The sequence below is a fragment of the Pseudomonas sp. p106 genome, assembly GCF_003936645.1.
GTDB lineage: Bacteria > Pseudomonadota > Gammaproteobacteria > Pseudomonadales > Pseudomonadaceae > Aquipseudomonas > Aquipseudomonas putida_E.
In genome coordinates this window covers 169,035-216,971 of record NZ_RHQR01000008.1, presented here as the reverse complement: position 1 = coordinate 216,971, position 47,937 = coordinate 169,035, and the positions used below count along the sequence as shown (strand labels likewise).

At 63.2% G+C, this 47,937-nt stretch carries 43 protein-coding genes and 1 pseudogene (1 of these 44 cut by a window edge); 15 read left to right on the top strand and 29 right to left on the bottom strand.

Features of this window, described 5'->3' with window-relative positions:
- Nucleotides 1-210 precede the first annotated feature (210 nt).
- A complete protein-coding gene (locus EGJ09_RS13135; protein ID WP_115274447.1) occupies nucleotides 211-852 on the bottom strand; it encodes a 4-carboxy-4-hydroxy-2-oxoadipate aldolase/oxaloacetate decarboxylase in 642 nt (213 codons plus the stop codon).
- A gap of 252 nt (nucleotides 853-1,104) precedes the next feature.
- Here EGJ09_RS13135 and EGJ09_RS13130 point away from each other — a divergent pair, with 252 nt between their 5' ends.
- From EGJ09_RS13130 to EGJ09_RS13110, 5 genes are all read left to right on the top strand, one after another.
- Nucleotides 1,105-1,758 carry a GntR family transcriptional regulator gene (locus EGJ09_RS13130; RefSeq protein WP_125924075.1) on the top strand — a complete coding sequence of 218 codons (654 nt, stop codon included), beginning with the start codon at nucleotides 1,105-1,107 and terminating at the stop codon, nucleotides 1,756-1,758.
- A 424-nt stretch (nucleotides 1,759-2,182) separates the two neighbouring features.
- Complete coding sequence (locus EGJ09_RS13125; RefSeq protein ID WP_115274445.1) at nucleotides 2,183-3,571, top strand: MFS transporter; 1,389 nt, start codon at nucleotides 2,183-2,185, stop codon at nucleotides 3,569-3,571.
- Between the two features lie 65 nt (nucleotides 3,572-3,636).
- On the top strand, nucleotides 3,637-4,698 hold the full coding sequence (locus EGJ09_RS13120; protein ID WP_125924073.1) for a hydroxyacid dehydrogenase: 1,062 nt from the start codon (nucleotides 3,637-3,639) through the stop codon (nucleotides 4,696-4,698).
- A gap of 230 nt (nucleotides 4,699-4,928) precedes the next feature.
- Nucleotides 4,929-5,708 carry an amidohydrolase family protein gene (locus EGJ09_RS13115; protein WP_256658433.1) on the top strand — a complete coding sequence of 260 codons (780 nt, stop codon included), beginning with the start codon at nucleotides 4,929-4,931 and terminating at the stop codon, nucleotides 5,706-5,708.
- 171 nt (nucleotides 5,709-5,879) lie between these two features.
- A complete protein-coding gene (locus tag EGJ09_RS13110) occupies nucleotides 5,880-6,899 on the top strand; it encodes an IS30 family transposase (protein WP_125924069.1) in 1,020 nt (339 codons plus the stop codon).
- Nucleotides 6,900-6,962: 63 nt separating this feature from the next.
- Here EGJ09_RS13110 and EGJ09_RS13105 read toward each other — a convergent pair whose 3' ends face one another.
- Complete coding sequence (locus EGJ09_RS13105) at nucleotides 6,963-7,583, bottom strand: tyrosine-type recombinase/integrase (protein ID WP_125924068.1); 621 nt, start codon at nucleotides 7,581-7,583, stop codon at nucleotides 6,963-6,965.
- A gap of 232 nt (nucleotides 7,584-7,815) precedes the next feature.
- Here EGJ09_RS13105 and EGJ09_RS13100 point away from each other — a divergent pair, with 232 nt between their 5' ends.
- On the top strand, nucleotides 7,816-8,289 hold the full coding sequence (locus EGJ09_RS13100; RefSeq protein ID WP_115274442.1) for an OsmC family protein: 474 nt from the start codon (nucleotides 7,816-7,818) through the stop codon (nucleotides 8,287-8,289).
- 316 nt (nucleotides 8,290-8,605) lie between these two features.
- Here EGJ09_RS13100 and EGJ09_RS13095 read toward each other — a convergent pair whose 3' ends face one another.
- The 8 genes from EGJ09_RS13095 to EGJ09_RS13065 form a co-directional block, all read right to left on the bottom strand.
- On the bottom strand, nucleotides 8,606-9,565 hold the full coding sequence (locus EGJ09_RS13095; RefSeq protein ID WP_196996567.1) for a PDR/VanB family oxidoreductase: 960 nt from the start codon (nucleotides 9,563-9,565) through the stop codon (nucleotides 8,606-8,608).
- Nucleotides 9,562-10,593 carry a Rieske 2Fe-2S domain-containing protein gene (locus tag EGJ09_RS13090; protein ID WP_125924066.1) on the bottom strand — a complete coding sequence of 344 codons (1,032 nt, stop codon included), beginning with the start codon at nucleotides 10,591-10,593 and terminating at the stop codon, nucleotides 9,562-9,564. Before EGJ09_RS13090 ends, EGJ09_RS13095 begins: the two co-directional genes overlap by 4 nt.
- 29 nt (nucleotides 10,594-10,622) lie before the next feature.
- Nucleotides 10,623-11,435: an SDR family NAD(P)-dependent oxidoreductase gene (locus EGJ09_RS13085; protein WP_125924064.1), complete on the bottom strand. Its 813-nt coding sequence runs from the start codon at nucleotides 11,433-11,435 to the stop codon at nucleotides 10,623-10,625.
- Between the two features lie 14 nt (nucleotides 11,436-11,449).
- Complete coding sequence (locus EGJ09_RS26630; protein WP_196996568.1) at nucleotides 11,450-11,866, bottom strand: VOC family protein; 417 nt, start codon at nucleotides 11,864-11,866, stop codon at nucleotides 11,450-11,452.
- Between the two features lie 26 nt (nucleotides 11,867-11,892).
- Nucleotides 11,893-12,945: a C45 family peptidase gene (locus EGJ09_RS13080; RefSeq protein ID WP_196996569.1), complete on the bottom strand. Its 1,053-nt coding sequence runs from the start codon at nucleotides 12,943-12,945 to the stop codon at nucleotides 11,893-11,895.
- Nucleotides 12,942-13,781 carry a polysaccharide deacetylase gene (locus tag EGJ09_RS13075; RefSeq protein WP_125924062.1) on the bottom strand — a complete coding sequence of 280 codons (840 nt, stop codon included), beginning with the start codon at nucleotides 13,779-13,781 and terminating at the stop codon, nucleotides 12,942-12,944. The genes EGJ09_RS13080 and EGJ09_RS13075 overlap by 4 nt, the downstream gene beginning before the upstream one ends.
- A 49-nt stretch (nucleotides 13,782-13,830) precedes the next feature.
- Nucleotides 13,831-15,249 (bottom strand): APC family permease, encoded by a 1,419-nt coding sequence (locus EGJ09_RS13070; RefSeq protein WP_125924060.1) that lies wholly within the window; start codon nucleotides 15,247-15,249, stop codon nucleotides 13,831-13,833.
- 317 nt (nucleotides 15,250-15,566) lie between these two features.
- On the bottom strand, nucleotides 15,567-16,034 hold the full coding sequence (locus EGJ09_RS13065) for an Lrp/AsnC family transcriptional regulator (RefSeq protein ID WP_125924058.1): 468 nt from the start codon (nucleotides 16,032-16,034) through the stop codon (nucleotides 15,567-15,569).
- Nucleotides 16,035-16,230: 196 nt separating this feature from the next.
- Here EGJ09_RS13065 and EGJ09_RS13060 point away from each other — a divergent pair, with 196 nt between their 5' ends.
- The 4 genes from EGJ09_RS13060 to EGJ09_RS13045 are packed head-to-tail and all read left to right on the top strand — an operon-like array spanning nucleotide 16,231 to nucleotide 21,224.
- Nucleotides 16,231-17,595, top strand: coding sequence for a glutamine synthetase family protein (locus tag EGJ09_RS13060; RefSeq protein ID WP_125924056.1), 1,365 nt, complete (start codon nucleotides 16,231-16,233; stop codon nucleotides 17,593-17,595).
- A 36-nt stretch (nucleotides 17,596-17,631) separates the two neighbouring features.
- Nucleotides 17,632-18,939, top strand: coding sequence for an FAD-binding oxidoreductase (locus EGJ09_RS13055; protein ID WP_125924054.1), 1,308 nt, complete (start codon nucleotides 17,632-17,634; stop codon nucleotides 18,937-18,939).
- Between the two features lie 24 nt (nucleotides 18,940-18,963).
- Nucleotides 18,964-19,737 carry a gamma-glutamyl-gamma-aminobutyrate hydrolase family protein gene (locus EGJ09_RS13050; protein WP_125924053.1) on the top strand — a complete coding sequence of 258 codons (774 nt, stop codon included), beginning with the start codon at nucleotides 18,964-18,966 and terminating at the stop codon, nucleotides 19,735-19,737.
- The gene (locus EGJ09_RS13045; protein WP_125924051.1) at nucleotides 19,734-21,224 is read left to right on the top strand and encodes an aldehyde dehydrogenase; all 1,491 of its coding nucleotides are present in this window, start codon (nucleotides 19,734-19,736) and stop codon (nucleotides 21,222-21,224) included. The genes EGJ09_RS13050 and EGJ09_RS13045 overlap by 4 nt, the downstream gene beginning before the upstream one ends.
- 404 nt (nucleotides 21,225-21,628) lie before the next feature.
- Here EGJ09_RS13045 and EGJ09_RS26755 read toward each other — a convergent pair.
- Nucleotides 21,629-21,739, bottom strand: a pseudogene (locus EGJ09_RS26755) (GNAT family N-acetyltransferase); the annotation flags it as partial.
- Nucleotides 21,740-21,917: 178 nt separating this feature from the next.
- On the opposite strand from EGJ09_RS26755, the gene EGJ09_RS13035 reads away from it, so the two are divergent.
- Entirely contained in the window at nucleotides 21,918-23,051 is a 1,134-nt protein-coding gene (locus EGJ09_RS13035; protein ID WP_125924049.1) for an aminotransferase class V-fold PLP-dependent enzyme, read from the top strand.
- Nucleotides 23,052-23,112: 61 nt separating this feature from the next.
- Here EGJ09_RS13035 and EGJ09_RS13030 read toward each other — a convergent pair whose 3' ends face one another.
- Entirely contained in the window at nucleotides 23,113-23,973 is an 861-nt protein-coding gene (locus EGJ09_RS13030) for a CAP domain-containing protein (protein WP_125924085.1), read from the bottom strand.
- A 286-nt stretch (nucleotides 23,974-24,259) separates the two neighbouring features.
- On the opposite strand from EGJ09_RS13030, the gene EGJ09_RS13025 reads away from it, so the two are divergent.
- On the top strand, nucleotides 24,260-25,297 hold the full coding sequence (locus tag EGJ09_RS13025; protein WP_125924048.1) for a diguanylate cyclase: 1,038 nt from the start codon (nucleotides 24,260-24,262) through the stop codon (nucleotides 25,295-25,297).
- Between the two features lie 90 nt (nucleotides 25,298-25,387).
- Here EGJ09_RS13025 and EGJ09_RS13020 read toward each other — a convergent pair whose 3' ends face one another.
- From EGJ09_RS13020 to EGJ09_RS12985, 8 genes are all read right to left on the bottom strand, one after another.
- Nucleotides 25,388-25,807, bottom strand: coding sequence for a DUF6691 family protein (locus EGJ09_RS13020; protein WP_125924046.1), 420 nt, complete (start codon nucleotides 25,805-25,807; stop codon nucleotides 25,388-25,390).
- Between the two features lie 2 nt (nucleotides 25,808-25,809).
- On the bottom strand, nucleotides 25,810-26,244 hold the full coding sequence (locus EGJ09_RS13015; protein WP_125924044.1) for a YeeE/YedE family protein: 435 nt from the start codon (nucleotides 26,242-26,244) through the stop codon (nucleotides 25,810-25,812).
- Nucleotides 26,245-26,338: 94 nt separating this feature from the next.
- Complete coding sequence (locus EGJ09_RS13010; RefSeq protein ID WP_046785773.1) at nucleotides 26,339-27,658, bottom strand: serine hydrolase; 1,320 nt, start codon at nucleotides 27,656-27,658, stop codon at nucleotides 26,339-26,341.
- Between the two features lie 20 nt (nucleotides 27,659-27,678).
- Entirely contained in the window at nucleotides 27,679-29,532 is a 1,854-nt protein-coding gene (locus EGJ09_RS13005) for a DUF1302 domain-containing protein (RefSeq protein WP_125924042.1), read from the bottom strand.
- A gap of 238 nt (nucleotides 29,533-29,770) precedes the next feature.
- Nucleotides 29,771-30,202, bottom strand: a complete 432-nt coding sequence (locus EGJ09_RS13000; RefSeq protein ID WP_125924040.1) for a thioesterase family protein — start codon at nucleotides 30,200-30,202, stop codon at nucleotides 29,771-29,773.
- A gap of 2 nt (nucleotides 30,203-30,204) precedes the next feature.
- A complete protein-coding gene (locus EGJ09_RS12995; RefSeq protein WP_125924038.1) occupies nucleotides 30,205-31,368 on the bottom strand; it encodes an iron-containing alcohol dehydrogenase in 1,164 nt (387 codons plus the stop codon).
- Between the two features lie 41 nt (nucleotides 31,369-31,409).
- Nucleotides 31,410-33,197 carry an acyl-CoA dehydrogenase C-terminal domain-containing protein gene (locus EGJ09_RS12990; RefSeq protein WP_125924036.1) on the bottom strand — a complete coding sequence of 596 codons (1,788 nt, stop codon included), beginning with the start codon at nucleotides 33,195-33,197 and terminating at the stop codon, nucleotides 31,410-31,412.
- Nucleotides 33,194-34,465 (bottom strand): 3-hydroxyacyl-CoA dehydrogenase NAD-binding domain-containing protein, encoded by a 1,272-nt coding sequence (locus EGJ09_RS12985; RefSeq protein WP_371928079.1) that lies wholly within the window; start codon nucleotides 34,463-34,465, stop codon nucleotides 33,194-33,196. The genes EGJ09_RS12990 and EGJ09_RS12985 overlap by 4 nt, the downstream gene beginning before the upstream one ends.
- Before the next feature lie 67 nt (nucleotides 34,466-34,532).
- On the opposite strand from EGJ09_RS12985, the gene EGJ09_RS12980 reads away from it, so the two are divergent.
- Both EGJ09_RS12980 and EGJ09_RS12975 read left to right on the top strand, forming a co-directional pair.
- Nucleotides 34,533-35,432 (top strand): LysR family transcriptional regulator, encoded by a 900-nt coding sequence (locus tag EGJ09_RS12980; RefSeq protein ID WP_012314996.1) that lies wholly within the window; start codon nucleotides 34,533-34,535, stop codon nucleotides 35,430-35,432.
- Between the two features lie 101 nt (nucleotides 35,433-35,533).
- Complete coding sequence (locus EGJ09_RS12975; protein WP_125924033.1) at nucleotides 35,534-37,492, top strand: alkyl/aryl-sulfatase; 1,959 nt, start codon at nucleotides 35,534-35,536, stop codon at nucleotides 37,490-37,492.
- A gap of 18 nt (nucleotides 37,493-37,510) precedes the next feature.
- On the opposite strand, the gene EGJ09_RS12970 is transcribed toward EGJ09_RS12975, so the two are convergent.
- From EGJ09_RS12970 to EGJ09_RS12960, 3 genes are read right to left on the bottom strand one after another with little or no spacing between them, the layout of a single operon-like run.
- Nucleotides 37,511-37,810, bottom strand: coding sequence for a DUF202 domain-containing protein (locus EGJ09_RS12970; protein WP_125924031.1), 300 nt, complete (start codon nucleotides 37,808-37,810; stop codon nucleotides 37,511-37,513).
- On the bottom strand, nucleotides 37,803-38,189 hold the full coding sequence (locus tag EGJ09_RS12965; protein WP_012314999.1) for a YidH family protein: 387 nt from the start codon (nucleotides 38,187-38,189) through the stop codon (nucleotides 37,803-37,805). Before EGJ09_RS12965 ends, EGJ09_RS12970 begins: the two co-directional genes overlap by 8 nt.
- Before the next feature lie 28 nt (nucleotides 38,190-38,217).
- A complete protein-coding gene (locus EGJ09_RS12960) occupies nucleotides 38,218-39,564 on the bottom strand; it encodes a DUF1329 domain-containing protein (protein ID WP_125924029.1) in 1,347 nt (448 codons plus the stop codon).
- A 155-nt stretch (nucleotides 39,565-39,719) separates the two neighbouring features.
- Here EGJ09_RS12960 and EGJ09_RS12955 point away from each other — a divergent pair, with 155 nt between their 5' ends.
- The gene (locus EGJ09_RS12955) at nucleotides 39,720-40,682 is read left to right on the top strand and encodes a LysR family transcriptional regulator (RefSeq protein WP_115274421.1); all 963 of its coding nucleotides are present in this window, start codon (nucleotides 39,720-39,722) and stop codon (nucleotides 40,680-40,682) included.
- On the opposite strand, the gene EGJ09_RS12950 is transcribed toward EGJ09_RS12955, so the two are convergent.
- The 6 genes from EGJ09_RS12950 to EGJ09_RS12925 all read right to left on the bottom strand — a co-directional run.
- Entirely contained in the window at nucleotides 40,667-41,941 is a 1,275-nt protein-coding gene (locus tag EGJ09_RS12950) for an MFS transporter (RefSeq protein WP_177433158.1), read from the bottom strand. The two genes, EGJ09_RS12955 and EGJ09_RS12950, sit on opposite strands and share 16 nt — an antisense overlap.
- 105 nt (nucleotides 41,942-42,046) lie before the next feature.
- The gene (locus EGJ09_RS12945; RefSeq protein ID WP_046785762.1) at nucleotides 42,047-43,210 is read right to left on the bottom strand and encodes an acyl-CoA dehydrogenase family protein; all 1,164 of its coding nucleotides are present in this window, start codon (nucleotides 43,208-43,210) and stop codon (nucleotides 42,047-42,049) included.
- Nucleotides 43,211-43,225: 15 nt separating this feature from the next.
- Nucleotides 43,226-44,773, bottom strand: coding sequence for an AMP-binding protein (locus EGJ09_RS12940; protein ID WP_125924026.1), 1,548 nt, complete (start codon nucleotides 44,771-44,773; stop codon nucleotides 43,226-43,228).
- Between the two features lie 165 nt (nucleotides 44,774-44,938).
- Nucleotides 44,939-46,195: an OprD family porin gene (locus EGJ09_RS12935; protein WP_125924024.1), complete on the bottom strand. Its 1,257-nt coding sequence runs from the start codon at nucleotides 46,193-46,195 to the stop codon at nucleotides 44,939-44,941.
- A gap of 65 nt (nucleotides 46,196-46,260) precedes the next feature.
- Entirely contained in the window at nucleotides 46,261-47,565 is a 1,305-nt protein-coding gene (locus tag EGJ09_RS12930) for a CitMHS family transporter (protein ID WP_012315007.1), read from the bottom strand.
- Between the two features lie 124 nt (nucleotides 47,566-47,689).
- Nucleotides 47,690-47,937: the 3' end of a dicarboxylate/amino acid:cation symporter gene (locus EGJ09_RS12925; RefSeq protein ID WP_125924022.1), read on the bottom strand. Its footprint extends 1,069 nt past the window's final position; only the last 248 of its 1,317 coding nucleotides appear in the window; its start codon lies beyond the right edge, outside the window; it ends in the stop codon at nucleotides 47,690-47,692.

Sequence of the window (47,937 nt, the reverse complement as noted above, 5' to 3'; positions counted from 1 at the left end):
CGTTGGCCAAAGCACTGATGGATGATGCCGAGCTGGGCATGATGCACTAAGGGCTGAACTGCCTGACCATGGCGGACGTTCATTCAACCGATTGAGACATGGCCACACGACCGGTGGTTGGTAGTTTTCGGGCAGAATAAGTCATGAGTAGGTGCGCCTGGGGACCCTTGATGGGATCAAGTCGTGGTTGACCCCCAAGCGCATTGACAGTTACTTCATTCCAAGGCGTTCGAGCGTAGCTTCGAGCCCCAGTAGTTGAACGGTACTGATGCCGGCCTCGATGCCATGGCGAATGCCGTCCTCCTTGTCCTCGCGAGCCCTGCTCAGACTAATGACTTCCTCTACGCGGTCTTTCTTTACGACTACGAGGCCGTCTCGGTCTCCGACGATGATATCGCCAGGCTGGATATGCACGTTGCCGATGACGATGGGCACGTTCACTTTTCCAGGCTGGCATTTGTTCGTCCCCTTGATGCTCAACCCACGAGCAAAGGTAGGGAAACCCATTTCGATGATGGCGTCCGCATCTCGCACCGCGCCGTTCATTACCAGTCCTACGATGCCGAGTTTTTGTGCGGCGAGGGTAAGCAGATCACCCCACGGGCCGGCTTCCATGAAGCCCTTGGCATCCACGACGAGCACATCCCCTGGTTTAGCCTTGGTCAAAGCGAAGTGAATCGCGAGGTTGTCGTCAGGGCGGCAGTCAACCGTCAGGGCCGGGCCGCATAGCCTCACAGTCGGATCAATCGGTTTGAAGCAGCTATCAAGCGCACCGGTCTGACCTTGGGCTTCATGAATAGTGGCTGAGCCGAGCTTCTTGAGGACTTCGATTTGTTCTTGTGGGATGGGCATGGCTGTATCCGTCTGGTTGGATCGGGCTCAAGCCTTAAGGACTGCTCGCTGATCACTGATCACGCTTCGCCGTTGCTTGAGCGGACACAGAAGGTGTCTGCAAATACAATAAAAGTACAATCAGGGTTTATGCAAACAATTTTGGTACAAACGGTAGGGCCCGTGGCGATAATGAGCGCTACGCCGGAGCATCGGGCAGGGATTTCCTGGTGCCTGTGGTAGTCCAGACAGACAGGAGAGAGAGCGGCAGATATGGCTAGTGAGCAAATCTACGAGACTTTGCGTAATCGCATCATTGCCGGTCAGTACGAGCCTGGGACTCAGCTGAAGGAAGAGCCTCTCAGTAGAGAGTTCGAGCTGAGCCGCACGCCTGTCCGTGCGTCCCTCAAGAGGCTGGTCGATGACGGGTTGGCGGTAGTGGAGGCCAACCGGGGTGTATTCGTGGCGGGATGGACGAAGTGGGACGTCGAAGAGATGTTCAGCTTGCGGGAGCTGCTGGAACCACACGCCGCCATGCTAGCTGCCATGAGGGCTACAGAGCAGGACGTACAAGCTCTCCATCGAATAAATGACGCGATGGCATCCGCTATCAAGCGGGGTGACGAGAACGTCCAGCTTGATGTCCAGGCGGCAAACAGGGAGTTTCATCATCAGTTGTTGGAGACCGCTCGCTCCCAACGATTACGCTCCATGCTCCAGACCCTTATCGACATGCCTGTGATTACGCGGTCCTTTTTTCTCTACGCTGAAGCGGACTTCGCCCGAAGCCTGCAGCAGCACATGGACATCACCTATGCGATCGAAATCGGAGACGGGGAGCTTGCGAAGCAGGCTATGACGACGCATATCCGGATGGCCTACCGGCGCTTCATGGCCCACCGATCGGGAAACCCCACGCCTCCGTAAAAAAAATACAATCACAGTACAATCTGGTTTATAGTCGGCTCCATAAGAACAATTTCGGAGGAGCCATGAGCCCCATCACACCCAAAACGGCTGACGCGCAACTGCCTGAATCTGCGCGCCTGTTTAGCAGTTCGCGGACCTCCCGAATGGTTCGCCCTCTTTCGATCCTGTCATGGCCTGCTATCGCCGTGCCGAGGCTCAGTCATCGTCGACGTCCCGACCGCCATCCTCTGCATCTGCATCTTCTCGATCCGCCGACGTAGCGCTTCAAGGCCTTGCGTCCTAAAGCGCACAGGCATTCCAACAATCAAGGTAAGGTCGCTAAATGCACGGGCTTAGGTCCGACGGCATGCTGTTGCCGTAAACAAACCCAGAGCGACCTGCTGATAACCCGCAACCGTTAATAATAAGAGCAGGTGAAAGCATGAGTAACGGTATCAACAACGCCCAAAAACCATCTCGGTTCCGGTGGGTCGTCGCCGGATTGTTCTTCTTGGTCTATACAGTCGCGTCGGCTGACAGAGCAAACCTCGGCGTGGCACTCCCGTTTATCCGGGAGGAATATCCAATGACCAACGCCGAAGCAGGAGCGCTGCTCAGCGTATTCCTGTTGGCATACGCATTGGCGCAGATTCCCTCCGGCTTCGCTTCAAGCCGCTATGGCGTAAGGAAGATTTTTTCCTTCTCAATGATCGCCACCTCCGTCTTCACGGCCTTGATGGGCACCGTCAGTTCGGTTGTGGGGCTTAAAATTTGTCGGTTCTTGCTCGGCATTGCCGAGGGTCCTCTGCCGATTGGCATCGCCTCGACGATCAACAACTGGTTCCCGGCCAAGGAAAAGGGCACGGCGACTGGCATTTTCCTTGCCGCAGTCAAATTCGGCCCAGTCTTGGTCCCACCGCTCTGCGTGGCTATCGTCGCGATGTGGGGTTGGCGCGAAATTTTTTACTTCTTCGCCATTCCAGGGATCATCTTGGCGATCATGTGGTATTTCCTGGTTACCAATCAGCCGTCGGAGAGCAAATTCGTAAACTCCAAGGAGCTCGAATACATCACCGATGAAGCTAACAACGTTATTACCCAGCAAGACAAAGCTGCACGCCGGGACTTCAAAAAGCTCGACAAATTTATCCGTGTCACGCCGGTAGAACCCATTTCTACCAGCAAGGGTCTTTTCCGCTCTTGGAACGTCATCGGGTGCTCACTTGGATACAGCTTCCAGGTCGGCATCTCCATGATCCTTCTGTCGTGGATCCCGACCTATCTTGTGAGCGTCAAAAACTTCTCGATCATGAACATGGGGTTTGTGGCCGCAGCGCCTTGGGTAGGCGCAATTTTCGGGAATCTGCTGGGCGGCATCCTTTCCGACCGCCTTCTGGGCAAGCGTCGGAAGCCAGGCATGATGCTCTCTGCTCTGGCTACGGCCGGGATGATGTACGCCCTGATTAATTCGCCCAACGATCCGCTTCTGTACGCAGGGCTGATGTTCCTCACGGGCACGCTCATCAGCATCGGCTACTCGTCCTACATGGTTTACCCCATGGGTTTGGCCTCAAAGAAGGTATTTCCTGTGGCGAGCTCGATCGTTAACACAGGTGGGCAGCTTGGCGGGGCAGCAGCGCCATTCCTTGTGGGATTGCTTCTCGACAGCTACGGCTGGTCCCAAGTGTTTCTTTGCATGGCGATCGCATCGTTCGTCAGCTTCCTAATCCTGCTCACTATCAAAGAGCCCGTTCCCGCTGCTGCTGTTAGCACTTTGGACGCAGATGCCACTACTCACCATCAAGCCGAGCTGAAACCGTCCAATACCTGATTGGTTTGGGCCTACTGCCGAGCGAGCGACTGTTACTGGTTTGCTTTACCACAGAGGATTTTTAAATGACTGCCGCCTTCAAGGCACAGGTGTGCCGCCTGGATCTCTGGATCAACCCTATCTTTGACGAAACGCTGGCACGCAATGCCAACGTCGATCTTCAGATTGCATCCCGAGATCCTGAGGACTCGGACACGGCTGATGCGTTAGCGCAAAGCCATGGGTACCACGTTTGCGCAGCTAAAGATGATCTACCCAAGCGCTGGTGGGTGACAGAAGCGTTGATCAAGTCTTGCCCCAACCTGCTCTGTGTGTCGGCGGGCGGGGCCGGCTACGACACAGTAGATGTAGCTGCTTGCACTGCTGCAGGCATCCCCGTCGTGAATCAGGCTGGTGCGAATGCCCATTCGGTGGCAGAGCACACATTCGCCCTGCTACTAGCTGTGGTCAAACGAGTGGTTGAGTCCGATAGAAAGCTCAGAACCGAAACCGGCTTCACACGCGAAGATCTGATGGGGGATGAAATTCACGGATCCACGTTCGGCATCATCGGTATCGGTGAAATTGGCACCCGTACGGCTAACGTCGCCAAGGGTTTCGGATTGGAGGTTTTGGCCTACGATCCCCATCTGACTCCGGATGAGATCCGGTCACGTGGGGCAGAGCCGGTTAGCCTGGAGGCTCTTTTGCAGCGCAGTGACTTCGTCTCGCTGCACTGCCCACTCAACTCTCAAACCAGGCATATGATCGGCGCTGATGCATTTGCAATGATGAAGCAGGGTTCGGTGTTCATCTCCACCGCTCGGGGTGGGATTCATGATGAAGCCGCCTTGTATGAAGCGCTTAAAACCGGGCACCTGCGAGGTGCTGGCCTGGACGTTTGGGAAGTCGAACCACCACGCCATGAGGTCCCGCTTCTGAGCCTCAGCAATGTCGTTGCGACCTTCCATACCGCAGGAGTGAGTCATGGCGGACGTCGCAATGTAGCGCGTTCTTCCGCAGAGCAGCTGATTTCCATGCTCGAAGGCACTCGACCTCCCCATCTGCTAAATCCTGAAGTCTGGGACCGGTTCCTATCGCGGCGCTCAGAAGTTCTAGGGCGGCTGGAGCAGCCCGAGGCTGTGTAAGTAACTTTGGGCCCCCGCATGGACGGTCATTGTCAGTGCGGGGACTGACGTAAGGCACGGCCTCAACTTTCACTGGATGACTCATGAGCCTCACGCGACGGCATTTCGTAGCGGCTTCGGCCTCCCTTTTAGGATTCGCAGCCGCAGGACAAAGTTTGGCCGCTGTTCCCTGGTCTACAGGCGAGCAACCGCCCAGACTAAAATTCCCCTCCGGTAGCGTCGACTGTCACATGCACCTGTTCGACGACCGCGTCCCTCCCGTACCAAATGCCAAGCTTCGACCACCGAATGCTACCCTTGCTGACTACCAGCAGCTTCAGGAGCGTCTGGGGGTTCATCGGATGGTAATAGTTACGCCCTCCACCTACGGCTTTAACAATCAGGTGCTGATGGACGGCCTGGAAGCCAGTAACGGCAACGCTCGCGGGGTCGCTGTAATCGAGCCGACTATCAGCGACTACGATCTACAAAAGATGCATGCCGCCGGGGTACGCGGCGTTCGCATCAATTTGAGCTTTGGTGGAGCTGGCATCGAATATCTTGAGCCCTTAGCTGCTCGAGTGAATGAACTGGGGTGGCATGTTCAGTTTGTATCCCCAGGGAAGGCGTTGCCCGGCTTAGAAGCGCGATTGCGCAAGCTCCCCGGTACTGTGGTTATCGATCACTTAGGCGAAGTAGAGCAACCTGGCGGCTTTGGCTCTGAACCGTTCAAGGTATTGCAGCGTTTGCTGGATACGGACAAGGTGTGGATCAAGCTATCGGGCGCCTACATCAGCTCTGCTGTCGGAGCCCCTTCGTACGAGGATTATGGACAGCTGGCAGGGCTTCTTGTTGCAAAACGCCCTGATCGTTTCGTGTGGGGATCTGATTGGCCGCACGTCACTGAAAAAGGGTCTAAGCCAGACGATGCACTCCTGGCGGACTTACTTCTTGAATGGATACCGTCTGAATCAATTCGGAATCAGATACTGTCGTTGAACCCGAGCAAGCTGTATGGCTTTCCCACATAGTTCAACAGGATTCGCAAGGCTATGGACTTTAGATCAAGCCCGTCCATGCGAGGTTTGATAGACCAGGGTATTGCTATCTCAGGAGCGTTCGCCGTTCTTACAAGCCTCTCGATCATCTGATGCATTCGGCGGTCTCAGTGACCAAGTGCAACACCCGAGGTAAGGTGCTGCATGACTACTCACTACACCCACTTGACCATCGAAGAGCGCGTAACGCTAATGATCATGCGTATGCAAGGCGCCTCGCTGCGAGCCATCGCCCAAGTTCTTGGACGCCAACCCAGCACGCTGAGTCGAGAGGTGCGGCGCCAGTCGCAGCCTGGGCACTATGACGCCAGCACTGCCGGTGCTCGAGCCCGTGCCCTCAGACACGTCCCGAGGCGCAGCAAGCTTCTTGCCCCTGGTTCTGAACTGTTCCAGGTCGTACACAGCATGTTGGCCAAGGGCTGGTCTCCTCAGCAAATTGCCGCCAGACTCAAGGACTACTGGCCTGATAATCCTGAGCGGCATGTGAGTCACGAAACGATCTACCTGACAATCTATGCATACCCACGCGGCGAGCTTAAGCGTCAACTCATTGGTTACCTGCGCCAGGGCGGCAGCAAGCGGCGTACTCGCAGCACTGCGCCAGCTCGGCGCGAGCGCTATCCAGCTGAACAGAATATTCGCTACCGGCCTGAAGAGGTCGAAGGTCGACAAGTGCCAGGTCATTGGGAAAGCGACCTGATCATGGGCGCGAACAATCGCTCGGCAGTAGCGACGATGGTCGAGCGCACGAGCCGTTTCGTGATCCTGGCCAAGTTGGATGCGCCCACCGCAGACGCCGCGCTAGAGGGGATGACGCGAGAACTTTCGCGGATGGCACCGGCGCTGCTGAAAACCATGACCCATGACCAAGGCAGCGAGATGGCCAAGCATCAAGAGCTGACAGCTCGTACGGGAATGAAGATCTACTTCGCTGGCCCGCACAGCCCTTGGCAAAGAGGCAGCAACGAGAACACGAACGGCCTGCTCCGGCAGTACTTACCCAAGGGCACCGATTTGTCGCTGGTTAGCCAGGAGCGGCTGGACGAGATTGCCGACTTGCTCAACACCCGACCTCGTCAGACATTGGGCTGGAAATTCCCTGTTGAAGTGTTGACGGATCATCTGCAACTGCTGGCAACCAATCGGCTCAACATTATCAACTGACTGTTGCACTTGGACCTGAGGCCGCCTTCCGTTAACTTGTTGACCAATGTTCGCTTTGGATGGTCAGACCTGCGTCTGCTCTGCCATCTCCAAGGCATCGTCGACCTCAATCCCCAGATATCTGACGGTGCTTTCAAGCTTGGTGTGACCAAGTAGGAGTTGGACTGCCCTTAGATTCTTCGTTCTGCGATAGATCAAGGAGGCCTTCGTTCGCCGCAGCGTGTGGGTGCCGTACATGGCTGGGTCAAGGCCAATGGCTGTTACCCAGGCTTTCACTATTCGAGCGTATTGCCTGGTGGAGAGATGATCTGAACCGTGTAGCCGGCTCGGAAACAGACAGTCCTCGCTACGGAGGTGAGCCTGATGCATCCAGGCTTCCAAAGCCATACGGGTTTGCTCAGTGATCTCAAATTGCACCGGATGTTGAGTTTTCTGCTGCATCACGATCGCTCGTGACGACACATGCTCTCCATGGGCTACGTCCCGTACACGAAGCTTGGTTAAGTCGCAGGCTCGCAGCTTGCTGTCGATGGCCAAGTTGAACAACGCCAGATCCCTAGATTTCTTTGCGATCTGGAGCCTTACCCGGATGGCCCAGATATCTCTGAGTCGGAGCGGGGCTTTCTGCCCGACTAGCTTTCCCTTGTTCCATGGACGATGGGCGTAGGTAGCAGCGGTTTTCATGGGTTGTCCTCCGTATTAGAGGAGAACAAGGGTGAACTCGATACGGTGGACGGTCGCTATCGACCCATAACAGACATTGACAGCTGTCCTCTTCCCGGTTCGTTGCTTGTGCACGACTTTCTCATGCACCGCTGAAAATGCAGGGCTAGTGGAAAACCATCCAGGGAGTGCACAATAACTGTGCCCAAGCGGCGCGGAGTTTTTCTGGCCATCTTTCGTCACAGGAGTGAGCATGAAAGAACACAGTTACGCTGTCACCGTAAATTGGATAGGCAACACGGGTGATGGTACTGCCAGCTACACGGCTTACCAAAGAGACTTCAATGTGGAAGCTCCAGGCAAAACACCTATCCTGGGCTCCGCCGACCCTGCCTTTCGCGGAAATCCCGAACGCTGGAACCCGGAAGACATGTTGCTGGCCTCTATCTCGGCCTGTCACAAGCTTTGGTATCTTCATCTGTGCGCAGTCAACAAGGTGAACGTACTGGAATACGTCGACCACCCGATGGGCCGGATGGTTGAAGCTGATGGCCAGCGCAAAGGCCATTTCAAGAGCGCAGAGTTAAGGCCTCAGGTCATCATCAGCAACGAATCGGATCTGGATCTGGCAAAACGTCTCCATGACGATGCTCACCATGAGTGTTTTATTGCCAATTCGGTCAACTTCCCCATCACATGCAGTGCTGCTGTCAAGCATCGAAACTAGATCCTTTGCGCGCTGGCTGCGGCTCTGACCTGATCGTCTGGTACTCAATTCCCGGCCCCTGGGCGCGAATAATATTAAGGCGAGTGTCCACTATGGGTCGACAGCGGCCAGTCGCGAATGACCGCCTTCGACCCTAAGCGGACGCTCACGACAAGCCTCTGCCAGTCGAAGCGACTGCTCGGGGGAGCAGACAGATGTATTACGTTGCCTGGCAATACTTGTCTCGTTGTTGAACAATTGGATGGTATACACATAGAGCGCCTACCCTGGAGTGCACTGGGCAGGCGCTACTCTGTAAGGCTGAACAGGTTAGTGACTACAGGTCGAGCGTGAGGGTCGGCGTCAAAGCCCGAGAAACGCACAGCATCATCACGTTCCCCTGCGCCCGCTCGCTTTCACTGAGCAGCATGTCGCGATGATCCGGCACGCCATCCAGCACCCGTGTCTCGCACATGCCGCACACACCCTGTTCGCAGGATGACGCCACTTGGTGCCCCGCCGCCCGCAGCGCCGCCATGATCGTGCAACCGGGCGGCACCTGCAGTTGAGTGCCGCTGCGGGCAAGAATGATCGTCAACGCTTCACCGCCCTGCTCCACCGGCGCCTGCATCGAGGCGAAGCGCTCCAGGTGCAGGCGCTCCAGCAACCCTGCCTCGGCAAAACGCGCCGTCAGGGCATCCAGCAGCGCTGCCGGCCCACAGCTGTAAACCTGACGCCCAGCCCGTGCAGCGGCCACCACGGCGTCCAGGTCGAGCAGACCGACCTCGTCCATCGGCACAACTTCGACACGCCCTGCGCCCATGGCCTGCAGCTCGTCAATGAAGGCCATCGAGTGGCGCGAACGGCCGCCGTAGAGCATCTGCCAATCGGCGCCCGCACGCTCGGCGGCCTGCGCCATGGCCATAATAGGTGTAACCCCGATGCCGCCAGCGACGAACAGATAGGCTTCACCTTCCTGCATCGGAAAGGCATTGCGCGGCCCGCGTATGGCCAGTTGCTGGCCCAGGCGCAAGGCGCCATGCACCTCACGCGAACCACCCCGGCCATTGGCCTCCAGCAGCACGGCGATGCGCAAGCTGCGACGCTGCTGCGGGTCGCCGCACAACGAGTACTGACGCACCAACCCCGAGGGCAACAGCAGGTCGATGTGCGCACCCGGGGCCCACGCCGGCAACACGGCACCGTCAAGGGCGCGCAGCTCCAGCGAGATCACGCCCTGGGCTTCCAACCGCAGCCCGGCTACCTGCACCGCCAGCGTTTCGCCCAGGGCACTCACGGCAACGCCCTCGGTTCGTCGACCAGACGCACCGGCACGTGCTGGCCGCGTTCGATGAACTCGCGGAAGGCACGGCGGTAATTCAGGGTGTACAGGTCCGAAGGCACTGAATGCTCGACCTGCTTGGCGTCCCAGTCGATTTCCGCCGGGGTGATGGTCGCGGCCACGGGCAGGTCTTCAAGGTACAGCAGCTCCTCGACGCGCAGGCATTCCTGCAGGTCGCCGCCGGTGTAGTTGCGGTCGTTGGCCACGGCCCAGAAGATCTTCACGTGGTCATAGGCAACCGGGCACGGGAAGCCGGCCACCACACGCTTGCCCAGGCGTTCGTAGTCGTAGGTGATGGCCACCAGGCCCGGGGCGACGATGTGGTAGTTCATCATGCAATCGCCGTCGTTGGCCCACTCGCCCTCACAGGCCTGCAGCGGCCGGTCCATCCAGATGTCGAGGCCTTCGCGGCGCACGTTGAGCGGTTCGACCACCGGGTTGACGTGGCCCATCATGCCGCGGTGGATGTACGAGAAGTGCGCGACATCGCCGAAGTTCTCCACTGCCACCGCCACGCCGGTGGGCGAGTCCAGCGGTTCGGCCGCTAGCCATTCGAGGTCCAGCTCACGCCACTCGGCCAGGTCGTACAGCTCGAACAGCGGCTCCTCCAGCGCCGTCCACACATGCCCGTAACGCTCCTGGCAGGCGAAGGTGCGCACGGCGGCGGCCTGGGGGATCTTGCATTGGTCCTCCAGCGACGGCACATGGCTGCACTTGCCGCCCTCGGCTGCAAAGCGCCAACCGTGGTACGGGCAGCCAAGGCTCTCGCCGTGCACTTCGCCCAGCGACAGGTCGGCGCCGCGGTGCGGGCAGCGCGCCTCCTGGACCACGGCCTGGCCGGAGGCAGTGCGCCACACCACCAGTTTTTCGCCCAGTAACGTGGCCGATTGCGGGGTGCCGAGGTCGGTCGAGCGGGCCACCGGGAACCACTGGCGGCGCATGGCCTGTTCGGCGCGTTGGCGCTGGGTTGCTTGAGTCGTCATGGAATAGTCCTCACAGGTTGTTCTTGTTGTCAGATGCCGACTACCAGGGCCCCACCGTTGACGGGGATGGCCTGGCCGGTGATGAACGCCGCTTCGTCCGAGGCGAGGAACGCCACCACCGCAGCGATTTCCTCGGGGTGTACCAGGCGGCCAAGCGGGATGGCGGCCTGCTCGGCCTCGATGTACTCCTCGGGCACCATGCGCGTCAGGATCGCGCCGGGGGTAATGGCGTTGACCAGGATGCCCTCGCCGACGAACTCCTTGGCCAGGGTCTTCATCAGCCCCAGCTGCGCCGACTTGCTGACCATGTAGCCGTAGGAGTGGCCGTCGGGCACCTGGCCCCACTGCGAGTTGATGAAGATCACCCGCGGCGCCGGGCTGCGACGCAGGTGTGCCAGGGCTGCACGGGTGAGGTACAGCGGGGCGTTGACGTTGATCGCCAGCAGCCGGTCGAAATTGCCATCGTCGGTGGCTTCCAGGCCGGTCATGGAGTAGATCAGCCCGGCGTTGTGCACCAGGATGTCGAGGCCACCCAGCTGCTCGGCGACCTGCGCCACGCAGCGTTCGGCCAACGCCCGGTCGGTGATGTCGCAGGCCAGGGCAATGGCGCGGCCACCCTCCTCGGCAATCTCGGCGGCGGTGGCACGGGCCACGTCTTCATCGATATCGACCACCGCCACAGCGGCGCCGCGGCGCGCCAACAGCCGGGCATGGGCACGACCGGCGCCACGGCCGGCACCGGTGACCAGCGCCACACGGCCATTGAGCGAGCGCGCTTCGGGGGCTAGCGCCAGTACCGACGCCGGGGCCAGGCGGGCAGGTTTGTTGTGGGTAATGGACATGTTCGGCTCCTGGCTCAGACGGTCTTGTGGGGTTCGGTGACGTAGAACATGTTGCCGTCCGGGTCAAACATCGGCCGGTAGCGGTAGTGGGTACCGTTGGGATGCTGCCATTCGATCGGTGCCGGCGTTACCCACTCGACCTTGCCGTCCAGGTAGGCGATGGTTTCATCGAGGTTTTCCACCTCGAAGGCGAAGGAGTCGAAACCCGGCTTGTCTTCCAGGTTCACCGCCGTGCGGCGCTCGACCGGTGCCGGGTTGGTGGTGTGGAACAGGTACAGGGTGACGTTGCCCATCTCGATGGCGGCCCAGCGTTCTTCGGCGACGTAGGGCAGGAAGAACCCAAGGCCGAGGGTGCCGTGGTAGAAGTCCACCAGGCGCTGCACGTCGTTGGTGAGGATGTCCATGTTGTCGAGGCGTTTGAGTTGGAGCATGGCGTGGTTTCCTTGGTGGCAATGGTTTACAGGTGGCGGCACGGGCCACCCGGCAATGCGTGCAGGGTGCCGTTGAGCACATCGAGGGTGATGCTGGCCAGGGTTGCGTACTGCCCCGCTGCCGGCAGTGCCGGGTCTGGGTGGCAGCACAGCGCGCCGGTGGTACCGAGGTGGCTGTTCAGGGCCTGCAGCAGGTCGTTGGCGCCAAGCCCTGGGCGGTTGCTGAGGCGGCGCAGCAACTGGTCGTAACGCACCAGCGTGTCCGGGAAGCTGCCGGGCTCGGTGTCGAAGCCACGCGCGGGGCTGGAGAGAAAGTGGTTGGTGTGCACCAGCAAGCCGTCGGCACCGGGGAACACCAGGCCTGGCCCACCCGGGTGGATTTCTACCGACACCGCGCAACTGGCGCGCTCGGCGGCAGCGACCAGGGTCAGCGAGCTGGAGGCCGAGACCGCTGCACGCTGGCACAGCTGCAGGGCCTGGTTGACGTCGCTGCAGCTGTCGAGGATCCAGCGCGACAGCACATGCACCGGCACGCCGATGCCTGCGCCATCATGGGCGTGGTGCAGGATATTGAAGTGCACACCCAGGCCGCGGTTGTTGACCCCGGGCTTGCCGACGATGCCGTACTCGGTAACGGTGGTGGTCAGGCGGCCATCGGCGTGGGGGATCTCCCAGGTCAGCCACTGCTCGGCGAACTCGGCGTACCAGTCCCAGGTCTGCGCGGTGACCGGCGCGCCCCACGGGTCGACCTGGACCACCGTCGAGCACTCGCCGCGCAATTGCGCCCCCAGCACGGCAAGCACCTCGGTGCGGGCATTGATCGCACCGATCAGCGCCGGGTCGATGCCGGCGCCTTCGGCGATGCCGAGCATTTCCACATGCAGCGGCGGCGCGAACGCGGCCACCTGTTCAAGGCAGCGTGTGCCCATGGCTTGCAGGTCGAACGGGGCCTGGGCAATCCGAGCGAACAGGCCTTCATAGGCCGCTACGGTGGCGCGCACCTTGGCGGCGAACACTTCGCCGAACTCGCGGCCACGCGCGGCCGGTTGCAGTTGGGTGGAACGGAACAGCGTGCTCATGGTTGTACCTGTTGCAGTTGCGGGGAGACCTGGGCAGCCACCTGATCGAGACGGGCAAACCACACATCGCCATCGCTGGCCATGCGCTCGACCAGGCGTTCGAGCTGCTCGAAGCGCGCGGCCCGGCCGATCACCTCGGGGTGCATGGTGAAGCTGGTGTGGCGGCCATCGCGGCGCGCCGATTCGTACTCGGCCAGCCAGCTGTCGAACAGCACCCGGGGGGCGGTGAAGTTGCCGCCGTTGTCGATGCTCCAGCCGAACATCGGCCAGTCGTCCAGCGACCAGTGCACCGGCAGCTCGAGGAGCGAGGCGCCATTGAAGTGCTCGTAGTACGGGCGGTCGTCGCCCATGCAGCTGGAGTCGTAGGTGAAGCCGTTGGCCAGCACCAGCTCGAAGGTTTCCGGGGTCAGCTCCCAGGACGACGAGCGATAACCGGCGGGCTTCGGCGCACCGGCCTTGGCCAGTGCGGCCAGGCCCAGTTCCATCTCCTCGGCCTGCTGTTCGGCGCTGACCTTGTCGCTGCGCAGGTGCATGTGGCCGTGGTGGCCGATTTCGTGGCCATCCCTGAGCAGCAGCTCGACCAGGTGCGGGTGCTGCTCGGCCGTGTAGCCCGGCACGAAAAACGTCGCGGCAATCTTGTGCCGGCGCAGCAGTTCGAGAATGCGCGGCACGCCGCGGGTTACGCCGAAGCGCCCTTCCGACAGGCTGGTCAGGCGGCGGGCGAAGCTTGGGCTGTCGCCCAGCAAACCGGCCTCGGCGTCAACGTCGAAGGTCAGGGAAACGGCCACAGGGCTTTTTTTCGGCCAGCACAGGCGGCCGGAGTCATCTGCACGCATCAGGTGCACTCCTCTTACGGGGGTTGTCAGCGAAGTCGGGGGTAGTGCGTCAGCGCGGGCTCGCGCACGCGTCGGCCTTGCGGTCTTGCAACCGGCGCAGGCGGTAAAGGGCCTGGGAGATGGCCAGCACCGCGACGGCGATCAGCACTTCCTTGAGGCCGCCGTAGCCGGTGATCGAGGCGCTGGTCACGCCGACCAGCAAGATCAGCCCGTCGAAAGCTGCCAGGGCCATGGCCACCCACACCCAGCCACGCCCCAGGCGAATCGGCCGCGCCTGCGCCGGGCGGTCGAGGCGCAGCACCACGTACCCGGCAACCGCCAGGCAGTGCGCAAGGATGTAGCCGATATTGCCGGCGACGATCACCGCCAGCGGGTTGCCGACCAGCAGCACCAGGGCGACATTGATGAACAGTTGCACAGTGACTGCCCGGGCCGGGACGCCGGCGCGGTTCAGTTCGCCGAACTGGCGCACGGTCAAACCGTCACGGGCGCTTTGATACAAGGCGCGGCCGGCATCGGCGGTACCCATCACAGAGAGCACCAGAATGCCGGCGATCAACACCAGGGTGACCACCGTTGCACCACCGCCCAGCAGTACCTCGGCGGCCGCCTGCAAAAAGCCATAGGGCCGCTCGGCCATGAGTTGCTCGCCAAGCAGGCCGGTCAGGCCCAGTGGCGCCAGGGTGAACACCAGCAGCAGGATCAGCGCTGCAATGCGCAGTGCCTTGCGGGTATCGCTTACGGTATCGCGGAACTCAGGGATGAACGACGCCGCAGCCTCTACCGCATACGCCGACCAGGCCATGATGAACAGCCAGGCCAGCACCGTGCGCAGGCCGTGCAGGCCTTCACCGGTGTGCCAGGTGAAGCTGGCCGTGCTCCAAACCGGGCTGGTCATGAAGCTGGTGCCGAACACCAGCACCGGCACCATCAGCAGCACGCCGGCGACGGTGAGGATGACCATGGTAAAGCGCAGCTGGACCATGCTCAGCGCCCAGCTGAACAGCGCCACAGTCAGGGCGATGGCTTGCGGCAGGCCGAGCTGCAGCGGACCCAGGTCGTAATGGGCGGTGACCTCGGGCCAGAACTGCTCGGAGAGGATCTGCGCCACCGCCAACCCCCAGATCGCCGGCGCGGTGGCCCAGGCGAACCAGTAGGCATAAGTAGCCAGCGGGCCCAGGCAGGGCATGCGCCGTGACCAGGCTTCGTTGGCGTACAGGGCGATGCCGCCGGACTTGTCGGCGAACATCGCGCCCATTTCCGAATACAGCCAGTTGTGCAGCACCGCCACGGCGGCAATCAGCGCCCACAAGGCCATGGCCGCCCAGGCGCCGATGGCCCCGATCGAATAACCCAGGCCGACGAACAACGCTGCGGGCAAGCTCAGGGTGATCGCTACCCCGTCCCACCAGCGGATGGATTTGACCAGCTGCGCCGTTGGCGCAGTGCCTGCAATGGCCTGTTGCATCGTATCGCCCTCTGTTTTTGTTATGGGTCTCGATGAGCAGATGTTACGTCACGATTCTGCGCATGTGTATATTTTTATTTCATATCAATGCGCATTGCGCAACATGAAAAGATATTTTTTACGCAATGTGCAAAATGAGTGCGCACTGCGCGAAAGCTGTGCAGGCGCAGCAGAACGGCTCTAGGAAGGCGGTCTCGACGGGGATGGCAAGCAGAGGGATCACGGGGGCAGATCGGGGATGGTGCAACAGTTCACGCATTGCGCAGGAACTTCAGCCAATTATTGCGCGGCCCCGGCTGGGCCGCGCAGCACTTATTTCAGCCCTCCGTCTCCGCCGGCGGCAAGGTGAAGCGGATCTTGTGCACCTTCACCTCCTGCAAGGTCCGCACATCGCGAATGCCCGGCAGGCTGCGCACTTTCTGCTGCAGGTTCCACAGGCTCTCGTCATCGCGGCACAGCACCTGCACGCAGATATCCGCCGTACCCATGGTGGTGGACAGGTAGCTCACTTCGGTCCAGCGGCTGAGGGTATCGGCGACGCGGTCGTGGTCCTGCGGCGCCACATTGACGAACAGCAGCGCCAGCTTGGCGTGGCCGAGCTTGGAGGGGTTGGTGAACGCCAGGATCTGCAGGATGCCCTGGTCCTGCAGGCGCTTGACCCGGGTGCGGATGGTCGCCTCCGGCACCGACAGGTTACGCGCGACCTCACGGAAGGCGCGTCGCCCGTCCTCCTGCAGTTCGCGGACGATCTCGAAGTCCAGTGGGTCGAGGGTGGAAATAGACATGTTCAGCGCTTCCATGGTGGATCGGGTGGCGGGGCACAGGCTAGCAGATTCGCCGGCCTACCTGTAGGCGCGGGCGCTCCTGCGAATAACCGGGCTGAAATAACGCATTGCGCAATTATTTTCACGCAAAACTATTGATTGCGTAATTTACACCCCGTAGATTCTACGCAAACCACAAAAACAGGTGCTCACCACCATGACCTTCGCCCCGCCCTCCCACGCCCAGGCATTCCTCGCCGACAACCCCGATATCGAGCTGATCGAGCTGTTCATCCTCGACGCCAATGGCATCCCCCGCGGCAAGCTGCTACACCGCGAAGAGCTGCTGGCGCTGTACCAGACCGGCCGCCCGCTGCCCAGCACCATGCTCGGCCTGTCGCTGCAGGGCGAAGATGTCGAAAACACTGGGCTGGTCTGGGACGTCGGCGACATTGACTGCCGGTCCTACCCGCTGGAAGGGAGCCTGGTGCGCCTGCCCTGGCGGCAGATCCCCACCGCCGCAGTGCAGGTGTCCATGCACCCCAGCGAAGGGTTGCCCGCCACCGTGGCCGACCCACGGCAGTTGCTGATCCGCGTCATCGAACAACTGCAAGCCGATGGCCTGTACCCCGTGATGGCCTGCGAACTGGAGTTCTACCTGCTCGACCAGCAGCGTGACGCCCAGGGCCGCCCGCAACCGGCCCTGGACCAAGACGGCGCACGCCCACGGCAGACCCAGGTCTATGGCCTGCGGGAGCTGGAGCAGATCGAGCCGTTCCTCAAAGACTTGTACGCCGCCTGCAAGGCCCAGGGCATCCCGGCCCGTACGGCGATTTCCGAGTACGCCCCCGGCCAGGTGGAAATCACCCTGGAGCATGGCGACGCGCTGCTGGCCATGGACCAGGCCGTGCGCTACAAGCGCCTGGTCAAGGGCGTGGCGCACGCCCACGGCATGCAGGCTTGTTTCATGGCCAAGCCGTTCGACCACCTGGCCGGCACCGGCATGCACATGCACGTAAGCCTCGCCGACGCCCAAGGCAACAACCTGTTTGCAAGCAGCGACCCAGCCGGCACGCCGCTGCTGCGCCAGGCGGTCGGCGGCATGCTTGCCAGCCTGCTCGACTCGCTGCTGCTGTTCTGCCCCAACGCCAACTCCTACCGCCGCTTCCAGGCCAACAGCTATGCACCACTGGCGCCGACCTGGGGTGTCGACAACCGCACCGTGAGCCTGCGCGTGCCTGGCGGGCCAGCCAACACCCGGCATGTCGAACACCGCATCTGCGGCGCCGATGCCAACCCCTACCTGGCCGCTGCGGCGATCCTTGCTGGCATTCACCAAGGCATCCGTCAGCAACTGGACCCAGGCGCGCCGGTTGAAGGCAACGGCTATGCCCAGGCCAAGACCCTGCTGCCGACCGACTGGTTGAGTTCGCTGCAGGCATTGCAGGCGTCCAGCTGGGCGCGTGATGCGTTCGGCCACGACTTCCTGCGCGTCTACCTGGCGGTAAAACAAGCCGAGTACCGGCAGTTCATGGCCGAAGTGGGTGAGCAGGACTGGCGCTGGTACCTGACCAATGCCTGAGCCCCGCCCTGCACTCGCGCCCCGGAGAACAACGCCATGAATGCAAAAACGCAACCGGCCGCAGCGCTGCGGCCACCGTCCTACTACCCCGCCACACTGGCCGAAGACACCGCCTACCCGCCCCTGCAAGGCAGCGTCAGCGTCGATGTGGCGATTATCGGCGGTGGCTTCACTGGCGTCGCCACGGCGGTCGAGCTGGCCGAACGCGGGCTTAAAGTCGCGCTGGTGGAAACCCACAAGGTCGGCTGGGGCGCCAGCGGGCGCAACGGCGGCCAGGTCACCGGCAGCCTGTCTGGCGACGAGGCCATGCGCAAACAGATGCACAAGCAACTGGGCGCCGAGGTCGACGACTTCATCTGGCACCTGCGCTGGCGTGGGCACCAGATCATCGAGCAGCGCGTGGCGCGCTACGGCATCGACTGCGACCTCAAGCGAGGCCACCTGCACGCGGCGATGAAGCCTGTGCACATGCACGAGTTGCAGGCCAGCCATGACGAAGCCCAGCGCCGCGGCATGGGGGATGCGGTCAGCCTGCTGGACCGCAATGGGGTACGCGGCTTTCTGGACAGCCCGCTGTACTGCGGTGCGCTGCACAACCGCCGCAACCTGCACCTGCACCCGCTCAACCTGTGCATTGGCGAAGCCCGCGCCGCACACTCGCTGGGCGCGCTGATCTTCGAGCACTCAGAGGTGCTGGACATCATCCACGGCCCACGCCCTGCCGTGGTGACCGCCCAGGGCCGGATCGAAGCAAGCCAGGTGCTGCTGGCCGGCGATGTGTATCACAAGCTGGAACCGCGCCAGCTCAAGGGCAAGATCTTCCCGGCCATGGGCGGCATCGTGACTACCGCGCCGCTCGGTGCGCTGGCCGACCAGATCAATCCGCAGGACCTGGCGGTGTACGACTGCCGCTTCGTGCTCGACTACTACCGCCTTACCGCCGACAAACGCCTGCTGTTCGGCGGCGGCGCCAACTACTCTGGCAAGGACTCACGGGATATCGCCAGCGAGCTGCGCCCGTGCATCGAGCGCACCTTCCCAGCGCTCAAGGGCGTGCCGATCGAGTTCCAGTGGAGCTGCGCCATGGGCATCGTGGTCAACCGCATCCCGCAACTGGGCAAGCTGTCGGACAACGTCTGGTACTGCCAGGGCTACTCCGGCCATGGCATCGCCACCAGCCACATCATGGGCGAGATCATGGCCGAGGCCTTGACCGGCACCTTGGCCCGATTCGACACCTTCGCCGCGTGCAAGCACATCAAGGTCCCGCTGGGCGAGCAACTGGGCAACCCGCTGCTGGCCGCAGGCATGTGGTACTACCAACTGCTGGAGAAGCTGCGCTGAGGCGCGCTCATCATCGAGGTCAACATGCACAGACTTCCCCTGGTCGCGGTCAGCGCCTGCACGCGGCAGCTGGGTGCGCACCCGTTTCACATGGTCGGCGACAAGTACGTGCGCGCAGTGTTCGACGCCGCGGGCGCGTTGCCGATGGTGCTGCCGGCCCTGCCCGGCCTGGTCGAGCCGAGTGACCTGTTCGCCCATGTCGACGGCCTGCTGCTGACCGGTTCGCCGTCCAATATCGAGCCCTGGCATTACCAGGGCGCACCCAGCCCGGCAGGCACCCTGCACGACCCGGCGCGCGACGCCTGCAACCTCGCGCTGATCCCCGCCGCGCTCAGCGCCGGCGTGCCGCTGTTGGCGATCTGCCGAGGGTTCCAGGAGCTCAATGTGGCGCTCGGTGGCACCCTGCACGCGTGCGTGCATGAAGTGGCGCGCTACCAGGACCACCGCGAGCCCGCCGAGCAACCGGTGGCGGTGCAATACGCCGCGCGCCAGCCCCTGCTGGTGGAGCCTGGCGGCGTGCTGGCGCGGCTTGGCCTGCCGCGCCGCTGCCAGGTCAACTCGATCCACGGCCAGGGCATCGACCGGCTGGCGTCTGGCCTGCGCGTCGAGGCACTGGCCGAAGATGGCCTGATCGAAGCCGTATCGCTGCCCGGCGCGCGCGCCTTCGCCCTCGGCGTGCAGTTCCATCCCGAATGGCGGGTGCTGGAGCATCCGCATTACCTGACGATATTCCAGGCGTTTGGCGCTGCCTGCCGGCAGCGTGCCGAACGTCGCAGCACAACAGGAGCCCCTGCATGAACTTTACCTTTCTGGCCTGGCAAACCCGCGCCGAACAGCTGCGCATCGAAGGCCGTGCCTTCATCAATGGCGAATACACCGACGCCGCATCCGGTGAAACATTCGACTGCCTGAGCCCGGTCGACGGACGCTTCCTGGCCAAGGTCGCCAGCTGCGACCTGGCCGATGCCAACCGCGCCGTGGAAAACGCCCGCGCCACCTTCGATTCCGGCGTCTGGTCGCGCCTGGCCCCGGCCAAACGCAAGGCCAAGCTGATCCGCTTTGCCGACTTGCTGCGCAAAAACGTTGAAGAACTGGCGCTGCTCGAAACCCTCGACATGGGCAAGCCGATCGGCGACTCCTCCAGCATCGACATCCCAGGCGCGGCCCAAGCCCTGCACTGGAATGCCGAAGCCATCGACAAAGTCTACGACGAAGTCGCGCCAACCCCGCATGACCAGCTTGGCCTGGTCACCCGCGAGCCGGTGGGTGTGGTCGGCGCCATCGTGCCGTGGAACTTCCCGCTGCTGATGGCCTGCTGGAAGCTCGGCCCGGCCTTGGCCACCGGTAACTCGGTGGTGCTCAAGCCGTCCGAAAAATCGCCGCTGACCGCCATCCGTATCGCCCAGCTGGCCATCGAAGCCGGCATCCCGGCCGGTGTGCTGAACGTGCTGCCAGGCTACGGCCACACCGTGGGCAAGGCCCTGGCCCTGCACATGGACGTCGACACCCTGGTGTTCACCGGCTCGACCAAGATCGCCAAGCAGTTGATGGTGTACGCCGGCGAGTCGAACATGAAGCGCATCTGGCTGGAAGCCGGTGGCAAGAGCCCGAACATCGTCTTCGCCGACGCCCCGGACCTGCAAGCCGCCGCTGAAGCTGCCGCCAGCGCCATCGCCTTCAACCAGGGCGAAGTCTGCACCGCCGGTTCGCGCCTGCTGGTCGAGCGCTCGATCAAGGACAAGTTCCTGCCCATGGTGGTCGAGGCCCTCAAAGGCTGGAAGCCAGGCAATCCGCTGGACCCGCAGACCACCGTCGGTGCGTTGGTCGACACTCAGCAGATGAACACCGTGCTGTCGTACATCGACGCCGGCCACCAGGACGGCGCCAAACTGCTGGCCGGTGGCAAGCGCACCCTCGAAGAGACCGGTGGCACCTACGTCGAGCCGACCATCTTCGACGGCGTGACCAACGCCATGAAGATCGCCCAGGAAGAAATCTTCGGCCCAGTGCTGTCGGTGATCGCTTTCGACACCGTCGAAGAAGCCATCGCCATCGCCAACGACACCCCGTATGGCCTGGCCGCTGGTATCTGGACCTCGGACATCTCCAAGGCTCACAAAACTGCCCGTGCCGTGCGCGCTGGCAGCGTCTGGGTCAACCAGTACGACGGCGGTGACATGACCGCGCCGTTCGGTGGTTTCAAGCAGTCGGGCAACGGCCGTGACAAGTCGCTGCACGCACTGGAAAAGTACACCGAGCTAAAGGCGACCTGGGTCAAGCTGTGATTCCACGGGCCGCGAAGCGGCCTCGATTGTCGAGTCGTGTAAAGGAGTGTTGAACCCGTTCTGAGCCTCACAAGAACATTGAATCGCCTCTGCATTCACAGATACCTTTGAGCGTCCGGTTTTGGCCCATAGCTGCCCCTAGCGAACGGCAGCTATGGGTCGACAGCGGTCAGTCGCGACCGACTGCTGTCGGCCCGTAACAGACATCTGTAACCGGTTAGGCGTACGGCGAACTCCAGTTTCGCCATCAGCCACGGCATCAATGCCAACATCATCCGTAAATGCCTACCGCGCTACCAAGAGCAGCCGGCGGCAACGCTGCCAGCTTTCGTCACGCCAAGAGCGCAAGCGTTGCAGTTGCAGCCCCAGATCGAGGCGATGAGCATAGATAGTCTGGGCTAATCCTTAACGATCACATCAGGCGGGTAGTCCTGTGAATTTGACTCACGCAGGGCGGCTAGAACTACGCGGCTAATCGCTGCTGCATCTCTGCTCGTGGCGGGACGAAGTAACATTCCATGCTGAGACCTCAATCCTGAAGAATTACAGCTTAGCGCATCGCAATGTGCCTTCCCCAAGCTATGGTGGTAACTGCCGTTTGACAGACGCCACATCAGTCACGACTCATCCTGTCATTTGCCAAAGCTTGGGGCAGGGTCGATACCACTGACATCCATGCCAAAGGAGTCACCTATGTCAACGCTTTATCCCAGTATTGATCCTGAGGGGCTGGTCGAGTACTCGGTGGTCTACACCGACCGCTCGCTCAATCACATGTCACAGGCATTTCAAGGCGTGATGAAAAACATTTCCAGGACCCTGAAACAGGTCTACAACGCCCAGGCTGTTGCGGTGGTACCAGGGAGCGGCACATTCGGCATGGAAGCGGTGGCACGGCAGTTTGCCAGCGGCCAGCAATGCATGGTGATACGCAACGGCTGGTTCAGCTATCGCTGGAGCCAGATCCTTGAGATAGGCAACATTCCGGCGGCTACCACGGTGCTGAAAGCCCGGCCGATAGACACGGGTCGCCAAGCGGCTTACGCCCCACCACCTCTTGACGAAGTCCTGGCAGCCATCAAGGCGCAGAAGCCGCAGATGGTCTTCGCCCCCCACGTTGAAACCTCATCAGGGATTATCCTGCCCGACGAATACGTCCGGGCCGTCGGCGACGCCGTGCATGAAGTGGGTGGCTTGTTCGTGCTGGACTGCATCGCCTCCGGCACGCTTTGGGTTGATATGCAGAAATGTGCAGTGGACTTGCTGATCAGCGCACCGCAGAAAGGCTGGAGCGCCTCCCCTTGCTGTGCCTTGGTGATGTTCAGCGCGTTGGCCCTGGAGCGCGTGGAGCAGACGCGTAGCAGCAGCTTTGCCTGCGACCTGAAAAAGTGGCTTCAGATCATGCAGGCCTACGAACAGGGCGGGCATGCCTACCATGCGACCATGCCCAGCGACTCGCTCGCGCGATTCAACGACGTGATGAACGAGATGCAGGCCTACGGTTTCGATAAGGTCCGCGGCGAACAACAGGCCCTGGGCGATCGGGTGCGCACCATGTTGACCCGTAAAGGCATCAAAAGCGTGGCTGCTGCCGGTTTTCAGGCCCCTGGCGTAGTGGTGAGCTACACCGACGATGCGGGTATCAAGACCGGTAAGAAATTTGCCGACCACGGCCTGCAGATCGCCGCCGGAGTGCCGTTGCAATGCGACGAGCCCGCCGATTTCCAGACCTTCCGCATCGGTCTGTTCGGGCTCGAAAAACTGCACAATATCGAGCGCACGGTCAGCACCCTTGAGCAGGCGATCGACCAAGTGATGGCGAGCTAAGCCATCGTCCCGGCCGCAGCACCTACCGCAGGTGAATTTGCCCCCAAAGGCGCGCCCCCTTTCAAGGCGCGCCGAACAGCATCGTCCAGTACACACCCTCATCGCTACGCGAGTTCGCAGCAAAAGCAGCGCCCACCTGGGTAAACATCGGGTTCATCAGGTTGGCGCAATGCCCGGGGCTGGCGAGCCAGCCTGCCATCGCCTTGCTTGCAGCCCCCTGCCCGGCAGCAATATTCTCGCCGATCTGTCGTCCACGGTACCCGGCATCGCGCGCCCGGTCTGCCGGTAGATCGCCGTTGGGGTCGCGGTGCGCAAAGAAATTGGCGTTGGCCATCCCACGACTGTGTCTCTGCGCCGCCGCGCCCAGTGCGGTATTCCAGGCCAACGGACGTGCAGCGGCGAAGCGCTGGCGGCCACACAGACGCGGCTTAGACCGTGCTGCGTTCACCTGTGCCAGCAACGCTTTGCCAACGGATTGACCATTGCCGAGCTGGGCATCGAGCAAGGGGCGCGCCAACACTACCCGCCACACGTTCCGGTCGCGACTGATACCAATATCGGCAAATTGGCTATCGAGCAAAGCAGCGCAGTAGTCGCTGCGCAGCATGTCAAAGGCCTCCTCGGCATCTCGGGCGCCGACCAGGCGGATGGCCCGCACCTTCACCGCCTGGTAGCCGACAGCCTTCAACCCTTCCCGCAAACCACCGCCATAGCCGACAGGCAACGCCAGCGTCGACTTTAGGAGCAGCGGCGTCGACACCTGCACCAGGCGCCTCTCGCAGCGCTGTGGCTGGGCACGGTAGTCGTTGATGGCCCTTACCAGTTGCCGCTCCCCGCTGGCATGGGCGGGGCTGACGAACAAGGAGAGCAAGGCAACGAGGCAAAACGAAAAAATGGCGGAGTAGCGGACAGCGTGGCGCATGGGCGAACGGCTCAAGAAGGATGACGGCAGCAAAGCCACTTGAAGGGGCTCGGCTCAGACTGGGCGTCTCAAGTAAGGTTCAAGCGGCAATGATGATTTGTCGGTAGAGCGAAGCGCTGGCTTGGGGCGTGGCCGCCAGATTTCAGCACTTGGCCTGGAAATGGAGCGGTTTGGCTCCTATACCAGAACAGCCGGTTTTGGTAGACAATCGCCAGCCGATCCTGACCTCGCAGAGAGCGCTGCGGCCTTTGACAGGCGCCGCCCGCCCCCAGAAAAAGGAAGTCCCATGCCAGCTTGCCCCCTCCCCACCGACGAAGCAGCTCGCCAGCGCACGCTGGATGAGATGCACCTGCTCGATACGCCGGCCGAGCATTACCTCGACACCCTGGTACGGCTTACCCAGCAACTGGCACACGTGGACACGGTGCTGATCAGCCTGATAGACCAAGAGCGCCAGTGGTTCAAGGCACGTATCGGGCTGGAGGCCAGCGAGACGCCGCGCAACGTTTCTTTCTGTGGCTACGCCATCCTTGGGGAGGGCACATTGTTGGTGCCCGATGCCACGCATGACCCGCGTTTCGTCGACAACCCGCTGGTACTCAGCGCACCCTATATCCGCTTTTACGCCGGGCACCCCCTGCGCGCGGGGAATGGCAAGGCCATAGGGACATTGTGCATGCTCGACCCCCGCCCGCGCACGCTGAACGAAACGCAGCAAGCGAACTTCAAGGACCTGGCCACGCTTGCAGAGGGTTACCTGCAGCTGCGTGGCCTGATCCAGAGTAACCGTGACTTGCGCCTGGAAATGGACCGAGAGCAGCGCAAGGCCATGCTTGATCCGTTGACGCAGTTGTGGAACCGCAACGGTCTGACAGCGTTTCAGGACCACGAGCGGCGCCGGGCAGCACAGAGCAGCCTGCGCCTGGGGGCGATCTATGCGGACCTTGACCATTTCAAAAGCATCAACGACAGGTATGGCCATGCCAGCGGCGATCAGGTGCTCTGCGAATGCGCCCGCCGCCTGCGCGCAGCCCTGCGCCCGGACGATCTCGTGGTGCGCCAGGGCGGTGAGGAATTCGTCGCCCTGGTCAGGGTCAACGACAGCGAAGAGCTCAAGGGTATTGCCGAGCGGGTTCGGCAGATGATCGGCAGCGAGCCGGTACAACTTTCCACCGGCCCGCTACGGGCCAGCGTGAGCATCGGCTGCACGCTGCTCAACGATGACGAACACCTCGACCAGGCGCTGGAACGCGCCGACACCGGGCTCTACAGCGCCAAGCAGAATGGGCGGGACCGGGTGGTATATGTACCAACCGTTGACTGAACCGGATCATCCGCAGACGCAAGAAATGGCTTTTGCCTGACTTCCTTTTCAGGATCCCGTGATTGATTCAAACTGGCGGCGAGCACCTCATCAGGGTGTACGCCGCCCCTGCAGCACAGTGAACGCATACATCCCCACCAGCATTGCCACTACGAATACCAGTACCTGCCAGTGCCCGGTAAGCGAGATGGCGACCGCAGGCCCCGGGCAGATGCCGGCAATGCCCCAGCCTACGCCAAACACCAGGCTGCCACCGATCAGGCGGGCGTCCAGCTCCCTTTTCACAGGTATCTGCATGGGGGCGCCAAGCAACGACCGCTTGTGTTTGCGTGCCCAGTTCAGCGGGGCAGCCGCCACCGCGATGGCCCCTGCCATCACCAGTGCGAGTGACGGATCCCAGGCCCCGGCCACATCGAGAAAAGCCAACACCTTGGCGGGGTTCGCCATGCCTGCCAACAACAGGCCAAGACCAAAGATCAAGCCGGCGAAAAAAGCTGTCAACTTGCTCATTCTCAGGCCCCCAGCGCATGGCGGATGACGTACACGGTCGCAAAACCGCTGGCCATGAAGCACACCGTGGCCACGATTGAACGGGGTGACAAGCGCGAGACTCCACACACACCGTGGCCACTGGTACAGCCTGAGCCGTACCGTGTCCCAAGGCCAACCAGCAGCCCGGCAATCACCAACGCCGGCCACGGGGTGTCGATCTCGATTTCCGGCAGCACGGCGAACAGCCCCCACACCAATGGCGCGATCAGCAGGCCGAGAAGAAACAGCGCCTTCTCGCCCCAGCCCTCACTGCCCCATTGCATCACACCTGCAAGCAGGCCGCTGATGCCGGCGATGCGACCATTGGCCAGAATGAACAGGCTGGCGGCCAGCCCGATCAAGGCCCCTCCCCCCAAAGCACTCCAGGGTGTGAAGTTGATCCAATCAATGTTCATGTTGCATCTCCGGCGCAGTGAAGCTGGTATAGGGCGTTGAACAGCACATCAACATGGCAGGCATGATAACGATTTGCCAGGCGCCCCACACCGCTCAACCCGGCAGCGCCGCCAACACCGCAGTGACCATGCCGTTGAACGTCGCCGGCGAGTCCACCACGCGCGCAGTGACTTTCGCCTCACCGTCGGCACGGGTGGCGCGCCGGGCCTGGTCGGCAGTGGCCGACAGCTTGACGATCACCACTTCGCGGCGCGGGTTGATATAGATTTTCTGGCCGAAGCGCCCGCTGGCCTCGACTGAGCCGTCGCCATCATTTTTCTGGAACCAGTAGTTGCGATAAGCGTAGCCCGGGCGGCCGGGGGCAAGGTTGCCTTGGGCAAACAACGCCGGGTCGGCGGGCTGGAAAGTGCTGCGCACCGCTTGGTTGAAGCTGTCATCCTTGACGTCACGGGCCAGCTCGCGGCGCACCCGTTCGGCGAAGCGCGCGCTGTCGCGCAGGTTGCAGCTGATACCGCCGCTGGCCATCTCGGTACCGAGCGGGTCGACTTGAACATAGGCATCGTCCTGGGCGAAGCGTGACCAGATACGTTGTTCAACCAGTTGGGCCCAGTTCAGCCCGGTGATGCGCCGCAGTGCCCAGGCCAACGCTTCGGGTGAGCCGTTCTGGTAGAAGAACAACGGTTTGGCGCCTGAGCCGGACGCCTTTCGTGCGTGCTGGAGGAAACTGTAGATATCCCCCGGCATGCCCTCGGCCCGAGGTATCAACCCGGTAGCGGCAAACAGCCCAAGGTCCGGCGGCACTTGCGGCGGGTACTCCACAGCCACCTGCATGTCGAGGTTGGCTTGCACCGTCGCCTCGCCAAACGGCGTGCCGCTGAGTTCCGGCACGTAATGCGCCAGTGTACGTTGCGGGTCCAGCGTGCCTTCGGCGATCAGTTGGGCGGCGATCAGGCCAGTCACCGACTTGGTCATCGAGGCCCAGATATGCGGCTGGCCGGGTTGGAAGCCCTCCAGATAACGCTCGTACACCACCTGGCCACGGTGCAGCACGATAAGCCCGTCGGTGCTGGTCTGTTGCAGGTAGCTCGCCAACGTCAGGGGCTGCTCGCCGGCATTGAACGCCACCTGGTCCAGTGGCAGCTCGGTGCCTGCTGGCAAGGCTAACGGTGTGGAAGCGCGGCCGATGCCCCGGGTCGGCGAAACCTCGCGGGCGTGGCGCATGGACCAGCGCAGGTAAGGTGGCTGGAACGCGTTGGCCTGGTTCACGCGCAACTGCGGTGCGGGTGGAAACCCTTGCATCACGCCCTGCTCTGCCGGTGCGCTGCTGGCCATGCCCGGGGCAAGTGTACTGGCCAGCATCAGAGCGATGGCCGGCAGGTTGGCGGGTGAAGCGTGCATGCTGCGTTTGGACATTGTCTTGCTCCTGGGTTGGTCTAGAAGTTGGCGCCCACGCTGAATGCCACATAGTCGCGGTCGCCGCGGGTGCCGTAATCGCCATCGAGATAATCGGTGTAGGCAAGGCTTGCCCAGTACTTGCTGGCCAGCGCCACGTCGACGCCCAGGCTGATCGAGCGCGAGCCTTCATTGAAGCCCGAGCCGTCGGCAGGCGAATAGCCTTTCACATCGTGGGCCCAGGCCAGGTTGGGACGGATGTCCACGCCCGGGACCAGGTTCTGATAGCTCCAGGTCGCGCGCAGGCGGTAGCCCCAGGAAAACGGCGTGACGAACCCTTCGCCGTTGCAGTCGCCAGGGCTTTTCGAAATCGCCTGGCAAAGGCTGTTGTCGGCCAGCTCTCCGTTGCCGTAGGCCCCGGAGCGGCCATAGCGCGGCCCGAAACGCCCCTCGAGCCCACCCACATAGGTTGCGCCCACCTCCCCCATCAACAGCAGCTGGTTGGCCCCCATGACCTGGCTGAACGCTTGCACTGCCGACACTTGGGCCTGTGTCACCTCTTTGCGTCGATAACCGTCGAACAACGTATCGTCGGTCGACGGGCGCAGGCCTTCGGCGTTGAGCGGGCTGCGGCCCGGGGCGTTGAGCAGCGACTGCAGTACATCGTTGCCGTTGAGCTGCACCGGCTGGTTGGGGCGGTGACTCAACTCCCCCTGCACAGCGGTACCGTTGTGCAGGGTGGTGGCGAAGGTGATGCCGTAAAGCCGGATATCCTCAGGGTACTGCGCCAGGTACTGCGAGGTTCCCATGCGCAGGGCGCCGGCCAAGGTCTGCCCCGCGCTCGAAGCCAGGAAGGCACCGCAGCCGGACAGGGGCACGCCAATGTTGCCGCACAAGTCCCTGGCAAAACCGGTATTGGCGAAGTAGCGGCTGCTGACGGTACCCAGGTAGGGAGAGCGGCTGTGGTAGTTGGCCGCGAACAGGCCAAACTCGGTATCCAGCGACTGGACATACCAGTGCAAGGCAAAACCCCATTGGCCTCCATTGCGCGCATCCTGGTCGGCCCCGCGCGGCACGCGCACGCCCTCATCGGCAAGCGTCACGCCCATGGACGCCAGCGCTTGGGAAACCCCCGGGTTGGTGACCATCTGCCCACCGACATCCAGGCCTTGGCAGCCCTCGGGCATGAAGTCATTGCCGGAGAAGAAGGTCGCACAGTTGTCCAGCCGGGTCTGCTCCCAGTCCAGTTGGTAGAAGGCGTCGAATGACAGGGCCTGGTTGATGTTTTGCGTGACATACAACAGGTTGACCGGCGCCAGCGCGTCTTTGACTTCCGAGCCTGGCCGGCGCAGTGCGGCCTGATTGAACGGGCTGATCACGTTCAGGCCACCCTGAATGAACAGGCTTTCGCCCCAGTTCACCACCTGATTGCCAAGGCGCACTGAGCCGGGCTCACCGTCGATGTCGTAGAGGGCATAGGCAAACGCATCGAGCAGTTCCGCTGCGGCGGTTTTGGCCGATGCCTGGCGGTTGTGGTCGTCGATGTCGACAGCACGCTGGCTGTGGTCGCGCTGCACCGTGTCATACCAGTAGGTGCCGCGCAGAAACACCCCAACGTTGTCCCGCTGCAGTTCCAGGTCATGGGTTGCTTTGAAAATGGCCGAGAACACATCACCCGAGCGGTAGTTCCGCCGGCCGTCATTACTGTTGGCGGCCTGCAACAGTTGCTTGTCGGGGTTGGCTGTACTGACGGCAGTGCCGAACGAAAGCGCCGTATCGAAGCGGCCTTCGAGCGGGCCGGCCTGGAATTGCACGGCAGCCGCCGGGGTGGCGAGCAGGCAGCATAGAGCCGCCAGCGGCGCTTGGCGCCGGCAGAAATGGATGTATACGCTCACTCTTAACCTCTTGTTGTTTTATTCGAGAGTGAAAGGTGGGGTACCACAGATGAGGTACCGGCCGCCCAGGCTGGCGGTATCGGTAATGTGGATTATCGGGGCAGTGAAAGCGGGCTCACAAATAGCGTCTTCGGATCAGTGCCATGCCGGATTGTTATGGCCTGGGCGGAGGTTGGGCGAGGCGTTCGGGGGCCTGGCTGGGGTGGGGTGGCGTCAATCGAGCGCCCCCCAGATGACCTCAAACAGCCAACAGTTCCAAGGCCCTGCGCACCTTGCCTGGTATGGCAACCGCGCGCTGCTCACGACGATCAACGAACACATGGGTAAAGCGACCGGCTGCGCACGCTTCAGGCTCGCCCTCGACGAAAATGGCCAGCGCGTAGTGCACCGAGCTGTTACCTGTGCCCGTGACCGCGATACCCACTTCGATGCGTTGCGGAAAGGCGACCGCGGCGAAGTAGTCACAAGCAGACCCGACCACATAGGCCACGACCGGGTCGCGGTGGATATCCAGACCGGCATGCTCGATCAGCCAGGTGTTCACGGCGCTGTCAAAAAACCCGTAGTAGACGACATTGTTCACATGCCCATACAGGTCGTTGTCGTGCCAGCGCGTGGTGATCGGCTGGAAGTGGCGATAGGCGCCGCGTAGCGGGCGTTCCCTGGCCATGATCAGAACGCCGCCTGGTAGAGTTCGACAGCATCGGCGAGGGTGACCTTGCGCGGGTTGTTCACCAGCAGGCGCTGCTGCTGCAGGGCCTCTTCAGCAAGCTGTTGCAAGCTGTGGCGGGGCACGCCGACATCACGCAACCGGCTCGGCAAGCCGCAGCGTGGTGCCAATTGCTCCAGCTCGGCAATGAACTGGCTGCACAACTCATGGGGGCCGCCAGGCACCAGCCGCTCGCCCAACAGCGCCGGCGCCAGCGCCGCGTAGTCGGCGAATGCCTCGCTACGGTTGAAGCGCATAACATGCGGCAGCACCAAGGCATTGGCCAGCCCGTGCGGTACGTGGAAACGCGCCCCCAGCGGGTAGGCCAAGGCATGCACCGCAGCGACCGGCGCATTGGCGAATGCCTGGCCCGCCAGGCAAGCCCCCAGCAGCATGGCCTGACGGGCCTGCAGATTACCGCCGTTGTGCACCGCCTGGTCGAGGTTGCCTGCCAGCAGTGTCAAGGCCTCGCGAGCCAGCAAGCTGGACATTGGGTTGCGCTTGAACTTGCTGGTGCTGGCTTCGATGGCATGGACCATCGCGTCGATGCCCGTGGCGGCGGTGATCGCCGGTGGCAGGCCCAGGGTGCGCTCGGCATCGAGCAGCGCAAGGTCAGGCAGCAGTAGCGGTGAAATCACCGCCATCTTGGCGCACTCGCCGGTGGTGATCACGGCAATGGGCGTGACCTCCGAGCCGGTGCCGGCGGTGGTGGGCACCTGGATCAGGGGTAGGCGCTGGCCCTTGGCCTGGTCAATGCCATACACCGCCTCCAGGGTCTGGTCGCACCCTGGGTGGGCCAGCAGCGCCACCAGCTTGGCGACATCCATGGAGCTGCCGCCACCGAAACCGACAATCAGCTCGGCACCGATATGCCGGGCCCGGCCGACGGCAGCCAGCACGCAGGCATGGCTGGGGTCGGCGCTGACGTCACTGAAAATCGCCGCGCTCAGGTTCGCCCGGGTGAAGCCAGGCAGTACGTCGTCAAGCATCCCCAGGCTGACGATACCGGGGTCGGTGACGATCAGCACGCGGCGCACGCCGCGTTGCTGGCACAGCTGGGCCAGGCGGCCAGCGGCGCCCGGTTCACAGAGCAGCTGGGCGGTGGTGGCAAAACTGAATGGCTGCATGTTCATGTTCCTTTTGTTCTTGTGGGTGAACGGCACAGCGATCAGAAGGCGAAGTGCGCTTCATCCAGGCTCATCAGGCACGGGGCGCCGCCACGCAACGCCTCACAGTGGGCACTTGCGCGCGGCAGGATGCGCCGCCAGTAAAAGTCCGCTGCGTGCAACTTGGCCTGGTAGAACGCGCTGTCGCCGCTGCCGGCGGCCAGTGCCGCACTGGCCCGCTCGGCCGCCCGCAGCCACAACGCAGCCAGCAGCACATAGCCTGAATAGGCAAGAAAATCGACCGACACCGCTCCAATTTCCTGGGGGTCGCAGCGGCATGCGTCGAGCACCTCGGCGCTCAGGTTGCGCCACTCCTGCAAGCGCAGGGTCACTGCCTCGGCCATCCCTGTCAGGTCATCTGCGCGGCACTCGTGCGCCGCCTCCAGCAGTTCATCGATCAACAGGCGCAGCTGCTCGCCGCCGTCGGCCAGTACCTTGCGGCGCACAAGGTCCAAGGCCTGGATGCCATTGGTACCCTCATACAGCTGGGTGATCCGGCTGTCGCGCATCAACTGCTCCATGCCCCACTCGCGAATGTAGCCATGGCCGCCATACAGCTGCACGCCTAGGCTGGCGACCTCCTGGCCGACATCGGTGAGGAAGGCCTTGACCACCGGAATCAGCAGCGCCGCCCGACGCCCGGCGGCGGCCTGCACTTCAGGCTGCGCCGCACCCTGCTCCAGGTCGAGCGCCTGGGCAGCGTAGGCCGCCAGCATCCGGCAGCCCTCGCTGAGGGTCTTCTGGGTGAGCAGCATGCGCCGCACGTCAGGGTGGCAGATGATCGGGTCGGCGCTGCGCTCGGGCGCCACCGGGCCGGCCAGGCTGCGCGACTGCAAGCGCTCGCGGGCATAGGTCAGGCCGCCCTGGAACGCGGCTTCGGCAATGCCCAGCCCCTGCAGCCCCACCTGAAAGCGCGCATCGTTCATCATGGTGAACATGCAGGCCAGGCCCTGGTTGGCCTCACCCACCAGCCAGCCGCGGGCGCCGTCGAAGTTCATCACGCAGGTGGCAGCCCCCTTGATGCCCATCTTGTGCTCGAGGGCACCGCAGCCCAGCGCGTTGGGCACGCCCGGTCCACCGTCAGCCGCGCACTCGAACTTGGGCACCAGGAACAGGCTGATGCCGCGCACTCCGGCCGGCGCATCGGGCAGGCGGGCCAGCACCAGGTGGATGATGTTGTCGGTCAGGTCCTGGTCGCCGCCGCTGATGAAGATCTTGCTGCCACTGATGCGATAGCTGCCATCGCCTTGCGGCTCGGCACGGGTACGCAGCAGCGCCAGGTCGGTGCCAGCCTGCGGCTCGGTCAGGCACATGGTGCCGGCCCACTCGCCGCTGACCAGCTTGCCCAGGTAGTCGCGCTTGAGCGCCGGGCTGCCATGCCGGTGCAGGGCAAGCACAGCACCCTCGGTGAGGCCCGAATAGATACGAAACGCCAGCGAGGCGCTCATCAGCATTTCGTGAAAGCAGGCTGCAACCATCTGCGGCAGGCCCTGGCCATCGTGCTCGGCCGGGCCGGTCATGCCGCCCCAGCCCTGCTCGACATACAGCCGGTAGGCCTGGCGGAAGCCTTCGGGGGTCAGCACCTGCCCTTGCTCCAGGCGGCAGCCCTGCTCGTCGCCCTGGCGATTGAGCGGGGCCACCACCTCGCTGGCAAAGCGGGCGCCTTGTTCAAGGATGCCATCGATGGTTTCACGGTCCAGGCCGTTGCCCAGGCGGGCGCAATGTTGCGTCACATCGAAGACTTCATGCAGGACGAACTGCATGTCACGCAGGGGGGCTCGGTAGTTCATGCGCGGCCCTCGCTCACGTCAGCCAGCTGTTTGCCGGCCGCGACCAGGCGCATCAGCAGGCCAGCAGGTCGCCAGTGCTCGCCAAACAGGCCCTGCAGCCGCTCCAGCCTGGCCAGCAGTACCCCCAGCCCTTGTCGATCGGCCCAGCACATCGGCCCGCCGGTCTCTGCCGGGAAGCCATACCCATGCAAGTAGACCCGGTCGATGTCCTGGCTACCACTGGCTATGCCCTGCTCAAGAATCTTCGCCCCTTCATTGACCAGCGCCAGCAGGCAGCGCTCACGGATCTCCTCGTCATCGATCGCGCGCCGACGCACACCCAGGTCCTGAGCGATCTTGAGCACCAAGGCATCGACCTCGGGGTCATGCAAGGCTTCGCGGCTGCCGGGTGCGTAACGGTAATAGCCCTGGCCAACCTTCTGCCCGAAACGGCCGAGCGCGCACAAGGCATTGTCGACCTGGACCAACGGGGCATCCATCCCCTCCCCGGCCAGTTGACGTGCGCGCCACTCCAGGTCGATGCCGACCACGTCATACATGCGGAACGGGCCCATGGCAAAGCCGAACCCCTGAAGCGCCTCGTCCACCTGCCGCGGTGTGGCGCCCTCGAGCAGCAACTGCCGGGCCTCGGCGACATAGGTACGCAGCATGCGGTTGCCGATGAAACCGGGGCAGTTGCCTGCCACCACCACCTCCTTACCCATGCGCTGGCCCAGCGCCACAGCCGCGTCCAGCACTGCGGGCGCGGTAAGCTGCCCGCGCACCACCTCCAGCAGCTTCATCACATGCGCCGGGCTGAAAAAGTGCAGCCCCAACACCTGTTCAGGCCGCCCGGTGACGGCGGCGATGGCATCGATGTCCAGCGCCGAGGTATTGCTGGCCAGGATCGCTGCAGGCTTGAGCGTGCTGTCCAGGGTGCGGAAGATCTCTTGCTTGAGCGCCAGGTTTTCGTACACCGCTTCAATCACCAGGTCGGCCTCGGCCAGCTCGGTGTAGGCCGTTACCTGCCGCACCCGCGCCAGGCAGGCATCGGCCTGGGCCTGGTCGATACGGCCTTTGCCGACCTGCTGCGCCCAAGTCTGCGCGAGCATGGCAAGGCCTGCCTCGGTGGCGCTGGGGTCGTTGTCCAGCCACAGCACAGGCAGCCCGGCACGGGCCAGGCTGATGACGATGCCGCGGCCCATGGTCCCGGCCCCGATCACGGCCGTCTGCTGAACGTTGTAGGAAGTACTCACGCGTGACACTCCTGATTCGGTAGGTGAAGGCATTGCCCTCACCCTAGTCAGGCGCCTACTATTTTTGAAATTCTAATTTTCCATCCCATGTATTTTTCACATGAATATATCCAACTTCGATCTCAACTTGCTGCGCGTGCTGGACATGCTGCTGCGTGAACAGAACGTGTCACGCGCTGCCGAGCGTCTGGCCCTGACCCAGCCTACAGTGAGCAACGCCTTGGCGCGCCTGCGCGACGTGCTCGGTGATCCGCTGCTGGTGCGGGTCGGCAGACGCATGCGCCCCACCCCCCGCGCCCTGGCCCTGGAAGGGCCGATTCGCGCGGCGCTGCAACAGATCGAGCAGACGCTCGGCGCCGGCGACAGCTTCGACCCGGGCCGCAGCCACAGGCAACTGCGCATTGCCCTGACCGACTTCGCCGAACAATTGTGCATGCCCAGGTTGCTCGCCACCCTGCAAACCCAGGCGCCGCACTTGCGCGTGGATGTGCTGCACCTGGCACCCAACCTGCCGGCCGATGCCCTCGACCGTGGTGAACTCGACCTGGTGCTGGGGCGCTTCGACGATGTGCCGGCGCGCTACGAGCGCCGCCACTGGCGCAGCGAAACCCTGCACGTGGCGGTGCGCCAGGGGCACCCAGAGGTCGATGGCGCGCTCGATCTGCAAGCCTTCCTGGGCTTGCGTCACTTATGGGTGCACGGCGGCCAGACCCGGGGCATGGTCGACCAGTGGCTGGCCGAACAGGGCCTGGCGCGGCGCATTGCCTACACCACGCCCAATTACCTGCAGGCCGCGCACCTGGCCGCCAGCTCCGACCTGTGCGTGGTCTTGCCCACCGCACTGGCCCGCCATTTCGCCCAGCTACTGCCCTTGCAGGTCTTTGACCTGCCTTTCGCCCTGGAGCCCTTCGAGCTGGAACTGGTGTACCTTGCCCACCGTCAGCACGACCCGGCACTGGCCTGGCTGGTAGCGCGCATCATGGACATACGCGGCGGCTGAGCCATCGCATTCAGGTATGGCCACCCATGCAAGAGTGGTATTGGTTTGCCGGCAACCTCTGTCCTTAGAGTGGTTGCCCCCATAACAACAAGGACCACCCCATGCGCCTACGCTACCTGCCCACCCTGCTGGCCCTCGCCCTGCCCTCCGCGGTGCTTGCCCAGGCGCCGGCCAACGATGCCACCGACCTGACGCGCCAAAGCAACCAGCAATGGCTGCAGCGCCTGCCTTTCGACGACCGGGCTGACTTCGACAACGCCCGCCGCGGCCTGCTGGAAAGCGTCGACCAGGCTGTGCTCAATGCCGATGGCAAACCGGTCTGGGACCTGCAGCGCTACGCCTTCCTCAAGGGCGAGGCGCCGGCAACGGTCAACCCGAGCCTGTGGCGCATTGCCCAACTCAATACCATCGCCGGGTTGTTCAAGGTCACCGACCGCATCTACCAGGTACGCGGCCTGGACCTGGCCAACATGACCCTGATCGAAGGCGAGCACGGGCTGATCGTGATGGACCCGCTGCTGTCGGTCGAGACCGCCCGGGCCGGGCTGGCCATGTACTTCAGGCATCGCCCGCAACGCCCGGTTGTGGCGGTGATCTACACCCACCCACACGTCGATCATTTCGGCGGCGTGCGCGGGGTGGTCGACGAGGCCGACGTAAAGGCCGGCAAGGTCCAGGTCATTGCCCCTCAAGGTTTCTTCGAACATGCCATCAGCGAGAACGTACTGGCCGGGCCGGCGATGAAGCGCCGGGCGCAGTACATGTATGGTGCGCTGCTGCCACGCGGGCCACGCGGCCAGGTTGACGCGGGGCTGGGCAAGGGTGTGCCGGCCAATGCCACAGTCAGCCTTATCGCCCCGACTCGGCTGATCGAAAAACCGTTCGAAACCCTGCGTATCGATGGCGTCGATATCGAGTTCCAGCTCACGCCCGGCACTGAAGCACCCGCCGAGATGAACCTGTGGTTCCCTGCGTTCAAAGCCCTGTGCATGGCCGAAAACGCCTCCCATGTGCAGCACAACATACTGACCCTGCGTGGCGCACAGGTGCGCGATGCCAAGGTCTGGGCGCACTACCTGGACCAGTCGCTGCTGCGCTACGGCGATCAGGCCGAGGTGGTGTTCGCCCAGCACCATTGGCCAACCTGGGGCGGCGCGGCGATCCGTGAGTACCTGGCCGACCAGCGTGACATGTACGCCTTCCTCGACAGCCAGACGCTGCGCCTGCTCAACCGCGGCCTGACCCCTACCGAGATTGCGGCCGAACTGACCTCGCTGCCACCCCGGCTGGCCAGCAAATGGTACAGCCGCGACTACTACGGCTCGCTCAGCCACAACGTGCGGGCGGTGTATCAGCGCTACATGGGCTTCTACGACGGCAACCCGGCGACCCTAAACCCCTTGCCGCCAAGCGAGGCAGGCCAGCGCTATGTGGCGGCGCTGGGCGGCAGCGAGCGGGTGCTGACACTGGCGCGCGAGGCGTACGGCAAGGGCGACTACCGCTGGGTGGCGGAGCTCACCCGGCACCTGGTGTTCGCCCAATCCGATAACAGCGCTGCACGTGACCTGCAAGCCGATGCCCTGGAGCAACTGGGCTACCAGAGCGAGAACGCCACCTGGCGCAACGCTTACCTGACCGGTGCGCAGGAACTGCGTAACGGCGTAGCGGCCGGTGCCAGCAAAGGCGGCAGCGCCGACGACCTGGTACGCGCACTGACCCCGACGCTGTTCTTCGACTACCTGGGTGTGCGCGTCGATGCAGCCAAGGCGGCAGAGCAGGACCTGACCATCAACTGGCGCTTCACCGACCTGAACGAAACCTACGCCCTTACCCTGCGCAACGGCGTGCTCACCCACCGCGATCACGCGCAACACGCCAAAGCGGATGTGCAGATCAACATGAGCAAGGCCACCCTGGACCGCATCGCACTGAAGCAGACCGGTTTTCTCAAGGAAGCCAAAGCGGGAGGAATCGACATCAGCGGTGAGCGCATGAAGTTCATGCGCTTCATGGCTGGGCTGGATGAGCCTGACGGGCGCTTCAATATCGTCACGCCCTGAGCACCCAACAGCGCCGCGCTAAGGAGTGCGGCGCAACCACACCCCTAGCACCAACCCGGCCACCAGTAACGCAGTCAGCGGTACGGTGCGCGCCGCGGCCCAGCCGCGCTCGCTGCGCAACATGGCCAGGCCGCGGCGGTAGATGGCGCGTTCGCGTACCCTGCCCAGCAGCGCCAAACACAGTGCCGCGCCGGCCACAGCCTCCATGCCGCCGCGCCAGGCCAGGCAAGCCAGCACCAGTAAAGACAACTGTGTTCGTCGCCAGGCCAACACCGTACGCTCGGCCTGCAAACCGGTGTCGACAGTGCCGTCAGCCATGCCAACGCCCCCATAACAGCGGCACCAGTGCCGCGCAGGCCAGCGCGCAAGCCACGCTCAGCAGCGGTACCAGCCGTGGCAGCGGCAATGGCGCATCGCGACGCAGTGCGCGCTCCACCACCAGCCAGCGCCACCCAGCCCCCAGGCTTACCAGCAGGCTCGCCAGCAGCAACGCGAACTCCATGGCCAGGCGCCCGGACTGTGGCCAGGCATGCGCGGCAAAGGTTTCAAGGGCAATGGCACCACCCAGCAGTGCCAGGGCGGTGCGTAGCCATGCCAGAAAGGTGCGTTCATTGGCCAGGGTGAAGCGCGGGTCAGGTGGCTTGCCAGGCCCCAGCAACCAGCGCTCCCAGGCGCTGTAATGGTGATCGGAACTCATCGGCTGTCCTGTGTGTGGCCCTGGGTGCTCAACGCAGCCCTTGGCTGCGCAGCGCCCCAGGTGAGAAGTACGAAGCGCTGGTGCGCAGATCGAAGGTGAACGGCTTGGGTTGCTCGTTGGTCAGGCCCGACAGTTGGTAACGCCCGCTGCGCAGGTCGTAGATCACCTCCATGGCGTTGACCAGTGCCTGCCCGGTGACGTGGTAGTAACTGTGCGCCTGGGCCGTGCGCCACAGCCGCCCTTGGTGGTCGAAGAAGTCTGCCTCGACGATGGCCCAGCTGTCCTCGTCCAGGTAATAGCGGCGGCTGGCATAGATATGCTCGGCCCCAGGCTTGAGGGTACCGACCAGCTCCCATACCCGGTGCAATTCGTAGCGTGTTGGCTGCGGGTTGACGTGGCCTTGGCCGATCAGCGCGGTGTAGCTGAGCTGTGGCGAAGCCAGGCGATAACTGTTGTAGGGTACGTGCAGGGTTTTCTTGCCGACCAGGGTCCAGTGGTAAAGGTCGGGGGCACCGTTGAACATGTCGCGGCTGTCGGCGGTGCGCAGCCCGGCAGTGCCCGGGCTGATGTTGTCATAGGCCACTGCAGGCGCGCGCCTGACGCGCCGCTGGCTGCTGCTGTACAACCACGACAGGCGCGGCTGGGCGACCTGGTCGAGGGTTTCGTGCAACACCAAGGCATCACCTGCCAGGCGCGATGGCGCGGTCATGCGGTAGCTCAGGTAATACAGTACGTTGCTTGCCTGGCCGCCGGGCAGCACATCGGGCCGGGCGAAGGTTTGCTGCGCGCTGAACATGACGAAGCGACCATCACGACGCGGGGTGATGCTGTCCGACGCCAAGCTGTAACTGCCGTTGCGTGGCCGCGTCAGGTGGTTCCACAGTACCTGCAGGCCATTGCGTGGCAGCGGAAACGCCAGTACCCCGGCAAAACCCTGCACGCCGTTGCCGTCATTGACCAGATGGGCGCTGGCGGCGTTGTGCCTGGCCCACTCGCTCACCCGAGCGGGCACCGCGACACTGCGGTGCGACGGGTAGACCGGCAGGCGAAAAGAGCTGGGGTAACGCTCGAACAGCGCCACCTGGCCTGCCGTGAGCTGCTCGCGATAGTGCGGGTAGTTCTGCGCAGTGATGGTGTACAGCGGCTGCTCATCGGCGTAGGGGTCCAGTGGCGTGCCGTTGACCGCCAGCGAGACCTGCCCCGGTTGCAGCCCCCCGCTCCAGGCCGGTATGCGGCCATCACTGCTGGCTGCCCGCTCGGCACCCACGGGTGTCAGCTGCGGGGGCAGTGGCGTGAGTGGCGTGGCGCCAAGGTGAAGGGCCAGCAGGCTGGCATTGACGAACAGAATGCTTCGCAGCAGGGCGACAGGTTTCATGGGTTTGGCCTCTTGTTGTTGTTGGCTGACCTGGCCGGGCGGGCTTGCCTTGGCACGCCCTTTCCGGGTGATACTAGGAGCCACGCTTCGAACCCCACAAATAACGTGTTCGGATACGTGCCATATCAGTTCGGCATACCCTTGGAACCGCTGCGATGACCCTCAAACAGCTCCGCTACCTGATCGCAATCGTCGAAGCCGGCAGTTTCTCCTCGGCCGCGCGTCGCGCCTACATCGCCCAGCCGGCGCTGAGCAGGCAGATCGGCCTGCTGGAGAGTGAACTGGAAATGCAGTTGCTCGACCGCCAGCACGACGGCATCGTTCTGACCGACGCCGGGCGGCAGCTTTACGAGGTGGCCCGCCAGGTGGTGCAGAAACTCGATTCGGTGAAGGACGAGCTCAAATCAAGCCGCGGTGACCCCAAGGGGCACGTTGCCATTTCCATTCCGGCCACTGCCGCAGACCTGCTGCTGCCGGAAATCCTCAAGCGTGCCGAACAGCGCTTCCCCGGTGTGACCTTGACCGTGTGGGATGGCCTGAGCCGCAACGGTGGCCAGGCCATCGAACTGGGCAAGGTTGACTTCGGCGTGGTGCCCAACGCCGAGGAGCTTGAACATGTCGAAGCCGAGGCGATCTTTACCGAGGCGCTGTACTGGGTCGGCCCTTCAGCAGCCGGCGCCGCCGACACCATTACCCTGGCTGAAGCCGCCGCCACGCGGCTGGTGCTGCCACCAAAGGCACTGCACCTGCGCCGGCGCATCGAACAGGCGGCCATGGAAGCCGGTGTGCCGTTGGCGGCCGCCTACGAGCAGCAGTCGGCACCCGGCATCGCCAGCCTGGTGCGCGCAGGGCTAGCGGCGACCATCAGCAACTGGCCGCCGCTGTGCGAGCTGCTGGAACCTACGCAGGCACGGCTCATCGTCGAGCCACGCATCAGCCGCACCATTGCCCTGGCGCACTCACGGCACAAGCCCCTGTCGTTTGCCGCAGGCTGCTTGCACGACCTGGTGCGCGGGCTGCTGATCGAACTGGTACTCGGCGGCCGTTGGCGGGGTGAGCTGATCGGCGGCGATGACGCGCCGCTCGGATCGGTGCCCGGGGTTCAGCTGGCTGTCTGAGAGCGCGCCGGCACGCCATGCTCGACCGCAACCGGTTCACCCAGGCGCTTCAGGGTGCGCTGCGGGTTCAAGGTCACCAGGCCCGCCAGCCCGGCCACGACCAGTACGGCGCCACAGACCAGAAAGCCCTGGGCATACCCTGCAGGGTGCTCGGCGCCTGCGCCTTGCACCAGCACCCCGGTTATCACTGGCGCAGCCAGGCCGGCCAGCGAAGCGATACCGTTACCGATAGCAAGCACCCCGCCCCGCTGGGCCGTCGGGGTGAACTCGGCGAGCATGGCCGGCCCCACGGAGTACATGACCAGTGCCAGCCCGCCACTTAAAGTCAGTGCGCCAACCCGCACGGCGGTGCTCAGGCCTGGCAACACCAGCGACGCAGACAGCAGCCCGGCAAGTATCAGGCACAGCGAGACGAATACGCCGCGCGCCACGCGCGACGATACGCCACGGCGCATCAGGCGTTGTGACAACCAGGCCATCAACAGGCTCAACGGCGTGGTCACCACCACGAACATCACGAAGATCCGCCCCGTCTGCAGCGGGTCGATGCCCAGGCCGACCTGCAGATAACTGGGCACCCAGGTCAGCGTCAGGGCCAGCGACCAGTTGGCGGCGAAGTGGCAGAGGTAGTTGCCCATCACGCTGGGGTCACTCAGCAGCTTGCGATACGGTATGGCCGGCTCATCGCTCTTGAGCTGGCTGGCGCGCAGGCGCTCAAGGGTGCCCTCCTGCCCCAGCCGCCACCACAACAGGCACCACACCAGGCCGATCAGCGAAAGGATGATGAAGTTGGTGCGCCAGCCGTAGTGCAGGCTGACCCAGGGGATCATCGCGCCAGCCACCAGCAGCCCCATGGCGCTACCGGCATGCAGCAGCGCCACAGGCAGGTTGCGACGGTCATTGGGGAACCACTTGTACAGCGCATGGGTGGCGACCGGCGATGCCGGCCCCTCACCGATGCCCAGCAGCACGCGGCAGGCAACGATGGCCCACAGCGAAGTGGCGAACAGCATCGGCAACTGGATCACCGCCCAGAACAGGCCCATGCCCAATAGCAGTGTGCGAGTGGGGCGCCGGTTGGCCATGAAGCCTCCGACCACGGCGGACAGGGCGAAAAACCAGTGCAAAGCGCCGCCAATCAGCCCGAACTCAGTCGCCGTCAGGCCCAGTTCGGCGCTCATCGGCACCGCGACCAGGCCGATCACCACCTTGTCGAGAAAATTGACCAGCATCAGCAGGGCCAGCAGTACGGCCACCATCCAGGCCGTACGGGGGTTGGGCAGGGAAGCATCCACAGTCATGGCGATTACTCTTGTTATTGTTGTGGAATGTAACAAAAGGCCGCCGCAGTGGCGGCCCGAGGGTCACGCGGGCATCAGCACGCCTTTGGCGATGGTGTTGCGCTGAATTTCACTGGTACCGGTCAGGATGCGCATCATTCGGGTGGCACGGAAAATCCATTCCACCGGGTGGCCCTGCATCAACCCGGCACCGCCATGCACCTGCACGGCCTTGTCGGCAATGCGGAATGCGGCCTCGGAGACGAACAGCTTGCACATCGGCGCCTGGGTACGGATATCGCCGCCGGCATCGTTCACCTGCGCCGTGGCGTAGACCATACTGCGTGCTGCATGCAGCTCGGTGGCCATGTCGGCGATCATATGGTTGACCGCCTGGAACATGGCGATCGGCTGGCCGAACTGCTTGCGGCTACGGGCATGCTCGATCGACAGGTTCAGGGCCAGGCCGGCCATGCCCAGCAAGGTCGGGCAATGCAGCAGCCGGTTGAGGGTAATGCGCCCCATGGCCAGCTTGAACCCTTGGCCCTCCTCGCCAATCAGGTTGGCCGCTGGCACGCGCACCTCATCCAGCACGATGTCGCCATGAGCCCCACCACCGGACATCACCGCATAGTCGCTTTCGACACGCACGCCCGGCGCCTTGAGGTCGACGAAGAACGCCGAAATGCCCTGCGCGCCCTGCCCGGGCCCGGTCACGGCCAGCAACACCGCCAGGTCGGCGTAAGTGGCACCAGAGATGTAGCGTTTGCTGCCGCTCAGCACGTAGTGATCACCGTCGCGGCGCGCCTGGGTGCGGATGGCAGTGGCGTCCGAACCTGCCTCGGCCTCGGTCAGGGCGAAGCACACGGCTTTCTCGGCGCGGCACACCGGCTGCAGGAAATGCTCCACCTGATAGGGGCTGGCCACTTTGAGCAGGTGGCCCACCCGCGGCGGCCCGGACAGCTCACCCAATACATGCGGGGCCAGCATCGAGCCGGTCAGTACCGTGGCTTCCTTCACGGCGCACAGGTCAGCCACGCTCAAACCTGCACCACCCATGGCCTCAGGCAGCATGAGGGTGTAAAGGCCCTGCTCGCTGGAGCGTTTCCATACTTGCCGCAAGACCGCCTGAGGGTGTGGGCGCGCCCAGTCCAGCTGCATCTCCTGCTCCAGCGGGCGAACCTGGTCGCGGACGAACCCTTCGATGGCTTCGATGATCTGCGCAGCTTTTGCACTCGGTTGATACATGGTCATGCTCCCTGATCAGATACGACGATCGCTGTGTTGCCAGTAGGCTTCCCGGACCAGGCGGCGGACCACCTTGCCATTGGGGTTTTTCGGCAGTTCGGTGACAAAATCCACGCCGCGCGGCTTCTTGAAACCGGCCAGTGCGCGGCCGCAGCGCTCGATGAGCTCGGCGGCGTCAAGCTGTGCGCCGGGCTTGAGCACCACCACAGCGCGCACCGCTTCACCCCACTGCTCGTCAGGCACGCCGACCACTGCCACCTCGAACACTTCAGGGAAGCCGTAGATCACCTGCTCCACTTCGCTGGGGTACACGTTGAAGCCCCCGGAAATGATCATTTCCTTCTTGCGATCGACGATGAACACGTAACCCTGCGCATCGACCGTGGCCAGGTCGCCGGTCAGGTAGTAGCCGTCGCGCATGACTTCGGCGGTGAGCGCCGGCGCGCGCCAGTAGCCCTGCATGATGTCCGGCCCCTTGACCACGATTTCGCCGATCTCGCCCGGTGCCACATCCTCGAATGCCTCGTTCACCACCCGCAGGTCGGTTTCGAAATAGCAGCGCCCGCAAGAGGCCAGGCGCTGGTAGTTGCCGTCTTCGATCAGGTGGTCCTGCTCGGTCAGTACCGTGACCAGCGAACAGGTTTCGCCGGCACCATAACCTTGCACGAGAATCGGCCCGAACAGTTCGATGGCCTTTTTCACCAGGGCCGGGGCCATGGGCGCGGCGCCATACATGACCAGTTTGAGGCTGGACAGGTCGAAGCGCTCGACGTCGGGGTAATTGACCAGCCGGTTGATCATGGCCGGTACCAGGAACAGCCGCGTCACCCGCTCACGTTCGATGGCCTCCAGCAACAGGCGATCGTCGTAGCGGTCGAGCAGCAGGTTGCAGGCGCCCACCGCCAGCAGCGGCATGATCTGCATGCCGCTGGCATGGGTGATCGGCCCCACATGGGCCATCACATCGTCAGGGCCTGAACGCCGCGTGGGGCTGGCGATGCTCTTGCGGACCAGCGCCTTGCGGTTGCCAAACGACAACATGGCCGCCTTGAGTACACCGGAGCTGCCGGAGGTGTAATGCAGCACTGCCAAGGCGTCGTCGGCAGGGTCCAGGCTACACGGTGCCTCGCTGCCGCGCTCAAGCAGCGCGGCATAACCCAGGTCACCGCCCTCGCCTTCCAGCGCGATCACCTGGCGCAACATCGGCAAGGCCGCGCGTCGTTCAGCCAGCGCCTGAGCGAAGGTGGCATCGGTGATCAGCGCAACGCTGCAGGAGTCTTCCAGCACCCGTACCACTTCATCCAGCGACAACCGCGCGTTGATCGGCACCTTGACCATCGCCGCCTTGTACAGCGCCACCTCTGCCTCTACCAGTTCCACGCGGTTGGCAGCCAGGATCGCCACATGTTCACCGCTGGCAACGCCCAGTGCACCCAGCCCCGAGGCAAGGCGGTTGCTGCGCCGTTCCAGCTGGGCATAGGTCAGGCGCGTCTGGCTGTCCGCCACGGCAGTGTGGTCCGGCCAGTAGCTGGCACTGCGGGTAATGATCTTTCCAAGGTTCACGTTGTTGTTCTCGTCGACAGGAAGACATCGACGATGCTAAACAGCCAGGCGCGGGCGAATGTAATACCAGTTTCCGATGCCGGCCATAACGAATTTGGCTGGCATCGGACAAACGCCTGAAACCGTTGGCGCATTGCCCCAGGCACTGGCGTTTACAGGCCAGTTTCACCAGATGGCAATGTCATAGGTCAGGTAGAGGCGATTGCTGTCCCTTCCGCGGGAATAGTCAGACCTGTAGACATAGTTGCGCAGCCGTACCCCCAGCCCTTTGAGTGCCCCGCCCTGCACCACATACGCAAGCTCGGCGTCACGCTCCCATTCACTCAACCCCTGCGCCCCGGAGCGGCCGTTGTCGCCGCTCAGGTAGCGTGTCATGAAGGTCAGCCCAGGCACGCCTGCGGCGGCAAAGTTGTAGGCATAGCTTGCCATCCAGGTCTTTTCTTCTTCCTCGATGAACTTGCCGATGCCAACGTTGCTGAACGAATACACCGTGGCACCACTGATGTACGGCAGGCCGGCTTCACCGTCCAGCACCTGATACCCGGCGCCGAAGGTGTGCCCTGAATGGGCGTAGGACACCTGTGCGCTGAACATGTCGTTGTCGATGCTGCCGCCGTACGCCGCGCCGCTGTCACGGCTGGTGAAATACCGCAGGTCGGTGGTCAGCACCCCGCCGGCCAGCGCAAGGTCATGTACCAGGCCGGCAAAGTCCTGGCGGTAGAAATGCTCGAGCTGACCGTGGAAGTAGCTCAAGCGCAAGTGCTTGCTGAACGCGTAGTCGGCGCCGGCGAAGCTGAAGTCGCCAGACTCGGCGCCGCCATAACCGTCCAGGTACAAGCCGGTACTGTTGGACGAGTCGCGTTGCTTGAACCGGTCCAGATGCCCGGCAGTGAGCGTCAGCCCATCGATATCGGTGCTCGTCAGCTGCGTACCCTGGTAGGTCTGCGGCAGTACTCGGGCATCGTTGTAGACCAGTACGGGGGTCTTGGGCAGCAAGGTACCGTGCTTGACCACCGTACTACCCAGGCGGGCCTTGGCCGTTACCCCAGCACTGGCGAACTCTTGGGCGGCGCGACCGTCGTCATGCACCGGCAACAGGCCCGTACCGCTGCGGCCACGGCCGGAGTCCAGCCTGACCCCCAAGAGCCCCATCGCATCGAGCCCCAGGCCCAGCGTGCCTTGGGTAAAGCCCGACTGATAGTCGAGCAGGAAGCCTTGCGCCCACTCGGTTCGCTCGCTTTTGGCGGTGGCGGCGGCGCGGGTGCTCATACCCTGCTCGTCGCGGAAATTCTCGTTGAAATAAACGTTGCGCAGTTGCAGTTTGAGCTTGCCGTCATCGACAAAACCGGCAGCGCCGGCAACAGGCAGGCAGCCGCAGAGCAGGCCACAGGCGGCCGCCGCACGCAGAGCAGTTGGGGACATGTTCGGTACTCTGTTGTTGTTTTTGAATGAGTAGAAAGCGGGCGCCAGGCGGCGCCCAGGGCCAATCAGACGAAGAAGGACAAGGCACCGGTGAGCAGGGCCAGCGCGGTGATCACCAGCGAGGTGAGCACCGCCCATTTGACGGTGGCCTTCTGAAAGTCGCCGATATCGCGGTCGACCATGCCCACCAGCAACAGGGTCGAGGCCACCAGAGGGCTCATCAGGTGCACCGGCTGGCCGAGCACCGAAGCGCGGGCGATCTCGACCGGGTCGATGCCGTAGGCGGCAGCCGCGTTGGCCAGGATAGGGACTACGCCAAAGTAGTAGGCATCATTGGACAGGACGAACGTCAGCGGCATGCTGGTGATCGCCACCACCAACGGGAACCAGTGGCCCCAGGACTGCGGAATCCAGTCCACCAGTGTCTGCGCCAGCGCATCGACCATCTTCGTGCCGGAGAAGATGCCGGCGAAAATCCCTGCGGCAAACACCAGCAGCACGACCGTCATGGCGTTGCCGGAGTGGGCCAGGATGCGCTCTTTCTGCACCTCGAGTTGCGGGTAGTTGATCATCAAGGCAGCGACGAAACCGATCATGAACAGGATCGCTGCGTGCATCACGCCCAGGACCAGCGCGATCATCACCGCCACCACCAGCAGCAGGTTGACGTAGGCAAGCCGCGGACGCTTGTGCGGCGTGTCCTCGAGGATCGCCTTGATGTAGCAATTGCCGCCACCGGATTCGAGCTTGATGTTGCCGATGCGTTTGCGTTCGGCACGGCCCAGCAGGAACGCGGTGAAGACTACCCAGGCAGCCCCACCGATCATGGTCGGCAACATCGGGATGAAGTACTCGGTCGCATCGAGCCCCAGCGCGGCGATGGCCCGTGTCGCCGGCCCGCCCCATGGGCTCAGGCCACTCATGATGCTCAGCGAAAGCATCGCCACCGTTGCCAGGATCATCGGGTTCATGCCGATGCGCTTGTACAGCGGCAACATGGCCGCACAGGTGATCATGTAGGTGGTAGTGCCATCACCATCGAGCGCCACCAGCAGCGAAAGCAGTGCAGTGCCGATGGCGATCTTGATCGGGTCGCCATTGACGCGTTTGAGAATCTTGCGGATCAGCGGATCGAACAGCCCTGCGTCGATCATCAGGCCAAAGAACAGAATGGCGAACAACAGCAGTGCAGCCGACGGGGCAACCATCTTCAGGCCGTCGAGCATCATCTTGCCGGTTGTCGGCGCAAACCCGCCGATCACGGCGAACACGATGGGGACTACGGTGAGCGCAACGATCGGCGACAGGCGTTTGCTCATGATGAGGTAGGTGAAGGTCACCACCATGATCAGGCCAAGCAATGCGAGCATGATTGGGTTCTCTTGTTTTTATTCTAGGCGTGGCCATCTGGCGCGCAGGCGGCCCCCTGCCCCACTCGGCATCACAGTGATGCTGAGCGGGGTTCAAGTCAACGAAGGGTGTTACGGGTGATGATCAGCCGTGATGACGGGGCTCTGCAGGCCAACTGGGCGCTGTTGGCGCGGCCTGCCCGGCGAGCGGCTCACGCTCTCCGTTCAGGGTGCGCATCAAGGTATCCCGCTCACAGGCATTTTCCGAAAGCGAGACCACTACGGTGGCAACTGCATTGCTGGCCAGGCTGGTCAGGGCGCGCGCCTCGGACATGAAACGATCGACGCCGATCAGCAGCGCCAAGCCTGCCAACGGGATGTCGTGGATGACGG

What these genes read in the sequence shown, in the direction of transcription:
- EGJ09_RS13135 (WP_115274447.1), bottom strand. Translation starts at nt 852, where the DNA reads ATGCCCATCCCACAAGAACAAATCGAAGTCCTCAAGAAGCTCGGCTCA.
- EGJ09_RS13130 (WP_125924075.1), top strand. Translation starts at nt 1,105, where the DNA reads ATGGCTAGTGAGCAAATCTACGAGACTTTGCGTAATCGCATCATTGCC.
- EGJ09_RS13125 (WP_115274445.1), top strand. Translation starts at nt 2,183, where the DNA reads ATGAGTAACGGTATCAACAACGCCCAAAAACCATCTCGGTTCCGGTGG.
- EGJ09_RS13120 (WP_125924073.1), top strand. Translation starts at nt 3,637, where the DNA reads ATGACTGCCGCCTTCAAGGCACAGGTGTGCCGCCTGGATCTCTGGATC.
- EGJ09_RS13115 (WP_256658433.1), top strand. Translation starts at nt 4,929, where the DNA reads ATGCACCTGTTCGACGACCGCGTCCCTCCCGTACCAAATGCCAAGCTT.
- EGJ09_RS13110 (WP_125924069.1), top strand. Translation starts at nt 5,880, where the DNA reads ATGACTACTCACTACACCCACTTGACCATCGAAGAGCGCGTAACGCTA.
- EGJ09_RS13105 (WP_125924068.1), bottom strand. Translation starts at nt 7,583, where the DNA reads ATGAAAACCGCTGCTACCTACGCCCATCGTCCATGGAACAAGGGAAAG.
- EGJ09_RS13100 (WP_115274442.1), top strand. Translation starts at nt 7,816, where the DNA reads ATGAAAGAACACAGTTACGCTGTCACCGTAAATTGGATAGGCAACACG.
- EGJ09_RS13090 (WP_125924066.1), bottom strand. Translation starts at nt 10,593, where the DNA reads ATGACGACTCAAGCAACCCAGCGCCAACGCGCCGAACAGGCCATGCGC.
- EGJ09_RS13085 (WP_125924064.1), bottom strand. Translation starts at nt 11,435, where the DNA reads ATGTCCATTACCCACAACAAACCTGCCCGCCTGGCCCCGGCGTCGGTA.
- EGJ09_RS26630 (WP_196996568.1), bottom strand. Translation starts at nt 11,866, where the DNA reads ATGCTCCAACTCAAACGCCTCGACAACATGGACATCCTCACCAACGAC.
- EGJ09_RS13080 (WP_196996569.1), bottom strand. Translation starts at nt 12,945, where the DNA reads ATGAGCACGCTGTTCCGTTCCACCCAACTGCAACCGGCCGCGCGTGGC.
- EGJ09_RS13075 (WP_125924062.1), bottom strand. Translation starts at nt 13,781, where the DNA reads ATGCGTGCAGATGACTCCGGCCGCCTGTGCTGGCCGAAAAAAAGCCCT.
- EGJ09_RS13070 (WP_125924060.1), bottom strand. Translation starts at nt 15,249, where the DNA reads ATGCAACAGGCCATTGCAGGCACTGCGCCAACGGCGCAGCTGGTCAAA.
- EGJ09_RS13065 (WP_125924058.1), bottom strand. Translation starts at nt 16,034, where the DNA reads ATGTCTATTTCCACCCTCGACCCACTGGACTTCGAGATCGTCCGCGAA.
- EGJ09_RS13060 (WP_125924056.1), top strand. Translation starts at nt 16,231, where the DNA reads ATGACCTTCGCCCCGCCCTCCCACGCCCAGGCATTCCTCGCCGACAAC.
- EGJ09_RS13055 (WP_125924054.1), top strand. Translation starts at nt 17,632, where the DNA reads ATGAATGCAAAAACGCAACCGGCCGCAGCGCTGCGGCCACCGTCCTAC.
- EGJ09_RS13050 (WP_125924053.1), top strand. Translation starts at nt 18,964, where the DNA reads ATGCACAGACTTCCCCTGGTCGCGGTCAGCGCCTGCACGCGGCAGCTG.
- EGJ09_RS13045 (WP_125924051.1), top strand. Translation starts at nt 19,734, where the DNA reads ATGAACTTTACCTTTCTGGCCTGGCAAACCCGCGCCGAACAGCTGCGC.
- EGJ09_RS13035 (WP_125924049.1), top strand. Translation starts at nt 21,918, where the DNA reads ATGTCAACGCTTTATCCCAGTATTGATCCTGAGGGGCTGGTCGAGTAC.
- EGJ09_RS13030 (WP_125924085.1), bottom strand. Translation starts at nt 23,973, where the DNA reads ATGCGCCACGCTGTCCGCTACTCCGCCATTTTTTCGTTTTGCCTCGTT.
- EGJ09_RS13025 (WP_125924048.1), top strand. Translation starts at nt 24,260, where the DNA reads ATGCCAGCTTGCCCCCTCCCCACCGACGAAGCAGCTCGCCAGCGCACG.
- EGJ09_RS13020 (WP_125924046.1), bottom strand. Translation starts at nt 25,807, where the DNA reads ATGAGCAAGTTGACAGCTTTTTTCGCCGGCTTGATCTTTGGTCTTGGC.
- EGJ09_RS13015 (WP_125924044.1), bottom strand. Translation starts at nt 26,244, where the DNA reads ATGAACATTGATTGGATCAACTTCACACCCTGGAGTGCTTTGGGGGGA.
- EGJ09_RS13010 (WP_046785773.1), bottom strand. Translation starts at nt 27,658, where the DNA reads ATGTCCAAACGCAGCATGCACGCTTCACCCGCCAACCTGCCGGCCATC.
- EGJ09_RS13000 (WP_125924040.1), bottom strand. Translation starts at nt 30,202, where the DNA reads ATGGCCAGGGAACGCCCGCTACGCGGCGCCTATCGCCACTTCCAGCCG.
- EGJ09_RS12995 (WP_125924038.1), bottom strand. Translation starts at nt 31,368, where the DNA reads ATGCAGCCATTCAGTTTTGCCACCACCGCCCAGCTGCTCTGTGAACCG.
- EGJ09_RS12990 (WP_125924036.1), bottom strand. Translation starts at nt 33,197, where the DNA reads ATGAACTACCGAGCCCCCCTGCGTGACATGCAGTTCGTCCTGCATGAA.
- EGJ09_RS12985 (WP_371928079.1), bottom strand. Translation starts at nt 34,465, where the DNA reads ATGCCTTCACCTACCGAATCAGGAGTGTCACGCGTGAGTACTTCCTAC.
- EGJ09_RS12980 (WP_012314996.1), top strand. Translation starts at nt 34,533, where the DNA reads ATGAATATATCCAACTTCGATCTCAACTTGCTGCGCGTGCTGGACATG.
- EGJ09_RS12975 (WP_125924033.1), top strand. Translation starts at nt 35,534, where the DNA reads ATGCGCCTACGCTACCTGCCCACCCTGCTGGCCCTCGCCCTGCCCTCC.
- EGJ09_RS12970 (WP_125924031.1), bottom strand. Translation starts at nt 37,810, where the DNA reads ATGGCTGACGGCACTGTCGACACCGGTTTGCAGGCCGAGCGTACGGTG.
- EGJ09_RS12965 (WP_012314999.1), bottom strand. Translation starts at nt 38,189, where the DNA reads ATGAGTTCCGATCACCATTACAGCGCCTGGGAGCGCTGGTTGCTGGGG.
- EGJ09_RS12960 (WP_125924029.1), bottom strand. Translation starts at nt 39,564, where the DNA reads ATGAAACCTGTCGCCCTGCTGCGAAGCATTCTGTTCGTCAATGCCAGC.
- EGJ09_RS12955 (WP_115274421.1), top strand. Translation starts at nt 39,720, where the DNA reads ATGACCCTCAAACAGCTCCGCTACCTGATCGCAATCGTCGAAGCCGGC.
- EGJ09_RS12950 (WP_177433158.1), bottom strand. Translation starts at nt 41,941, where the DNA reads ATGGTGGCCGTACTGCTGGCCCTGCTGATGCTGGTCAATTTTCTCGAC.
- EGJ09_RS12945 (WP_046785762.1), bottom strand. Translation starts at nt 43,210, where the DNA reads ATGTATCAACCGAGTGCAAAAGCTGCGCAGATCATCGAAGCCATCGAA.
- EGJ09_RS12935 (WP_125924024.1), bottom strand. Translation starts at nt 46,195, where the DNA reads ATGTCCCCAACTGCTCTGCGTGCGGCGGCCGCCTGTGGCCTGCTCTGC.
- EGJ09_RS12930 (WP_012315007.1), bottom strand. Translation starts at nt 47,565, where the DNA reads ATGCTCGCATTGCTTGGCCTGATCATGGTGGTGACCTTCACCTACCTC.